This window comes from Bradyrhizobium sp. GW821-FHT13H05 (genome assembly GCF_058804065.1).
Map to the genome: position 1 here is coordinate 162176 of NZ_JBXAPO010000007.1, position 53781 is coordinate 215956.

58 protein-coding genes and 1 pseudogene (1 of these 59 running past the window's edge) are annotated in these 53781 nt (G+C 64.4%); 35 read left to right on the forward strand and 24 right to left on the reverse strand.

Annotated features, from left to right (window positions below; all coding sequences use genetic code 11):
• Positions 1-649: 649 nt before the first annotated feature.
• The gene (locus AC1RR3_RS22490) at positions 650-1366 is read right to left on the reverse strand and encodes a DUF599 domain-containing protein (protein WP_492825294.1); all 717 of its coding nucleotides are present in this window, start codon (positions 1364-1366) and stop codon (positions 650-652) included.
• A gap of 122 nt (positions 1367-1488) precedes the next feature.
• Here AC1RR3_RS22490 and AC1RR3_RS22495 point away from each other — a divergent pair, with 122 nt between their 5' ends.
• From AC1RR3_RS22495 to AC1RR3_RS22515, 5 genes are all read left to right on the forward strand, one after another.
• Positions 1489-2151, forward strand: coding sequence for a glutathione S-transferase family protein (locus AC1RR3_RS22495; protein WP_492825295.1), 663 nt, complete (start codon positions 1489-1491; stop codon positions 2149-2151).
• 88 nt (positions 2152-2239) lie between these two features.
• Complete coding sequence (locus tag AC1RR3_RS22500) at positions 2240-2608, forward strand: YidB family protein (RefSeq protein ID WP_492825296.1); 369 nt, start codon at positions 2240-2242, stop codon at positions 2606-2608.
• Positions 2609-2795: 187 nt separating this feature from the next.
• Positions 2796-2999, forward strand: a complete 204-nt coding sequence (locus tag AC1RR3_RS22505; protein ID WP_492825297.1) for a hypothetical protein — start codon at positions 2796-2798, stop codon at positions 2997-2999.
• A gap of 155 nt (positions 3000-3154) precedes the next feature.
• A complete protein-coding gene (locus tag AC1RR3_RS22510) occupies positions 3155-4150 on the forward strand; it encodes a hypothetical protein (RefSeq protein WP_492825298.1) in 996 nt (331 codons plus the stop codon).
• A gap of 42 nt (positions 4151-4192) precedes the next feature.
• The gene (locus AC1RR3_RS22515) at positions 4193-4633 is read left to right on the forward strand and encodes a DUF1489 family protein (RefSeq protein WP_008143295.1); all 441 of its coding nucleotides are present in this window, start codon (positions 4193-4195) and stop codon (positions 4631-4633) included.
• On the opposite strand, the gene panC is transcribed toward AC1RR3_RS22515, so the two are convergent.
• Positions 4630-5481, reverse strand: a complete 852-nt coding sequence (panC, locus tag AC1RR3_RS22520; RefSeq protein ID WP_492825299.1) for a pantoate--beta-alanine ligase — start codon at positions 5479-5481, stop codon at positions 4630-4632. The genes AC1RR3_RS22515 and panC overlap by 4 nt on opposite strands.
• A gap of 283 nt (positions 5482-5764) precedes the next feature.
• Between panC and AC1RR3_RS22525 the strand changes: the two genes are divergently transcribed.
• From AC1RR3_RS22525 to AC1RR3_RS22540, 4 genes are all read left to right on the forward strand, one after another.
• A complete protein-coding gene (locus AC1RR3_RS22525; protein WP_492825300.1) occupies positions 5765-6688 on the forward strand; it encodes a division plane positioning ATPase MipZ in 924 nt (307 codons plus the stop codon).
• Between the two features lie 344 nt (positions 6689-7032).
• A complete protein-coding gene (locus AC1RR3_RS22530; RefSeq protein WP_492825301.1) occupies positions 7033-7893 on the forward strand; it encodes an alpha/beta fold hydrolase in 861 nt (286 codons plus the stop codon).
• A 171-nt stretch (positions 7894-8064) separates the two neighbouring features.
• Positions 8065-8814, forward strand: coding sequence for a vWA domain-containing protein (locus AC1RR3_RS22535; RefSeq protein ID WP_492825302.1), 750 nt, complete (start codon positions 8065-8067; stop codon positions 8812-8814).
• Positions 8815-8873: 59 nt separating this feature from the next.
• Positions 8874-9599: a DnaJ domain-containing protein gene (locus AC1RR3_RS22540; RefSeq protein ID WP_492825303.1), complete on the forward strand. Its 726-nt coding sequence runs from the start codon at positions 8874-8876 to the stop codon at positions 9597-9599.
• A 239-nt stretch (positions 9600-9838) separates the two neighbouring features.
• On the opposite strand, the gene AC1RR3_RS22545 is transcribed toward AC1RR3_RS22540, so the two are convergent.
• On the reverse strand, positions 9839-11689 hold the full coding sequence (locus tag AC1RR3_RS22545; protein ID WP_492825304.1) for a serine hydrolase: 1851 nt from the start codon (positions 11687-11689) through the stop codon (positions 9839-9841).
• Between the two features lie 388 nt (positions 11690-12077).
• Here AC1RR3_RS22545 and AC1RR3_RS22550 point away from each other — a divergent pair, with 388 nt between their 5' ends.
• The gene (locus tag AC1RR3_RS22550) at positions 12078-12416 is read left to right on the forward strand and encodes a phasin family protein (RefSeq protein WP_492825305.1); all 339 of its coding nucleotides are present in this window, start codon (positions 12078-12080) and stop codon (positions 12414-12416) included.
• Between the two features lie 77 nt (positions 12417-12493).
• Here AC1RR3_RS22550 and AC1RR3_RS22555 read toward each other — a convergent pair whose 3' ends face one another.
• Entirely contained in the window at positions 12494-13843 is a 1350-nt protein-coding gene (locus tag AC1RR3_RS22555) for a TadE/TadG family type IV pilus assembly protein (RefSeq protein WP_492825306.1), read from the reverse strand.
• Between the two features lie 476 nt (positions 13844-14319).
• On the opposite strand from AC1RR3_RS22555, the gene clpS reads away from it, so the two are divergent.
• Both clpS and clpA read left to right on the forward strand, forming a co-directional pair.
• Entirely contained in the window at positions 14320-14652 is a 333-nt protein-coding gene (gene clpS / locus AC1RR3_RS22560) for an ATP-dependent Clp protease adapter ClpS (protein ID WP_027548135.1), read from the forward strand.
• A gap of 289 nt (positions 14653-14941) precedes the next feature.
• A complete protein-coding gene (clpA, locus tag AC1RR3_RS22565; protein WP_492825307.1) occupies positions 14942-17353 on the forward strand; it encodes an ATP-dependent Clp protease ATP-binding subunit ClpA in 2412 nt (803 codons plus the stop codon).
• Between the two features lie 85 nt (positions 17354-17438).
• On the opposite strand, the gene AC1RR3_RS22570 is transcribed toward clpA, so the two are convergent.
• The 5 genes from AC1RR3_RS22570 to AC1RR3_RS22590 form a co-directional block, all read right to left on the reverse strand.
• Positions 17439-17897: a peptidase associated/transthyretin-like domain-containing protein gene (locus AC1RR3_RS22570; RefSeq protein WP_492825308.1), complete on the reverse strand. Its 459-nt coding sequence runs from the start codon at positions 17895-17897 to the stop codon at positions 17439-17441.
• A gap of 129 nt (positions 17898-18026) precedes the next feature.
• Positions 18027-19448 carry an MFS transporter gene (locus AC1RR3_RS22575; protein WP_492825309.1) on the reverse strand — a complete coding sequence of 474 codons (1422 nt, stop codon included), beginning with the start codon at positions 19446-19448 and terminating at the stop codon, positions 18027-18029.
• A 102-nt stretch (positions 19449-19550) separates the two neighbouring features.
• Positions 19551-19712 (reverse strand): hypothetical protein, encoded by a 162-nt coding sequence (locus tag AC1RR3_RS22580; RefSeq protein WP_492825310.1) that lies wholly within the window; start codon positions 19710-19712, stop codon positions 19551-19553.
• Positions 19713-19788: 76 nt separating this feature from the next.
• Positions 19789-20814 carry an aldo/keto reductase gene (locus AC1RR3_RS22585; RefSeq protein WP_492825311.1) on the reverse strand — a complete coding sequence of 342 codons (1026 nt, stop codon included), beginning with the start codon at positions 20812-20814 and terminating at the stop codon, positions 19789-19791.
• Between the two features lie 123 nt (positions 20815-20937).
• Positions 20938-21843 carry a LysR substrate-binding domain-containing protein gene (locus AC1RR3_RS22590; protein ID WP_492825312.1) on the reverse strand — a complete coding sequence of 302 codons (906 nt, stop codon included), beginning with the start codon at positions 21841-21843 and terminating at the stop codon, positions 20938-20940.
• A 218-nt stretch (positions 21844-22061) separates the two neighbouring features.
• Here AC1RR3_RS22590 and AC1RR3_RS22595 point away from each other — a divergent pair, with 218 nt between their 5' ends.
• On the forward strand, positions 22062-23384 hold the full coding sequence (locus AC1RR3_RS22595; protein WP_492825313.1) for an aspartate aminotransferase family protein: 1323 nt from the start codon (positions 22062-22064) through the stop codon (positions 23382-23384).
• Between the two features lie 19 nt (positions 23385-23403).
• A complete protein-coding gene (locus AC1RR3_RS22600) occupies positions 23404-24306 on the forward strand; it encodes an amino acid ABC transporter substrate-binding protein (protein ID WP_492825314.1) in 903 nt (300 codons plus the stop codon).
• Here the strand turns inward: AC1RR3_RS22600 and AC1RR3_RS22605 are convergent.
• Positions 24303-24536, reverse strand: coding sequence for a hypothetical protein (locus AC1RR3_RS22605; RefSeq protein WP_492825315.1), 234 nt, complete (start codon positions 24534-24536; stop codon positions 24303-24305). The genes AC1RR3_RS22600 and AC1RR3_RS22605 overlap by 4 nt on opposite strands.
• Positions 24537-24628: 92 nt before the next feature.
• The gene (locus AC1RR3_RS22610; RefSeq protein WP_492825316.1) at positions 24629-25585 is read right to left on the reverse strand and encodes an AraC-like ligand-binding domain-containing protein; all 957 of its coding nucleotides are present in this window, start codon (positions 25583-25585) and stop codon (positions 24629-24631) included.
• 197 nt (positions 25586-25782) lie between these two features.
• On the opposite strand from AC1RR3_RS22610, the gene AC1RR3_RS22615 reads away from it, so the two are divergent.
• Together AC1RR3_RS22615 and AC1RR3_RS22620 are read left to right on the forward strand one after the other, a co-directional pair.
• Positions 25783-26799: a carbon-nitrogen hydrolase family protein gene (locus AC1RR3_RS22615; RefSeq protein ID WP_492825317.1), complete on the forward strand. Its 1017-nt coding sequence runs from the start codon at positions 25783-25785 to the stop codon at positions 26797-26799.
• A gap of 28 nt (positions 26800-26827) precedes the next feature.
• On the forward strand, positions 26828-27868 hold the full coding sequence (locus AC1RR3_RS22620; RefSeq protein WP_492825318.1) for a phenylacetaldoxime dehydratase family protein: 1041 nt from the start codon (positions 26828-26830) through the stop codon (positions 27866-27868).
• On the opposite strand, the gene AC1RR3_RS22625 is transcribed toward AC1RR3_RS22620, so the two are convergent.
• Positions 27865-28503, reverse strand: a complete 639-nt coding sequence (locus AC1RR3_RS22625; RefSeq protein ID WP_492825319.1) for an HAD family hydrolase — start codon at positions 28501-28503, stop codon at positions 27865-27867. The genes AC1RR3_RS22620 and AC1RR3_RS22625 overlap by 4 nt on opposite strands.
• A gap of 193 nt (positions 28504-28696) precedes the next feature.
• On the opposite strand from AC1RR3_RS22625, the gene AC1RR3_RS22630 reads away from it, so the two are divergent.
• The 3 genes from AC1RR3_RS22630 (at position 28697) to AC1RR3_RS22640 (ending at position 29527) form a co-directional block, all read left to right on the forward strand.
• Positions 28697-28966: a type VI secretion system-associated protein TagO gene (locus AC1RR3_RS22630; RefSeq protein ID WP_492825320.1), complete on the forward strand. Its 270-nt coding sequence runs from the start codon at positions 28697-28699 to the stop codon at positions 28964-28966.
• Between the two features lie 46 nt (positions 28967-29012).
• Positions 29013-29255 carry a hypothetical protein gene (locus AC1RR3_RS22635; protein ID WP_492825321.1) on the forward strand — a complete coding sequence of 81 codons (243 nt, stop codon included), beginning with the start codon at positions 29013-29015 and terminating at the stop codon, positions 29253-29255.
• Positions 29256-29326: 71 nt separating this feature from the next.
• A complete protein-coding gene (locus AC1RR3_RS22640) occupies positions 29327-29527 on the forward strand; it encodes a hypothetical protein (RefSeq protein WP_492825322.1) in 201 nt (66 codons plus the stop codon).
• Positions 29528-29595: 68 nt separating this feature from the next.
• Here AC1RR3_RS22640 and AC1RR3_RS22645 read toward each other — a convergent pair whose 3' ends face one another.
• Positions 29596-30612, reverse strand: coding sequence for a TRAP transporter substrate-binding protein (locus tag AC1RR3_RS22645; RefSeq protein ID WP_492825323.1), 1017 nt, complete (start codon positions 30610-30612; stop codon positions 29596-29598).
• A 219-nt stretch (positions 30613-30831) separates the two neighbouring features.
• On the opposite strand from AC1RR3_RS22645, the gene AC1RR3_RS22650 reads away from it, so the two are divergent.
• The 4 genes from AC1RR3_RS22650 to tsaA all read left to right on the forward strand — a co-directional run bounded on the left by AC1RR3_RS22650 (position 30832) and on the right by tsaA (position 33396).
• A complete protein-coding gene (locus AC1RR3_RS22650) occupies positions 30832-31674 on the forward strand; it encodes a transglycosylase SLT domain-containing protein (RefSeq protein ID WP_492825324.1) in 843 nt (280 codons plus the stop codon).
• 108 nt (positions 31675-31782) lie between these two features.
• Complete coding sequence (locus AC1RR3_RS22655) at positions 31783-32523, forward strand: AzlC family ABC transporter permease (protein ID WP_492825325.1); 741 nt, start codon at positions 31783-31785, stop codon at positions 32521-32523.
• Positions 32520-32870: an AzlD domain-containing protein gene (locus AC1RR3_RS22660; RefSeq protein WP_492825326.1), complete on the forward strand. Its 351-nt coding sequence runs from the start codon at positions 32520-32522 to the stop codon at positions 32868-32870. Before AC1RR3_RS22655 ends, AC1RR3_RS22660 begins: the two co-directional genes overlap by 4 nt.
• Positions 32871-32904: 34 nt before the next feature.
• The gene (gene tsaA / locus AC1RR3_RS22665) at positions 32905-33396 is read left to right on the forward strand and encodes a tRNA (N6-threonylcarbamoyladenosine(37)-N6)-methyltransferase TrmO (protein ID WP_492825327.1); all 492 of its coding nucleotides are present in this window, start codon (positions 32905-32907) and stop codon (positions 33394-33396) included.
• Between the two features lie 116 nt (positions 33397-33512).
• On the opposite strand, the gene AC1RR3_RS22670 is transcribed toward tsaA, so the two are convergent.
• The 4 genes from AC1RR3_RS22670 to AC1RR3_RS22685 all read right to left on the reverse strand — a co-directional run bounded on the left by AC1RR3_RS22670 (position 33513) and on the right by AC1RR3_RS22685 (position 36681).
• A complete protein-coding gene (locus tag AC1RR3_RS22670) occupies positions 33513-33941 on the reverse strand; it encodes an HIT domain-containing protein (RefSeq protein WP_492825328.1) in 429 nt (142 codons plus the stop codon).
• Positions 33942-34006: 65 nt separating this feature from the next.
• Entirely contained in the window at positions 34007-35248 is a 1242-nt protein-coding gene (locus AC1RR3_RS22675; protein WP_492825329.1) for a GNAT family N-acetyltransferase, read from the reverse strand.
• Between the two features lie 213 nt (positions 35249-35461).
• Positions 35462-36208, reverse strand: coding sequence for a glycerophosphodiester phosphodiesterase (locus tag AC1RR3_RS22680; RefSeq protein WP_492825330.1), 747 nt, complete (start codon positions 36206-36208; stop codon positions 35462-35464).
• 5 nt (positions 36209-36213) lie between these two features.
• Positions 36214-36681 (reverse strand): RidA family protein, encoded by a 468-nt coding sequence (locus AC1RR3_RS22685; protein WP_492825331.1) that lies wholly within the window; start codon positions 36679-36681, stop codon positions 36214-36216.
• Between the two features lie 258 nt (positions 36682-36939).
• Between AC1RR3_RS22685 and AC1RR3_RS22690 the strand changes: the two genes are divergently transcribed.
• The 3 genes from AC1RR3_RS22690 (at position 36940) to AC1RR3_RS22700 (ending at position 38682) form a co-directional block, all read left to right on the forward strand.
• Positions 36940-37785 carry a cell envelope integrity EipB family protein gene (locus AC1RR3_RS22690; RefSeq protein ID WP_492825332.1) on the forward strand — a complete coding sequence of 282 codons (846 nt, stop codon included), beginning with the start codon at positions 36940-36942 and terminating at the stop codon, positions 37783-37785.
• Between the two features lie 72 nt (positions 37786-37857).
• Positions 37858-38259, forward strand: coding sequence for a RidA family protein (locus tag AC1RR3_RS22695; RefSeq protein WP_008130070.1), 402 nt, complete (start codon positions 37858-37860; stop codon positions 38257-38259).
• 51 nt (positions 38260-38310) lie between these two features.
• Complete coding sequence (locus AC1RR3_RS22700) at positions 38311-38682, forward strand: NUDIX hydrolase (RefSeq protein ID WP_492825333.1); 372 nt, start codon at positions 38311-38313, stop codon at positions 38680-38682.
• 79 nt (positions 38683-38761) lie between these two features.
• Here the strand turns inward: AC1RR3_RS22700 and AC1RR3_RS22705 are convergent, their stop codons facing one another.
• Genes AC1RR3_RS22705 through AC1RR3_RS22715 form a run of 3 tightly spaced genes read right to left on the reverse strand, consistent with a single transcriptional unit; the run spans position 38762 to position 40781 of the window.
• Positions 38762-39169 carry an ACT domain-containing protein gene (locus AC1RR3_RS22705; protein WP_492825334.1) on the reverse strand — a complete coding sequence of 136 codons (408 nt, stop codon included), beginning with the start codon at positions 39167-39169 and terminating at the stop codon, positions 38762-38764.
• Positions 39169-40473 carry a DNA polymerase IV gene (locus AC1RR3_RS22710; RefSeq protein ID WP_492825335.1) on the reverse strand — a complete coding sequence of 435 codons (1305 nt, stop codon included), beginning with the start codon at positions 40471-40473 and terminating at the stop codon, positions 39169-39171. Before AC1RR3_RS22710 ends, AC1RR3_RS22705 begins: the two co-directional genes overlap by 1 nt.
• Complete coding sequence (locus tag AC1RR3_RS22715) at positions 40470-40781, reverse strand: DUF3572 domain-containing protein (RefSeq protein WP_492825336.1); 312 nt, start codon at positions 40779-40781, stop codon at positions 40470-40472. Before AC1RR3_RS22715 ends, AC1RR3_RS22710 begins: the two co-directional genes overlap by 4 nt.
• Before the next feature lie 237 nt (positions 40782-41018).
• On the opposite strand from AC1RR3_RS22715, the gene AC1RR3_RS22720 reads away from it, so the two are divergent.
• Positions 41019-41384: a response regulator gene (locus AC1RR3_RS22720; protein WP_008130064.1), complete on the forward strand. Its 366-nt coding sequence runs from the start codon at positions 41019-41021 to the stop codon at positions 41382-41384.
• A gap of 14 nt (positions 41385-41398) precedes the next feature.
• Positions 41399-42772 carry a PleD family two-component system response regulator gene (locus AC1RR3_RS22725; RefSeq protein ID WP_492825337.1) on the forward strand — a complete coding sequence of 458 codons (1374 nt, stop codon included), beginning with the start codon at positions 41399-41401 and terminating at the stop codon, positions 42770-42772.
• 295 nt (positions 42773-43067) lie between these two features.
• Here the strand turns inward: AC1RR3_RS22725 and AC1RR3_RS22730 are convergent, their stop codons facing one another.
• Complete coding sequence (locus tag AC1RR3_RS22730; RefSeq protein ID WP_492825338.1) at positions 43068-43676, reverse strand: TetR/AcrR family transcriptional regulator; 609 nt, start codon at positions 43674-43676, stop codon at positions 43068-43070.
• Between the two features lie 129 nt (positions 43677-43805).
• Here AC1RR3_RS22730 and AC1RR3_RS22735 point away from each other — a divergent pair, with 129 nt between their 5' ends.
• The 6 genes and pseudogenes from AC1RR3_RS22735 (at position 43806) to AC1RR3_RS22760 (ending at position 49268) form a co-directional block, all read left to right on the forward strand.
• Positions 43806-45044 carry an MFS transporter gene (locus AC1RR3_RS22735; RefSeq protein ID WP_492825339.1) on the forward strand — a complete coding sequence of 413 codons (1239 nt, stop codon included), beginning with the start codon at positions 43806-43808 and terminating at the stop codon, positions 45042-45044.
• Positions 45045-45211: 167 nt separating this feature from the next.
• The gene (locus AC1RR3_RS22740; protein WP_492825340.1) at positions 45212-45796 is read left to right on the forward strand and encodes a DUF1349 domain-containing protein; all 585 of its coding nucleotides are present in this window, start codon (positions 45212-45214) and stop codon (positions 45794-45796) included.
• Positions 45797-46020: 224 nt separating this feature from the next.
• Positions 46021-46194: pseudogene (locus tag AC1RR3_RS22745) on the forward strand (MFS transporter); the annotation flags it as partial.
• A gap of 146 nt (positions 46195-46340) precedes the next feature.
• Positions 46341-47306, forward strand: a complete 966-nt coding sequence (locus tag AC1RR3_RS22750; RefSeq protein WP_492825341.1) for an alpha/beta hydrolase family protein — start codon at positions 46341-46343, stop codon at positions 47304-47306.
• A gap of 263 nt (positions 47307-47569) precedes the next feature.
• Positions 47570-48070, forward strand: a complete 501-nt coding sequence (locus AC1RR3_RS22755; RefSeq protein ID WP_492825342.1) for a DUF2867 domain-containing protein — start codon at positions 47570-47572, stop codon at positions 48068-48070.
• 214 nt (positions 48071-48284) lie between these two features.
• Positions 48285-49268 (forward strand): ABC transporter substrate-binding protein, encoded by a 984-nt coding sequence (locus tag AC1RR3_RS22760; RefSeq protein ID WP_492825343.1) that lies wholly within the window; start codon positions 48285-48287, stop codon positions 49266-49268.
• 79 nt (positions 49269-49347) lie between these two features.
• On the opposite strand, the gene AC1RR3_RS22765 is transcribed toward AC1RR3_RS22760, so the two are convergent.
• The 3 genes from AC1RR3_RS22765 to AC1RR3_RS22775 form a co-directional block, all read right to left on the reverse strand.
• Positions 49348-50586, reverse strand: a complete 1239-nt coding sequence (locus tag AC1RR3_RS22765; protein ID WP_492825344.1) for an acyltransferase family protein — start codon at positions 50584-50586, stop codon at positions 49348-49350.
• Positions 50587-51757: 1171 nt separating this feature from the next.
• The gene (gene rpmG / locus AC1RR3_RS22770; protein WP_007603295.1) at positions 51758-51925 is read right to left on the reverse strand and encodes a 50S ribosomal protein L33; all 168 of its coding nucleotides are present in this window, start codon (positions 51923-51925) and stop codon (positions 51758-51760) included.
• A gap of 124 nt (positions 51926-52049) precedes the next feature.
• Positions 52050-53375, reverse strand: coding sequence for an LLM class flavin-dependent oxidoreductase (locus tag AC1RR3_RS22775; protein WP_492825345.1), 1326 nt, complete (start codon positions 53373-53375; stop codon positions 52050-52052).
• A 234-nt stretch (positions 53376-53609) separates the two neighbouring features.
• On the opposite strand from AC1RR3_RS22775, the gene AC1RR3_RS22780 reads away from it, so the two are divergent.
• A protein-coding gene (locus tag AC1RR3_RS22780) for a hypothetical protein (RefSeq protein ID WP_492825346.1) crosses the window boundary here: on the forward strand, positions 53610-53781 show its start. The gene runs 371 nt beyond the window's last position; only the first 172 of its 543 coding nucleotides appear in the window; it begins with the start codon at positions 53610-53612; its stop codon lies off the right edge, out of view.

Here is a 53781-nt window from a genome sequence, read left to right on the forward strand (position 1 = left end):
GGTGCGAGCGAGCCCAACCGGGCAGACTGCATCATCCAATTCGCGAGGCGAGGGAGGCCAGAAGGAAAGTTCGGCTCCCGGGAGAGCACGGCATAAGCCGTCCAACCATCGCGCAGGGAAGGCCGAGTGATTGGCACCACCTGTATGCTGCTGTGCGGTTTTCCTGCGTGTGCTTTTCGCGCAGCGGACCGCGGGTGCGAGGTCAGCACCCGGCCTTCCCTGCGCCCTCTTGGTTCAAGAGGGTGGCGTGACCAGGCAAAGCTCGGGCGAAATGCGCCGCGAGGATGCGAAGGCGTGTCTGCGGCTACACACTCGCTGTCATCGCCCGGCTTGACCGGGCGATCCAGTACTCCGAGACGGTCATGATTGAACCGAGAGGCTGCGGCGTATTGGATTCCCCGCTCCAGTGCGCAATTGCGCACAAGGCGGGGAATGACAGTGGTGTTTGGAGAACGAAGCCGTCACCTCATACTCCGTCATTGCGAGCGCTACACTCCGCTCTCGTGCCCCGGACGCAGCGCAGCGTCCCTTCGACGGTGCGCTGCAGAGCCGGGGCCCATGTCTCCGAGAACAATCCGGGCGGCCTTATGGGTCCCGGTTCTGCGCAGCAACGCTACGCGTTGCAGCGCGCCCGGGACACGAGAGCACATCAATGCCCGCGCCTCCGCATCCCCTCATCCGCCACCACCTCCGGCGCCATCGCCGCCCAGGCGCTGGATGCGAACTGCCGGCGCCACGTCACGATCACCACGGCTGCGGTGGTCACGAACAGCACCCAGGGGCTGACGAACCAGCCGAGATAGCCGAGCGCGAAGAAGAAGGCGCGCTGGCCGCGGTTGAAATGGCGACCGGCGGATTCGAACAGGCGCGTGGTGCGCATGACGTGGGCTTCGGCTTGCGGCGTATCGCGTTGCGAAGCCGGCGGCATGCCGCCGTAGAGGATCGCGACATAGTTGAACAGGCGATAGGCCCAGGCGAACTTGAAGAAGGCATAGACGCAGATCAGCACGAGGCCGACGCATTTCAGCTCCCACATCGCGGGCGAGGTGCTGAGGTCGATCGGCAGCTTGCTCAGGATCGTGATGGCGTCGTTGGTGGCATGCAGCAGCGCCAGCGCGCCGCCGAGCGCGAACAGGCTGGTGGAGGCGAAGAAGGCGGTGCCGTTCTGGAGCGAGGCCATGATCTGCATGTCGACCATGCGGGCCTCGCGGTCGAGCAGGCGGCGGACCCAGACCTCGCGATAGCGGTTCATGCGCGCCGACAGGCTGTCGCGGCCATAGGCCGCGTGTTCCAGCGTCAGACCATAGACCAGCCATTCCATGATGAAGAAGCCGACGGCGGTGATGTCGACCCAGTGCCTGCTCATGTCTGTCTCCTCGCGAGCACCGAAACGATTGCCACGCATGCCCGATGGCGGCAACGATTGATTGGCGGCAGTGGATGGCGCTAAAAGCAGCCGCACATTCGGACTCGGGAAGGACCAGTGACATGGCTGCTCTCAAACTTGCCATCGGTAACAAGAACTACTCGTCATGGTCGATGCGGCCCTGGCTCGCGCTGCGCGCGAGCGACATCCCGTTCGTGGAGACCGTGATCCCGCTCTATACCGACAATCCCGCCGACAAGGAGCAGATCCTGTCCTTCAGCCGCGCCGGCAAGGTGCCCGTGCTGGTCGACCGCGACATCACGGTGTGGGATTCGCTCGCCATCATCGAATACATCGCGGAGCGCTACCCGGAAGCGAAGCTGTGGCCCGACGATGCGGCGGCCCGCGCCCATGCCCGTTCGGTCTGCGCCGAGATGCATTCCGGCTTCGTGCCCCTGCGCAGTGAGTGCGGCATGAACCTGCATCGGCCGATCCGCCCCGTGGCGCTGTCGGCGGACGCCAAGGCCAATGTCGCGCGCATCGAGGAGATCTGGCGCGAGTGCCGGGCGCGCCACGGCGCCAACGGGCCGTTCCTGTTCGGCCGCTTCGGGGCTGCGGACGCCATGTATGCGCCGGTCGTGCACCGCTTCCGCACCTATGCGATCGAAGTGGCGCCGGATACGAAAGCCTACATGGAGACGATGATGGCGCTGCCGGCATTCCAGGAATGGACCCGCGAGGGGCTTGCCGAAACGCTTCGCATCGCGAAGTTCGAGGACGCGTGAGCGAGAAAGTGATTGGGCGCGGCTTGACGGTGCGCCGCATGGCAGCGCTCAATCACGATGGAGCCAAGGCTTGGGAGAGGGCACTGCCATGGGAATTCTGGATTCACTGGAAAACAATCCCGCGCTGCGCAGCGCACTCGGCCAGCTCGGCGCCGCCGTGCTGCCGGCCGTGCTGAGCGAGGTGCTCGGCAGCAACAATCAGGGCGGCCTCAGCGCGATCGTCGCAAAGCTCCAGCAGGCGGGTTTGGGCGAGCAGGTCAAATCCTGGCTCGGCAACGGCCAGAACCTGCCGATTTCGGCCGACCAGCTTCGCGCCGTGCTCGGCAACGACACCGTCCGCCAGCTCGCCGCGCGCTACAACATCCCGGTCGACCAGCTCGGCCAGATCCTGGCCCAGGAACTGCCCAAGGCGGTGGACCAGGCCAGCCCGGAGGGCCATCTGCCCCATGCCGCCTGAGGGGCGGTTCCAGCGGTATTACCGGCGGGCTTTGTTCCCGTTATCGCCCTGAAAAGACTTCAAAATTGGTGTGTTTGCCATGCTCGCATGAGGCTGGCCAAAAACGCCGCATGCGTGCTATACAACGGCTGGGTTTCCGGCCGGCCATCGCAGTGGGACCATGGGCGAGGCAGGCGTTGTTTGAGTAATGGAGAGGGTGTTGAAGCACAAATTCCCCGTTGGAACGCGCGTATTGTTCACGGCCAGCAACGTCGCGCGCCCGGCTGCCAGCGGCTCGTATGAGATCATTCGCCTGCTGCCGACCGATGGCGACGACTGCCAGTACCGGATCAAGAGCTCGACTGAAGCCTTCGAACGCGTCGCCAAGGAAAGCCAGCTCGCACAATCCTGACGGGTCACGGCACTGCGCATTGACGTTGCGGACGAATTCACTCGCTCGCCGTCAAAAGGCCCGCTTCACCTTCAAAAGGTGAGCCGGGGGCAGTTGCCGACTCGTGGTGCTTGCTTTGACCAATCGCTCTCTGCTCGCGTGAGGGGACGTCGCGCATGAACTGGGCATGGGCCTCGTCGCTCGACCAAATCTGGCGCTCGCCGGCCTTTCCGATGTGGATGACGCTGGCAGCTGCCGGCTTCTTCGGATTGATCCTGCTGATCACGCTGCTGCGTGCCGAGAAATCGGTCGCCAACGGCGCGCTGACCGTCATCACGCTGCTGGCCATCGGCATCGCCGTGGCCGCCACCATGCGCGTCTATGGACCGCTGGGGCACGACTCCTCGACTGAAGCGCGTGCGCAGGCCACGGTGACGGCGAGCCTGCCGGCGCTGTCCTGCCTTGACGATCTCGCCGGTGATGCCGTGGCCATTGGTTGCGAAAAAGCACTGTTCGGCGCGCCCGACACGGCTGCTGCTGCCGTCGCCTACACCGCCGCCAGGATCGACCGCCTGACCGCACTCGGCGATGCCGCGACCGCCGACAAGAGCCTGACGCTCGACATGAAGGTGCTGCGCAAATCACTGGAGCACGATCGCTACGGCCTCGTCGCGCAGGTGCTGGTCGCCCGCGACGGCTGCACGCAGTTCGATTGCGCCGCCTTCCGCTCGCTGACCGATCAGCAGCAGGTCGCCGCCAACATGGATTCCCATCTCTACGATCAACTGGTCGCGCGCTATGCGCCGAGCTGGAATGCTCCCGCCGCGGCTCCGGCGGCGCTGCCGCCGATGGGTCCGCTCGCCGGGCTGCCGCCGTCGATGCCGACGGGCAAGCCGACCAATGCCGAGTTCCCGAGTGCTTCGTCGACGCCTCCGGTCAGCATCATGAATCCCGAGCCGCCCACGGCTGCGACGCGTCAGGCGGCGCCTGCCGCCAACGCTGCGCCGGCGGCGCCGCGCGCGCCGGCCGCAACCTCGGCGCAGGCCGCAGCTCCTGCGGCACCGGCCGCCAAGAAGCCACCGGCGCCCAAGGCTGCGCGCGCACCGGCAGCTGCGCCGGTTCCGCTGGCGCCGCCGCCGGCCTCAGCTCCCGCGGCTGCGGATAACGAATAGTTCGGCTTTGAAAACCTGCAGCCGGCCCGCTAATGCTGGGGCATGCCACTCCATCTGATCAAGCTTGCCGTCGGCTGCGACTCCGTCAAGGAATTGAAGGAGTGGGTGGCCGAGCGGATGCAGACCGCCAAGAAGAAGGGTCTGCCGCAACATCACATCCACATCACCCGCATGGTGCCCAAGCGCGATGCCGAGATCCTCGCGGGCGGGTCGCTCTACTGGGTCATCAAGGGCGAGGTCGCCGCGCGCGAGAAGATCATCGGCATCGAGCCGTTCCGCGACAAGGACGGCATCGGACGTTGCCGGATCGTGATGCAGCCGAAGGTGATCTCGGTGTCGCCGCGGCCGATGCGCCCGTTCCAGGGCTGGCGCTATCTCGCCGATGATTCCGTGCCGCCCGATCTCGGCAAGTCCGCCGCCGGCTCGATCGCGGCGATGCCGGAGCCGATGCGGCGCGAGCTGCGCGATCTCGGGTTGCTCTAGACCGCGATATTGTCGATCAACCGCGTCGTACCGAGCTTGGCTGCGACCAGGATCCGCAACGGCCCGTCCTTGCGCGAGGTGACCGGTGCCAGCGTCTCGGCGTGGCGGGCCTCGAAATAGTCGAGGGCGAAGCCGGCGGCCGTGATCGTCTCGGCGCCGCGCGCCATTGCGGGCGCGATGGCTTCACCCGCCTTGATCCGCCCGGCGCTGTCCTTCATGGCGCGGTAGAGCGTGGTCGCGGTCTGCCGCTCCTCCGCCGACAGGTAGACGTTGCGCGAGGACATCGCGAGCCCGTCGCGCTCGCGCACGGTGCGGGAGCCGATCACCTTGACGCCGAGATCGAGATCGCGCGCCATCTGCGTCACCACTCGCAATTGCTGAAAGTCTTTCTCGCCGAAGATCGCAAAATCCGGCCTGCACTGCGTGAACAGCTTGCCGACCACGGTGGCGACGCCGCCGAAGAAGTGCGGCCGGAAGCGGTCCTCGAGGCCGGCCAGCGCCGGCCCCTCCGGCACGATGCGGGTCGCAAAGCCCTCCGGATACATCGCCTCGATGCCAGGGTGCCAGACGATGTCGACGTTCTCGGCGGCGAGCTTGGCGATGTCGGACTTCCAGGTTCGCGGATAGGCGCCAAAATCCTCGGTCGGGGCGAACTGGGTCGGGTTGACGAAGATCGACACCACGACGCGGCTGGCGCGGCGCTTGGCGAGGCGCACCAGCGACACATGGCCGTCATGGAGCGCCCCCATGGTCGGGACCAGCGCGATCGTGGCCTTTCGCTTGCGAAGATTGTCGACGGCGCGCCGCAAGGCGGGGACCGTGCGGGCGATCAAGGGGCTGCGTGACATCAGGGCTCGAAGGTTGGGATTGGGAGCCGGGCGCGTCCCGGCGCCCGGCCGGCTAACCTTAACAAGCGGCGGTCGTGGACGCCATGCATCCGGATGCGGCACAGCATCCCGCGCGAAGCTGCGCACGATGTCGCGACATTGTGGGCTGGATCACAGACGTACATCGAGGCCGCGATTCATGATGAAGCACGGCGCAGTGCGATTTGCATTTACTGTCACGCATTTCACTTGACCGCAGACGCGGCCAACTCGAAGATATTCGTCAGGGGTTTTGAGGATCACTATGCTTGTGCAGGCTAGCCAAGGCCAATCCGGCTCGGCGCATGTGGTCGTGCTCGGCAACGAGAAGGGCGGCTCCGGCAAATCGACCACCGCCTTGCACATCGCGGTCGCGCTCCTGAAGGCCGGTCAGCGCGTCGCGACCATCGACCTCGACTGCCGCCAGCAGAGCTTCACCCACTACATCAACAACCGCGCTGCCTGGGCCCGCCGCACCAAGCTCGACCTCGAGCTGCCGGTGCATCGCTGCATCAAGCTCGGCGAGACCATGCAGATTGCCGAGAACGAGAACTCCGAGTTCCAGCAGTTCATGGAGGCGGTCTCGGCGGTCGAGAGCAGCTTTGACTTCATCGTCATCGATACACCCGGCACGGACAGCTATTTGATGCGCCTTGCGCACTCGATGGCGGACACGCTGGTGACGCCGATCAACGACAGCTTCCTTGACTTCGACGTGCTCGGAACCGTCGATCCCGCCAACTACGCGGTCACAGGCGAGAGCCATTACGCCGAGATGGTGCGGGATGTCAGGCGCAAGCGCCGCCAGCTTGACGGCTCGACCACCGATTGGATCGTGGTGCGCAACCGCCTGTCGATGCTCGGCTCCCGCAACAAGCAGCTTGTCGCCGACGGGCTGAAGGATTTGTCGCTACGGCTCGGCTTCCGCTACGTCGACGGCTTCGCCGAGCGCGTCGTCTATCGCGAATTCTTCCCGCGCGGCCTGACCGCGCTCGACGAGATCGACGAGGCCACGCTCGGCATGCGGCCCAATCTTGGCCATCTCACTGCGCGCGAAGAGGTGACGAGCCTGCTGCGCCAGCTCAAGCTGCCGCTCGACGAGCGCGGCCGCCGCCGTGCGGCAAATCGCGCCGAGTGGTTCAGCCAGGTCGACAAGCCGCTCGAGGTCCACGACATCCTCGGCGCCTGACGCGGCGGTATATCGCTACTTCCAGTCGATCCAAGCGGCCGGTTCCCGCGGGAACTGAGTCTTCGCTCAGTCGTTTTCATCCCACGTTTACTGCGAAATTGAACCCAATCGAGACCGGTTGCGTCGGATGGTGACCTGCACCCTGACGTAGCGGTATGGGAATGTGATGCCCAAGAAACGTGTGCGGCGCACAACGAAAGGGCTGATGGTTCACAATATTTAGCCTTCCTGTCACGCGCCTGTGACATATATTAGGGAATAGGCGACCAGGGGCCGAAGAGCCCCGGAAGAACACGATTTTCAACAGGGATTCAGGCCGAAAGAGCCTGAGGCTGAGGACGAAAATGAAGCGTGGAATTGCCGTTCTGGTTTCGGTCAGTGCCCTCTGCGGCGTCGCCTATTTCACGGCGAGCAAGTGGGCGATCAGGCATGAGACCATCACCTTCTACGACGCCTCGCGCGACAACCGTCCCGTGCCTGTCGATATCGCGATCCGTCGCGACAAGGAAATGCAGGCCAATGCCGGTATGATCACGATGCCGGTTGCGGTGATCAACCACGGCAACACTGTCAAGAACACCGAGTACGGCTTCCTTGCCAACGTCTTCGCTGCGCGCGGCTATCTCGTTGTGAGCCCGCAGCATGATCTGCCGACTGATCCTCCGATGGTGACCAAGCCCGGCGAACTCTATGTCGGCCGGCTGCCACAGATCCTGCGCGGCGTCGCCAACATCCATCTCGCCATGCAGGAGATGAAGAAGGTTCAGCCCAACGCCGACTACGAAAAGGTGACGATGGTCGGCCACTCCATGGGCGGCGACATCACGATGTATTTCGCCAAGCAGTATCCGGACGAGGTCAAGAAGGTCGTCACGCTCGACAATCTGCGCGTGCCCTTCGTCACCGCCGGCAAGTTCAAGATCCTGTCGTTCCGTTCGTCCGATCCGCAGTTCAAGGTCGATGCGGGCGTGATCCCGAGCGATGAGGAATGCGAGAAGGCCGGTATCCAGGTCGTGAAGACCGAATTCCAGCACAACGACATGCGCGACACCGGTCCGGATGTCGCCAAGAACTCGATCCAGGGCATGCTCGACAAGTTCCTGAGCGATACCGACAGCGAGATGGCGCCTGTCGATACCCGTTCGGCTCCGCCCAAGATTCTCGAGCCCGGTCCGGTCGCTCTGATGGCACCCGCCAAGAGCTGACGTCCAAGAGCTGACGTCCAAGAGCTGACGTCCAAGAGCTGACGTCCGAGGGCTGACGTCCCCTAGACGGCACCAGTTTTCAAAGCCTCCGCCGGCCCCGCCGGCGGAGGCTTTGCACATTGACCGGGCTGCGCGCGCTGACCACATTAGCAGCTCACGCAGGGTCAAGGCATGTCGGGCGAACCCATCAAACCGCGTGGTGGCGATGCTGTTTCGGCGCAGGCGGGCGGCACAATGCCGGCGGCCAAGACGTCGACCTCGGAGGATATCGCCGCCTTCGTTGTCAAGGCGCATGCGCTGTCACCGCATGCGCCCGGCGCCAGGGGGCGGCTGATCTTCGCGCTGGATGCGACGATGAGCCGGCAGCCGACCTGGGACATGGCCTGCGCGCTTCAGGCCGACATGTTTCGCGAGACTGCAGCGCTCGGCAGTCTCGATATCAGGCTCGTCTATTATCGTGGCTACGACGAGTGCCGCGCCACGGGGTGGATCTCCGACAGCGCCAAGCTCGCAACGTTGATGAGCAAGATCGATTGCCGCGGCGGCGACACCCAGATCGGCAAGGTGCTGAGCGAGGCGCGTCGCGAGGCGGTGGCATCCGGCGTGCGGGCCGTTGTCTTCGTCGGCGATGCCATGGAAGAGAAGGTCGACGAGCTCTGCGCCAAGGCCGGTGAGCTCGGCATGCTCAAGGTACCGGTGTTCCTGTTTCAGGAAGGCCACGACGCCGTGGCCGAAAAGGCCTTTCGCGAGATCGCACGCCTGACCGGCGGCGCCTGGTGCCGGTTCGATCCCGGCGCGGCGGCGCAGCTGCGCGAGCTGCTGCGGGCGGCCGCGGCCTATGCCGCCGGTGGCCGCGAGGCGCTGTTGAAGCTGGCGAAGAGCGCGAGCGGTGCGGCCAAGCTGATCGGCCAGATGAAGTAGCTGCCCGCGTCGGAGGCGGACGCCATGCATTTTGCCGCGAGGACGACTATATTCCGGCCATGACCCTGATCGCCGGCGCCATCGCTGTTATCACGCTTTATCTGTTGCTCCAGATGTTCCGCTCCGCCAATCCGGCGGTGCTGGCGCGCACCATCAAGTTTGGCGGCGGCGTGGTCGCGCTGGCGGTCGCGGCCTTCACGGGCCTGCGCGGCGAACTCGCGGTTGCGATCCCGCTCGGAATTTTTGGCGCCGGCTTGCTCGGCTGGACGCCATTGGCGAACGCCGGCTTCGGCAATATCGGCGGGCTGTTCGGGGGCGGTGCGGCGCCGGCGTCTGGGCAGGCCTCGCGCGTGCGCTCGCAATTCCTCGACATGCGGCTCGACCACGATTCGGGCCAGCTCGCAGGCCAGATCGTCGCCGGTCCCCACGCCGGGCGCGGTCTCGACGAGTTCGATCTCGCTGGCCTGCTGGCGATGGTCCCGGCGTTCGACGCCGAGAGCGTGGCCTTACTTGAAAGCTATCTGGACCGCCGGTTTCCCGCTTGGCGTCAGAACGCGCAGGGCGACGCGGCAGGGCGGCAGCGCCGCACGGTGGCGAGCGGCAAAATGACGGCGGAGGAAGCCTATCAAATCCTTGGCTTGCAGCCGGGGGCGAGGCGTGACGACATCAGCCGGGCCCACAAGTCCCTGATGAAGAAACTGCATCCCGACCAGGGGGGCTCGAACTATCTCGCTGCCCGGGTAAACGAGGCCAAGGATACTCTGCTTCGTACGCATAACGGCTAACTCCGGCACCACGCTACAAACGCCCGTACCGCGTGAACTCCGTTTGCTCTGTCCGCCGTCGCCCCGATGCCCGCCATTGTCGGCGTGGTCGATCTCTTGAGTAAAGTTTTAACCGTAAATCCTTGACGAGAGGTTGTCGCGGAACAGCCTTGTATCGAACAGCCTCGGCATCACCGCATCCCCGGAAACAAAAATGCCCGCGCAAGGCGCGGGCATTTTGATCGGAGCGGTCCGAAAGATCAGTTGCGGACGGTGATGCAGGAGATGTCGGCGCGCTTCAGGGCGCGGCAGACGGCTTCGGCCTGGTCCCGCTCGAGCCCGGCGAAACGGGCGCGATAGAGCTTGCGATTGTCCTTGGCGACGACAGGCTCGGTGAACGGGTCGGCCCTGCTGAGCAGGCCGCGGGCCGAGCTGCGCGCGGCGTCGATGCGCTGCTGGGCTTCGTTCTCGCTCTCGAGCGCACCGACCTGGACGATCCAGCCGCTGTGGGTGACGACCGGCTTGGTGGTGGCGCTCATCTGGATCGGCTGCGGCGCCGGATCGGCAGAAGCGAGCTTCGGAGCAGCCGGGGCAGGGGCCGCGGCGGTTGCAGCCGGCAGCACCCCGAGGATGCCGTTGCCGGTGCCGAAGCCGGCGGGCTGCCGCGGCAGCTCGGTGCGGGCGAGGTCCGCCTTTGGTGCGTCCGGCGGGCTCGTCATCTCGGGCTTGTTGATCAGATCGGCGCGGGCGACGACGGCGCCGGAGGTTTCCGCGACGTCGGAGCGGGAGGCGATCGTGTTCGTGACCTGCGGTGCGACCGCAGCCGGGGCGGCCGAGGCGACCTTCACGGCGCCGGCCTTGACCTGAACGGTCTTGACCCGGACCGGCTTCATCGGCTCGGACGAGCCGGGAATGATCGAGAGCGGCTGGCTCGAGATCACGCCATTGGTGAGCGGCGCGGGCTCGATCCTGGATTCAGTCGGCCGAACCTCGGGCTTCGCTTCAGATTTGGGCTGAGCCGGCGGTACCGCGGCGGTCGCAGCCGCAAGCGTCGACAGGCGCGCGGCGAGCCGCGACGGGGCGGCTTCAGGAGCAGGGGCAGCCGCAGCCTGGACCTGCGGAGTGGGACGGGCCGGCGGCGTATCCGATGCGTCGGCAACCTCGACGGAAGCGTCGGCGCCGTTGCGCTCGGTGACAGCGGCGACGGTGTGGGTGGTCGCGCCCTTCTCGAGATTTTCGGCGAGCAGGTTGCGCATGATGGCGTCGCGCGAGCCGCCGCTGCGGCCGCCGAGCACCACGCCGATCAGATGGCGGTTGCCGCGGCGCATCGAGGTCACGAGATTGAAGCCGGACGCACGGGTGTAGCCGGTCTTGATGCCGTCCACGCCCTCGACGCTGCCGAGCAGGTGATTGTGGTTGCGGATCGACTGACCGCGCCAGTTGAACGTGGAGGTCGCGAAATAGCGATAGTAGCGCGGAAAACGCTCCTGGATGGCGCGGCCGAGCGTGGCCTGGTCGCGCGCGGTCGTGACCTGCTCGTCGTTGGGAAGGCCGTTGGCATTACGGTAGACCGTCCTGGACATGCCGAGCGAGCGCGCCTTGCGCGTCATCATCTGGGCGAAGTCGTCCTCGTCGCCACCGATCGCTTCCGCGATCACCACGGCGGCGTCGTTGGCGGAGCGGGTGACGAGACCCTTGATCGCGTCCTCGACACGGATGGTCTGGCCGGCACGCAGGTTCAGCTTGGTCGGATCTTGGTCGGCGGCGTGCTGCGACACCGGCATCTCGGTGTCGAGCTTCATCTTGCCGGACTCGAGACGCTCGAACAGCAGATAGAGCGTCATGATCTTGGTGAGCGAGGCGGGATGGCGGATCCCGTCCGGGCTGTTCGACTGGAGCACCGCACCGGAATTGCCGTCGACGATGATCGACGCGAATTTCGGGCTGGAGCTCTCGGATACGTCGCGCTGCACCCGGTGGTGCGCGTAATGGCGCCGATGGCGCCGCGCCTCGGCGGCATCGGTGGTGAAGATGACCGCGGTGGTGACCGTAAGAAGCCCGAAAACGCCAACCCGCGCCAAGCGCGAGGAAGACAAGTTTTTACGAAGCATGGAACCCCGTCCCCGTTTCTGACTTGATCACCGGCTCGTGAGGCGAAATTGTGCCCATTGGACCCGGGATCATTACCTGCTCAGGCTGTCCATCCGCTGGTGTTCGCCGCGGGGGACGTTGGGCCTGAGCCGCTGTTCTGGCTAAGGTGATGTTCTCAAACGGCTTTTGACCGATTGCGGAAGCTGAACACGTCCAGGGAATCAAGGTAGGGGCCCGGAGTTTCTAAAAGCTTAAGGAACCCTTGCGGGAAACCCCGGGAATCTCCGCGATCTGCATCTATTTTTGTGCGCCGCACAAGATTCTTGACTTTTTTGTGCGTTGCACTAATTGTGGGCAGAGTCAGGGAGCCGGGGCTTCCGGACGCGAGCCAGGGAAAAGGATTCCGAAATGTTCAAGGTTGAAGACATTCAGAGCTACGGGAAAGAGCACTTCGAGCAGTGCGTCGCCTCCGCGACCACGGTTCAGCATGGCCTCCAGGCGATCGCCAGCGCGTATGGCGACTACACCAAGAAGTCGTTCGAGGACACCAAGTCCTTCGTCGAGAAGCTTTCCGGCGTGAAGTCGCTGGACAAGGCCATGGAAGCGCAGACCGATTTCGCCCGCTCCGCCTACGAGACCTTCGTTGCGGAATCGCAGAAGATCGCCGGCCTCTACAGCGACCTCGCCAAGCAGGCGTTCAAGCCGGTCGAGACCATCGTGTCGAAGTTCACCCCGGCCGCCCACTAATTTTTCCTGGACATCCTGAACGCGAAAAGCCCGGCTGATCCAGCCGGGCTTTTTTTGTCTGTCGTCGTGAGTTCGTCTCAGCGCGCCACGCGCAGCTTCGACAGCGATGTGCCGATATCCTTGAACACCGAAACGGTCTGGGTCGCCGAGGTGACCAGATAGAACTTGTCGGTGCCGCTCGCGCAATATTGCAACACGGTCGAGGTCGGATCGCTGCCGGTATTCACTTGCACCGTATAGATCGTGATGTTCGCCGCCTTCGCGTTGTCGCACAGCTTCTTCTGCCGCGCGTCGATCTGCGAGGCGTTGCTGTACCAGCGGTTCTGCGTGTTGAGACCGTCTGACAGCAGGACGATCGCGTCCTTGTAGGTGTAGTTGGTGTCCTTGGCCGGCGCGTTCATGGGATCGCCGGTCGACAGCGTCATCCAGCCCCAGGCAAGCCCGATGCCCTGGTTGGTGTTGCCGGTCGGGACCAAATTACCGATCAGGGTCTTAAGAGCGGACCAGTTGTAGCTAAGCGGCATGATTGGCTGGATGTAAGTCGAATTATTGGAGTTGCAGTACGAATATTGCTCCGCCGGAAACAGCGTCGACGCGTTGCTGCTCGTGGGCGTGGTATTCTTGGTGTCGTAGTCCTGGTCGCGGTCAGTGACGCAACCGGTCCAGGTGTTGTGATTGTCGGGCACCCAGACGCGGTTGGTACAGTGATTGTTGCTGTCACGAGCCGTGCAGGTATTGGTGCCGTTGGCGGCATCCCAGTCAGTGAAGTCGATCCAGTCCTTGCTGTAGTTGCTGGCGCCGACGTTGACGTCCTTGGAGAAGGGGACGACCGAGATGTAGACGTCGCCGTCGGTCTTGGCGAGAGCACTGAGCTGGTCGACGAGGTTTTTGGCGGCTGTCTGCATCGCCGGCATCTTGCCGTCGTCGGCCATCGATCCCGTGACGTCGAGCACCATGGCGACGCGCATGCGCACCAGGCCCCAGGCGCTGGTGGATGTGGTGCCGACGTCGAGCGTCGGGAAGCCGGCGATCTTCATGAAGCTGGTCGTGTAGGTGCCGCTGCCGGTGACCTGGATCGTCGAGCCCATGCTGGTGCTCGCGGTGTAGCTGGCCGCAACGCTGACCGTCGGCACCGTGTTGGTGCCGGTGAACAGCGCGTCAAAATAGGCCTGCGCCTTGGCGCTGATCTGCGACGTGGTGATGGTGCCGGAGGAGAGGTCCTTGGAGAGCATCAGCGCGGTGGAGTCGAGGGCCGCCTGCATCGAGGAACGGGCCTGTACGGCGCGGCTATAGTCGACCGCAGCACCGACGAAGCTCAGCACCGGGACCAGCGCGATCGCGAAGATCACGGCGATATTGCCTTGCTTGGCCGCTGCAAAGCGGGCGAGCAGTCGACCGAGGCGGTTGACAGCGGGCAGGCGAAGCATGACGATCCCCGAAATCTGTGATTTTGCCCGATTTCGCGCCATACCCTTGAACGTCAGGTAAATCGGGCCGTAGAAATCCGGAGATATCCCGCCGGGTCACGCTGACGTCAGGTTCCTGGTCAACACGTTCTAAACATTCGCGGCGGAAATTTTTGTCAAATCGGTCCGGATTGATTAACCTTGGCCCGGATCGCCCGGACCGGGAATCGGGACCGCCGCGGGCCGCATCGGCCAAGCCTTTGCCAAGTCTTTGCACGCTTGCGGCGCGCCGGGGGCAGGCCCATATTGCTGACGAGCGATCCGGCTTGGACCGGACCGGTCGGAAGCGGCGATCCAACAAGGCGGCGCGCCTGTGCGAGGCTCCGAAGCAGGGGCCGCGCGGCTGACCGCTATACGCTTCCGTGGGGAATTTGAACGCCTGAGCCATGCCGCAACTGACTTCCATAACCGACCTGTCCACGGCCTCCGCTCCCCGGATGAGCAATGACGAGAACCGTTCCGGCAGCCCGACGGGGCCGAACACCTCCGTCATCACCAAGGTCAAGCCGAAGACCAAGCGGCCGAATCTGTACCGCGTGTTGATCCTGAACGACGACTACACGCCGATGGAATTCGTCGTCCACGTGCTGGAAAAATTCTTCCAGAAGGACGTCGAGGCGGCGACCAAGATCATGCTGCATGTCCACCATCACGGCATCGGCGAGTGCGGTGTGTTCACCTACGAGATCGCCGAGACCAAAGTGACGCAGGTGATGGACTTCGCCCGCAAGCACCAGCATCCGCTGCAATGCGTGATGGAAAAGAAATAAGTCACCTCACGGCGCGTTTGATGCCGGCTCTTGTGTCTGTCCCAGTGTGATCGTCGCGTGATGCCTGCGCGCGATGTCTGTTGCTGTCGGCAAAACTACGGAATTTTGCACCGGCGCCGTTTCCGCCTAAATCGGAACGGGTTTTGCATCGAAAAATACCGCAGGTGGCTAGCTGCCGAGTCGCGGAACCGGTCTTTCGCCGCGGTCTTGTATAACTATATGTGACAAAGGTTGTTGTTGCCTGACCGGGCGATGGCGATCATGATGGTGGGGGCCATAGAGGACGCGAATGCCGACTTTTTCTCAAAGCCTTGAACAATCCCTGCATCGTGCACTGGCGATCGCAAACGAGCGTCATCACCAATACGCGACGCTCGAGCATCTCTTGCTCTCCCTGATCGACGACTCCGATGCAGCTGCCGTCATGCGCGCCTGCAGCGTCGATCTCGACAAGCTCCGCACGAGCCTTGTCAATTATCTTGAAACCGAATTCGAAAATCTGGTGACGGACGGCGCCGACGACGCCAAGCCGACCGCCGGTTTCCAGCGCGTGATCCAGCGCGCGGTGATCCATGTGCAATCCTCCGGTCGCGAAGAGGTGACCGGCGCCAACGTGTTGATCGCGATCTTCGCCGAGCGCGAGAGTCACGCCGCGTACTTCCTGCAAGAGCAGGACATGACGCGCTATGACGCCGTCAACTACATCAGCCACGGCATCGCCAAGCGGCCGGGCGTCTCCGAGGCGCGGCCCGTGCGCGGCGTCGACGAGGAGACCGAGACCAAGGGCAGCGAGGACGCCAAGAAGAAGGGCGAGGCGCTCGAGACCTATTGCGTCAACCTCAACAAGAAGGCGCGCGACGGCAAGATCGATCCGGTGATCGGACGCAATTCCGAGATCAACCGCGCGATCCAGGTGCTGTGCCGCCGGCAGAAGAACAATCCGCTGTTCGTGGGCGAAGCCGGCGTCGGCAAGACCGCGATTGCGGAGGGCCTCGCCAAGCGCATCGTCGACAGCGAGGTGCCGGAAGTTCTGGCGGCTGCCACCGTGTTCTCGCTGGACATGGGCACGCTGCTCGCCGGCACGCGCTATCGCGGCGACTTCGAGGAGCGCCTGAAGCAGGTGCTCAAGGAGCTCGAGGCGCATCCCAACGCCATCCTGTTCATCGACGAGATCCACACCGTGATCGGTGCGGGCGCGACGTCGGGCGGGGCGATGGATGCCTCGAACCTGCTCAAGCCCGCGCTTGCTTCGGGCACGATCCGCTGCATGGGCTCGACAACCTACAAGGAATACCGCCAGCACTTCGAGAAGGACCGCGCGCTGGTGCGGCGCTTCCAGAAGATCGACATCAACGAGCCGACGGTCGAGGACGCGATCGCGATCCTCAAGGGCCTCAAGCCGTATTTCGAGGACTACCACCGGCTGAAGTACACCAATGAGGCGATCGAGGCCGCGGTGCAGCTCTCCTCGCGCTACATCCACGACCGCAAGCTGCCGGACAAGGCGATCGACGTGATCGACGAGTCAGGTGCGGCGCAGATGCTGGTCGCCGAGAACAAGCGCAAGAAGACCATCGGCATCAAGGAGATCGAGACCACGATCGCCTCGATGGCGCGGATCCCGCCGAAGAGCGTCTCCAAGGACGATGCCGAGGTGCTCAAGCATCTCGAGCAGACCCTGAAGCGCACGGTGTTCGGCCAGGACAAGGCGATCGAGTCGCTCGCAGCTTCGATCAAGCTGGCCCGTGCGGGCCTGCGCGAGCCGGAGAAGCCGATCGGCTGCTATTTGTTCTCGGGCCCGACCGGCGTCGGCAAGACCGAGGTCGCAAAACAGCTCGCGGCGTCGCTCGGCGTCGAGCTGCTGCGCTTCGACATGTCCGAATACATGGAGCGGCACACCGTGTCGCGCCTGATCGGCGCGCCTCCCGGCTATGTCGGCTTCGACCAGGGCGGCCTGCTGACCGACGGCGTTGACCAGCATCCGCATTGCGTGGTGCTGCTCGACGAAATCGAGAAGGCGCATCCCGACCTCTACAACGTTCTGCTCCAGATCATGGATCACGGCCGGCTCACCGACCACAACGGCAAGCAGGTCAACTTCCGCAACGTGATCCTGATCATGACCACGAATGCCGGTGCTTCGGATCTCGCCAAGCAGGCGTTCGGCTTCACGCGCTCGAAGCGGGAAGGCGACGACCACGAGGCGATCAACCGGCAGTTCGCGCCGGAATTCCGTAACCGTCTCGATGCCATCGTCTCGTTCGGCCATCTCAGCGTCGAGGTGATCGGCACGGTGGTCGAGAAGTTCGTGCTCCAGCTCGAGGCTCAGCTCGGCGACCGCGACGTCACCATCGAGCTGTCCGAGCCCGCCAAGGCCTGGCTGGTCAAGCACGGCTATGACGAGCAGATGGGTGCGCGGCCGATGGCGCGCGTGATCCAGGAGCACATCAAGAAGCCGCTGGCCGACGAGGTGCTGTTCGGCAAGCTGAAGGGTGGTGGCCACGTCCGCGTCGTCCTGGTCAAGGACGAGGCCGACGAGACCAAGGACAAGATCGGCTTCGAATTCGTCGAGGGGCCGGTCACGCCGAAGCAGGAGAAGCTGCCCGGCGCCCGCAAGCGTCCGCCGGGCAAGTCCAACAAGCCGGGCGGTCCCGGCGGCTCCAAGGGGCCGACCTCGAAGGGACCGCTGGTCAAGGCTTGATCGGCATGTGATGACATCGAAAAGGCCGGCTGAAGAGCCGGCCTTTTTGCTTTGGAGCTGCAGGTGCGCTCCTCCGGATTATGCTTTAAGTCCCTGCTTCTCGCGCGGCTGCCGGCGGTCGCGGCTTTCTCGGAGCGGCTGGCCTTGCACTGTGGGCAGGGGCCGACGGCTGCATCGTCACGATGACCGGGTTCGGCTTGTGATCGGTTGCGGCGCCGGTCGCGGCGTCAACGCCCATGCCGATGAGGCCACCGGCCAAGAGATTGCCGGCGAAGCCGGCGGCGCCGGTGCCTGAAACTTCCTTGGTGAGCTGCACCGTCTGGGATTGATAGCCTTCCTTCTCGAAGGTGATCGTGATGTCGGCGCTACGCTTGGCGACGATGGCGCATGGCGTGGTGCAGGTTGTGGGCACCTCGAGCCCGGAGACCATGGCTTCCACGCCTGAAGGTGTCGATGAAATGCTGATATTCTCGGTCGTGCCGCGCGTGACGGACGCGCAGCCGCCCAGCATGACGCTGAGCGCCACAATTCCAAATGAACGCATGAAAAGCCCCTTATTCCCCGCGCCATTGAAGCGCAACCACAGCGGGAGGGCAATACGTCATTGGTCCAGATAGTTAAGCCACGCACGGGTTGTGTGGCGAAGGGGCGGGAACCTGCGCGTGGGCTCGTCCTACTCGCCGCGCAGACGCTGATCGTCCTGGACCCGGACATGCTCGGCGCCGCGTGCGCCCGCCGGTGACAGCCGTAGCATGCTCAGCACCGCGCCGCAGAGCGCGAAGCCGACGCCGGTGAAGAGCGCGATCCGGGTCCCGTCGATCGGGTAGCGGCCGAGGAATAGCGCGACCAGCGCCGCGCCCGTGGTCTGGCCGAGCAGGCGCGCAGTGCCCAGCATGCCGCTGGCGCCGCCGGCGCGCTCGCGCGGAGCGGCCGCGATCATGGTCCGATTGTTGGGGGTCTGGAACAGGCCGAAGCCCGCACCCGCCAGCGCCATCCGCCAGATCACGTCGAACGGCGTAGGCGCGGCAGGCAGCAGGGCGAGCGCGCCAAGCCCACAGGCAAACAGCGTGAGCCCGATGCCGCCGAGCAGGCCAGCCGGATAATGCTCGACCAGGCGGCCGGCCAGCGGCGCCGCGAAGGCGACCGCGATCGGCCAGGGCGTGATCAACAGACCCATATGCACGGCCGAATAGCCGAACCGGCTCTGGAGGTAGAACGGGATCGCGACGAAGGCCAGCATCTGCCCGCAGAACGAGGCGATCGAGGTCGCGATCGACAGCGCGAACACCGGGATGCGCAACAGGTCGACCGGCAGCAGCGGCGAGGTCATGTGGGTCTCGCGGTAGACCAGCAGCGCGCCGGCGACGAGCGCGATGGCGAACTGGACCAGACAGGTGAGCGCTGCCTCGCCATGGCCGACGCTGTCGATCGCGGCGATGCCGACGCCGAAGGTGATCGCGGAGAGACCTGCGCTCTGCCAGTCGAAGGAATGGCTCGCAGGCTTGGTGTGCGGCAGGCTGCGGAGGCCCAGCACCAGCGTCACCACACCGAGCGGCACGTTGATGGCGAACAACCAGGGCCAGCTTCCGACCGCGAGGATGCCGGCCGCGAGCGTCGGGCCGACCGCGGCGGAGAAGGCGACCACGAGCGCGTTGAGCCCGATGCCGCGGCCAAGCTCGCTGCGCGGATAGGTGAAGCGCACCAGCGCCGCATTGACGCTCATGATGCCGGCGGCGCCAAAGCCCTGGACGATGCGTGCGACCGTCAGCAGCGGCAGCGTATGGGCCAGCGCGCAGAAGGCCGATGCGAGCGTGAACAGCACGAGGCCGACCAGATAGACTCGGCGATAGCCGACGATCTCGCCGAGCGAGGCCAGCGGCAGCAGCGAGATCGTGATCGCGAGCTGGTAGCCGTTGACGATCCAGATCGAGAAGGCCGGGCTGGCGTTGAGGTCGGCCGCGATCGTCGGCAGCGCCACATTGGCGATGGCGCTGTCGACGACCGCCATGATGATGCCGAGCGCAATGGTCAGCACAGCCTGGTTGCGCTGCGGCTGCGGCAGGCCGTCGGCATGCACTGTTGGAGCGGACGACATGATGGAGGCGCGCTTGATTCGAGCCGTGTTTCGTCCCCGGATTAGGAAATTGCAGGATGAACCGCAACCCGGCAGGACACGGGCAGTTCCCGTGTCAGCGTCTCACCAGCGCGCTGTGGACTTCCCGAAGACGTAGAGCGCAATGAGCCCGAGCGTGACCGTCGTCGAAACGATCAGGACGGTGCGATCCCAGTCGATCCGGGGTCGCCCGGCGCGGTTCAGATTGAGGACCGTGAACAGGGCCTTCATGGCAAATCGGCGCATCGGCAGCCTCGCGAGGGCCGCAGGATGCCACGGCCGCCGCAAGCGGGCTTGATGCAGCTCAAGGGCGCATCGCGCCCTACACCGCCGGCGGGTTGCGGTCGGTGAAGGTCGTGCGCTGGTGCCAATAGGGATAGGGCAGCGTCACCTTGCTGGCGGCATCTAGCTTTGCGACCTGGTCCTTGGTCAATGACCAGCCGACTGCGCCGAGATTTTCACGCAGCTGCGCCTCGTTGCGCGCGCCGACGATCAGCGTCGAGACTGTCGGACGCTGCAGCAGCCAGTTCAGCGCGATCTGCGACACGCTCTTGCCGGTTTCCTTGGCGACCTCGTCGATCGCGTCGACCACACGATAGACGTGCTCGTCCGGCACCGGCGGACCGAAATCGGCGGTCTTCGGCAGGCGGCTTACCTCCGGCTTCGGCTGGCCCCGGCGGATCTTGCCAGTGAGGCGCCCCCATCCGAGCGGCGACCAGACCACCGCGCCGATGCCCTGGTCGAGGCCAAGCGGCATCAGCTCCCATTCGTAGTCGCGCCCGATCAGGGAATAGTAGGTCTGGTTGGCGACGTAGCGCGGGAAGCCGTGCTTGTCGGCAACGGAGAGCGACTTCATCAGGTGCCAGCCCGAAAAATTCGAGACGCCGACGTAGCGGATCTTGCCGGCGCGCACGAGCACGTCGAGGGTGGAAAGCACCTCCTCTGGCGGGGTGAAGGCGTCGAAGCCGTGGAGCTGGAACAGGTCGATGTAGTCGGTGCCGAGCCGGCTCAGCGAACCGTCGATGGCCGCGAGCAGATGTTGCCGTGACGAGCCGATGTCATTGGGGCCGTCGCCGAGGCGGAACGTCGCCTTGGTCGAGATCAGTACCTTGTCGCGGCGGCCCTTGATGGCTTCGCCGAGCACACGCTCGGATTCGCCGAGCGAATAGACATCCGCGGTGTCGAACATCGACACGCCGGCCTCGAGGCAGATATCGAGCAGCCGCCGCGCCTCGGTGGCGCCCGTCGTGCCCCACGCAGCGAGGCGGCCGACGCCGCCGAACGTGCCCGTGCCAAGACTCAAAGCAGGCACCATCAGGCCGGACCGTCCCAAGCGTCGGTATTCCATCGATCTGCTCCTCGGCTGGCCGCTGATTGATCGGTGCGGCCTTGTTGCCGAAGTTAGCGCAAGCGCGCGCCTTGTCCTACGACGCGCTCACATAGCGGCTCTGCCTTGCGCGGTTCGTATTCGCTAGGCGACGCTTGTCGTCTGCAAGTTCGCGGCAGAGATCTTGGCGCGCAGCCAGGCCTCGAACGCGCCGACATGGCCGCGACCTTTCGTCTCCGCAGAGCGCACGAGATAGTAGGAGACCGTCTCCACCTCGAACTCGGGCTGACGGAACGGCGCGACGAGCGTGCCCTTGCGCAGCTCCTCGGCGGCGAGGATCTCGCTCTCCAGCACGACGCCGAGACCCTCGACGGCGGCGTCGATCGCCATGGTGGAGCGGTCGAACCACAATTCGTGACGCGCCTTGATACTCGCTCCGGTGACCTTGCGCAGATAGTCGGTCCAGGTCAGCGCGTTCGAGGAATGGATCAGCGTGGCGCGGGCGAGATCGCCGGGCTCGCGAAGCCCGAGCTGCTCGATCAACCGCGGGCTACAGAGCGGACGCAGTCGCTCGGCCAGCAGCGGCTCGATCTGCCATCCGTTCAGGACGGGCGGACGACCATAGGCAATGGCGAGATCGAACCGGATGGTTTCGAGGTCGCGCAGATCGGCGATGGTCGACAACCTGATCCCGATCTCCGGATGCTGGCCGATGAAATTGCCAATCCGCGGCTGAAGCCATTTGGCCGCAAAGCTCGGACCGCTTGCGATGAACAGATGATCGCGCTGCGATTGCGGTGCCACCAGCCGCGTCGCGCCCATGATCGTACCGAACGCGCGCTCGATCTCGCCGGCATAGAGGCGGCCGGCATTGGTGAGCACGGCGCGGCCGGCATGCCGCGAAAACACGCGCACGCCGAGAAAATCCTCGAGTTTCTGGATGTGATGGCTGATTGCCGACGGTGTGACCCCAAGTTCCTCTGCGGCGCGGCTGAAGCTGCCGTGCCGCGAGGCGGCCTCGAACGCGGACAGCGACTTGAGCGGCGGCATTCGCGGCCGCTCCGTTGACTCCAGCTCATCGGCTGCTGAGTTTTTTGAACTGGCGCCCATCATGCCCGCCCGATACGAATTGCCGCGTTGCTCAGGCAATTCTCGTACCGCGAACGCCCTGACGCAACAGCTTCGTGCCCAAAATCAACCCGACAACGGCGAGTGCATCGCCGCGCCGCGCAGCTGTGCGGCGGATGCCGCTTGCCCGAGGAGACCCCATGACTTCAGCGCTGAAACAGGCCGCCGACGAATTCCTGGTCCGATATGGCGGAGACGTGTTTCCGAACCTCTTTGCCTCCGCGAAGGGGACCATCGTCACCGACAGCGACGGGCGCGACTATCTCGATTTCACCTCGGGGCAGATGTGTGCGACCATCGGCCATAACCACCCGGCGATCGTCGCGGCGGTGGAGAGGGCAGGGAAGAAGGCGTTCCATCTCTTCAGTGGGATGATTCCCGAAGTGGTGGCCGAACTCGCACAGGTGCTGGCAAAGGACTGGCTGCCCGGCGATCTCAAGCGCTCGATCTTCATCAACACCGGCTCCGAAGCAACCGAAGTCGCGCTCCGGATGGCCAAGATGTACACCGGCGGCTACGAGGTCCTCGTCCTCGGCGGCTCCTGGCACGGCATCACCGGTGGTGCAGCTTCGGTCTCCATGGCGAGCGACCGTAAGGGCTATGGCGTGCCGCCGCCCGGCGTGTTCGTGATCCCCGAGCCGAACGCCTACAGGCCCTATATCGCAAAGGGCAGCGACGAGGAATCCGCGCTCGCCAATCTCGAGCTTGCCCTGAAGATGTTCGACATGCAGTCGAGCGGGCGAGGCGCGGCGATCATTGCTGAGCCCGTGATCAGCGCCGGCGGCGTGCTGGTGCCGCCGAAGGCGTTCATGGAGGCGCTGCGCAAGGCCGCCGACGAGCGTGGCATGCTGCTGATCTTCGACGAGGCCCAGACCGCGTTCGGGCGAATCGGCAAAAAGACGGGATCGGAATATTTCGGCGTCGTGCCCGACATCATGACGATGTCGAAGACGCTCGGCGGTGGGCTGCCGCTTGCGGCGGTGTCGACCACCGAAGCGATCGAAAGCAAGCTGCACGACGATCATTTCACTTACTACACCAGCCACGTCTCCGACCCGCTGCTGGCGGAGGTCGGGCTCGCGGTGCTGCGCGTGATCACCGAGGAGAAGCTCGTCGAGCGGGCCAACGTCATGGGCACCTATCTGCGCGGCCGGTTTGAGGGACTTCAGCAGAAGTACGAGCAGATTGGCGATATCAGGGGCATGGGCCTTCTGCTTGGCGTCGAGCTCGTAACCGATCGCAACAGCCGGCGCGCGGCTCACCAGCTCGGCGGCCTGACCACGAAAAAGTGCTTCGAATACGGGCTGAGCATGAACATCCGGCGCCGCCCCGAGCGCGGATCGGTATGGCGCATCGCGCCGCCGCTCACGGTCTCGACCGAGGAGATCGATCGCGCGGTCGAGATCCTGGATCGGTCCTTGCGGGAAAGCCTCGACGAGCTGTCGCGAAACCGCACCGCTTAAGCACAGTCCGGAGGCTGACATGATCCGCAAATGTTCGTCCACGCTCGTTCTTGCCGCCGCGTCGCTCGCGCTGTTCCAGATGCCGGCGGCGCAGGCCGCGAGTCCGACCCTCGACAAGATCAAGGAGACCGGCAAGATAGCCTTCGGCTACCGGGAAGCTTCTATTCCGTTCGCCTATCTTGGATCGGATCAGAAGCCGGCTGGTCTCTCACTTGACCTCTGTTCAGCGGTGGCCGACACGATCAGGATCGCGTTGCAGCGGCCGGAGCTGGGCGTCGAATACGTTCCGGTGAATGCGTCCAATCGGATTCCACTGCTCCAGAACGGCACGATCGATGTCGAGTGCGGCAGCACGACCAACACCGCCGAGCGGCAGAAGCAGGTCTCGTTCTCCGTTGCGACCTATGTGGCGTCGCCGCGCTGGCTGGTGTCGGCCGCCTCGGGGGTGACGGAGCCGAAAGGTCTCGATGGGCAGACGGTCGTCATCACGCAGGGCTCGCTGAATTTCGCGGTCGCCAAGAAGGTCGTCGACGACCAGAAACTGAATGTGATGTTCGTGCAGGCAAAAGACCACGCCGAGTCGCTCCTGATGCTTGGAACAGGCCGCGCCGCGGCGTGGTTCGAGGACGATATCCTGATCGCCGGGCTCGTCGCAAACGCGTCCGATCCCAGGGCATTCCGGATACTGGCAGCGACCTATGCGCCGTCTTACTACGGGCTGATGACCCGCAGGGACGATCCGGAGTTCAAGGCGCTGGTCGATGCCGCGATCAGGGAGAAGATGGTATCAGGCGCATTCGACCAGCTCTACGCGAAATGGTTCGAGGCACCGATTCCGCCGAAGGGACAAAACCTCCAGCTTCCCATGAGCGAGGCGATGAAGGCCCGCGTCGCATCTCCCAGCGATGTCCTCGCGCCCTAATCGTGACGAAGCATGTCGGCGAAGGCGGGATCGGCAACATTCGGGTTGCTGCCCGTCTTCGGCGGCTGCTGCACGTCCCTTGCGAAGGAGGACGTGCAGGCGAGCTCAGCGTCGCGCACCTGTTGCGGCAGGAGCGCCAGGCCCCAGCCTACCACGACCAGCACTGCGAGCCGGATTGCGATCACGCTCAGCAGCAGCTCCGCTCCGCTTATCGTCGCGTGAGTCCTCATGCGTGCCAGCCTGAGGCACGCAGCGTGACAAGACAATCTGGAATTGGCGAGCCTTGCCATCGCCCCAGACGAAGGCTCGGGAAGATGGCTGCTCAGTGCCGCAACTGGCTTTGCCGGAAATCGCGCGGCGACATCCCGAAGTGCTCGCGGAAGACGCGGCCGAAATGCGAGAGGTCGTTAAAGCCCCAGGCAAACGCGATCTCGCTGATGTGGCGATGGGCGAGCACGGGCGAGGCGAGGTCGCGCCGGCATTGGGCAAGGCGCTCGGCAAGGACGAAGCGCTGGAACGAAATGTCCTCGTCGGCGAGGAGATCATTCACATAGCGCGGCGAGATGCCGAGTGCGGCCGCGCTCTCCGCCAGCGAGAGGTCGGGATCGGCGAGATGCGCGCGGATGTGCGCCTTCAGCCGGTAGAGCAGGGCAGAGCGGTGGGTCGAGGACGGCAGCGACGTCGTGCCGAGCCGTTCGCTCAGCGCCAGTGCCAGCAGATCGACGGCCTGCTCCGACAGCGCGGCGGCATTGCCTGGCGCGAGCCGGTCCGCACTTTGGCAAAGCTTGAAGATGAAATCATAGGCGAGCCGTTCGAGCGGGGCGTCGGCGCCGAACGCGATCGCGGTGAGCGTCTCGGTGCCGCCCAGCCGCCGCTGCAACATCTCGCGCGGCACCTTGAAGATGGTCTGCGTAAAACTGTCGTTGAACTTCAGCTCATAAGGACGCGTGGTGTCATACAGAGCGAACTCGCCGGGATGGATCACGGTTTCGCGGCCGTCCTGTACCACACCGCCGTCGCCGCGATTGCCGAGCGCGATGAGAACATAATCCTGATCCGAGCGGGCGATGCGCGAGGGCGTGCGGAACACGTGCTGGCGGTCGGAGCTGACATCGGAGCACACCGCCTTGCCGAGGGGCGCCTGCGTGACCGAGCCGTGAAAGGCGTTGCCGAGGTCGGACTTGCAGTCGAGCCCGACGAAGACGTCGCAAACGATGTCCTGCCAGAGCGCAAGCCGCCGGTAGCCGGGGCTGCCGTCTGTCGTGAACTGGATTGGCATCGGCAAGCCTCCCTGTCACTTCCCGCAAAACCGCATATTGGCGCAGATCCAGCCTGACCGCAGGCAAGTTCCGTACCGGGGCGGCGATCCCGTCCGGTCGAGTTTTTGTTCCGCGGTGGTCGAGCGCCCGGCCGCCTAGTTTGGCCAAATAGACTGCATCGGACGTGGCTTCCGATCAACCGGCAATGGAGGCGGCAATGGGCATCGAACATCCGAAATACAAGGTGGCGGTGGTGCAAGCGGCGCCGGCCTGGCTCGATCTCGACGCCTCGATCGACAAGTCGATCGCGCTGATCAAGGAGGCCGCCGAGAAGGGCGCCAAGCTGATCGCATTCCCTGAGGCCTTCATCCCCGGCTACCCCTGGCATATCTGGATGGACTCGCCGGCCTGGGCGATCGGCCGCGGCTTCGTGCAGCGTTATTTCGACAATTCGCTGGCCTATGACAGCCCGCAGGCCGAGCGCTTGCGTGATGCCGTCCGCAAGGCGAAGCTGACGGCGGTGCTCGGTCTGTCCGAGCGCGACGGCGGCAGCCTTTATCTGGCGCAATGGCTGATTGGCCCCGATGGCGAGACCATTGCAAAGCGCCGTAAGCTGCGGCCGACCCACGCCGAGCGTACCGTCTATGGCGAGGGCGACGGCAGCGATCTCGCCGTGCATGCGCGACCCGACATCGGCCGTATCGGCGCGCTGTGCTGCTGGGAGCATCTGCAGCCGTTGTCGAAATATGCGATGTACGCCCAGAACGAGCAGGTGCATGTCGCGGCCTGGCCGAGCTTTTCGCTGTACGATCCCTTCGCGCCGGCGCTCGGCGCCGAGGTGAACAATGCCGCTTCGCGCGTCTATGCGGTCGAAGGCTCGTGCTTCGTGCTGGCGCCGTGCGCAACGGTCTCGCAGGCGATGATCGACGAGCTCTGTGATCGGCCGGACAAGAACGCGCTGCTGCACGTCGGCGGCGGCTTTGCTGCGATCTACGGCCCCGACGGCAGCCAGATCGGCGACAAGCTCGCGCCGGACCAGGAGGGGCTCTTGATCGCCGAGATCGACCTCGGTGCCATCGGCGTCGCCAAGAACGCAGCGGACCCGGCTGGGCATTATTCGCGGCCTGATGTCACGCGGCTGCTGCTGAACAAGAAGCGGTACCAGCGCGTCGAGCCGTTCGCGCTGCCGGTTGATACCGTCGAACCTACAGATATCGCTGCGGCGGCAAGCTGATCGCCGGGATCGAGGGGAGGGCACGCCCATGGAATCCGCAATTCCTCTGCATCTCGAAACCACGCGCACGCGCCACAAGCGCGTGCCGGATGACTACCAGCCGCCATATCCGTCCTTCGTGGCGCGCTACAAGCCGGCCGTGAGCCGCGTCGTGATGGCCTATTTCGGCGTGCAGTATCGCGGCGCGGCACTGGCGGCCGCGACAGAGGCACTGAAAGAAATTGCAGGGTGCTTCACCGCGGGAAACGGTCCGTCGCATTGGGACCGCGCGCATTATGTCGACCAGTCCGGCCACGAGACCATCGTTTCGGTTGCCTATTGGGACGACACCGCGCGCTTCGATACCTGGTTTGCGTCGGGGCGCGACGCCTGGACCGGTAAAACGCGCGAGGGCATCGGCACCTTCGTCGAGGTGCTGCGTCCCGCGGTCGCGCGGCATGAGACACTGTTCTCCTCGCCCGGCCGGCCCGAGGGCGTAGCTGTCATCGCCGATGGCATGAGCGGCGAGGTGCAGGAGCACGCTTATTGGGGCGGCATGCGCGACCGCATTCCGTTGTCGCAGACCGATGCGATGACGCCCGGCGGCAACCCCGAGCTGATCCGCGACGGCGCACGCCTGCGCGTGAAGGCGCATGACAATCTCTGCCTGATCCGCTCGGGGCAGGACTGGAGCGACACCGAGGCATCCGAGCGAAAGCTCTATCTCGACGACGTCGAGCCGGTGCTGCGCGAGGGTATGGATTTCCTGCGCGACGATGGGCTTGCCATCGGCTGCTACGCCAATCGCTACATGCAGGTGCTCGCGGCCAACGGCAGCGTGAGCGAAAAGTCCTATGGCCAGAGCTGGTGGAAGAGCCTTGCCGCGCTGGAGCGCTGGGCGGAATCGCATCCGACCCATGTCAGGATCTTTGGCGCGGCGATGAAGTATCTCTCGACGCTCGGGCCGTCAGCAAAGCTGCGGCTCTATCACGAGGTCACGGTGGCGGCCGCGGACGAGCAGTTCTTCGAGTACCTCAACTGCCACCCGAAAACGGGCATGCTGGCGGCGGTCGAAACGGTCAGCGCTTAGGCCACACAGTGGCCGAGCAACTCGGGATGCGCGGCGCAGATGTGATGCGCGCCGGCATCCCGCAGCTCGGCTTCGCTGCCATAGCCATAGAGCACGCCGATCGCGGTCATGCCGTTGGTGCGGGCGCCGACCACGTCATGGCTGCGGTCGCCGATCATGATGGCACCGGCGGGACCGACCTTGGCCTCGTCGAGCGCGTAGCGCAGCAGATCGCGCTTGTCGACGCGCGTGCCGTCGAGCTCGGAGCCGAACACGCGCTCGAAATACGGCTTCAGGCCGAAATGATCGACGATGCGGGTGGCGTAGACCGCGGGCTTGCTGGTCGCCACGAACATGCGCTGGCTGGTCGCGGCGATCGTCGTCAGCGTGTCGGTGATGCCAGCATAGGCCTCGTTCTCGAACAGGCCGATATCGGCAAATCGCTCGCGGTAGAGCAGCAAGGCCCGGTCGGCCAGCTCGTCGCTTCCGGCGAGCTTCTTCAGGCTGGCATGCAGGGGCGGGCCGATGCACCAGGTCAGTTCGTCCTCGCTCGGGACCGGAAGGCTCAGCCGCTCCAGCGCGTACTGGATCGAGCGCGTGATCCCGGGCTTGGGGTTGGTCAGCGTGCCGTCGAGATCGAAAAAGATGGTCGTCATGCCAGCCGCGCTCGTGTTGATACCGCCGCTGCTTGACCTAGACGAGACGGCCGGCCAAGGCAACGCGTGCGGACCGCTTTAAGGCTCGCTATTGGCGGGGTGTCGGCGTAGAGTCGGGCCATCACCGTATTTTTATGGCATCCACCGGTGACTGAGGGTCACCCGCGCTCCCGCCGACTGAGGAGGAGCGCGCATGCCTAGATTTCGCCTCGCCGGCTGGATCGTGCCGCCGGTGGTCGTCGCATTGGCACTCGGCGCACTGGCTCGAGGCGCGGAGGCCGACTGCCGCGCGATCGAAAGCACGAGCGAGCGTCTGGCCTGCTACGACACGGCATTTCCTCCGAAGGTAAAGAAGCCCGCGGCTGTGCAGAACGACACATCTCGCGCTGCCTACAAAGACCCGTTTGTAGCCGAAGAGGCCAAAACCGCAGCGAAGCTGAAGAACATCTGCCGTGGCTGTTGAGGGCTGACTGTTCACCCACGTGTCACACCCGCCAAAGGAAGCCCTCATGGTCCGCGAAACAACCTTTGTCGTGCAGGCCTTCAACGCCGGCAAGGGAGGCAATCTCAAGCCCGACTCTCCCATCGTCTGCAAGTCGGAAGGCGGCGCGCTGCGAACCGCGGAGAGGCTGGCCTTGAGCAAACTCGGCGTCGTTGCGTTCTCGTCGAGCGGCGATCCCGAAATGGGTGACTACGACGATGAGCCTACGGTGTTCTTCCGGAAGGGCGAGCTTCCGACGGGCTTCGACTGAGCCTTTGGCCGTCTTGGCCGCCTTGGGCTACCTTGGGCTGCAATCACGACAATATCTGAAGGAGAGCCCGGATGAGCGAGCGACTTGAAACATTGAAGAAGGCCCGTGATCGTATGATCGAAGACAGGGACGCGCATGCAAAAGTGCTGGCGGCTCCCTTTGTGCGCGACACCGCCGAGCGGGCGCGTAACAAGTTCGTTGAGATCCAGGCGCTGATCGATGCCCTCGACCGCGCCATCAGAGGCGAAAACCCGATTCCCGTCACGAACTGAAGCAGCTCAAGACGAAACCGACCGAGGTCTCGTCGCAGGGAGCCGTCGCATGCCGTTGGTTGCGACCCCTATTGCTGCCGGGCCCATGCGACGATCGCCGCGGCATCCGTGCCGGCCTGGGCCTCCCAGGCGGCGATCGTGCTTGTCGCGGCGTTGCGCAGGGCTGCGACGAGGGATTGCGGTGCGGGCTCGGCGATGGTGACGCCGTTGTCGCGCATGCGTGCATAGTTCTCGGCGGTGCGATGTGCGAGCAGCGCGAACTGGCTCTGCTCGGTTTCGGCTGCGGCTGCCATGACCTCGCGCTGCATCGGCTCGGGCAGCGCGGCAAACATCTCGCTGCGGACGAAGGCGATCGAGACCGGCATTGCGTAATTGATCGCAGTGAAATGCGGCAGGAAGTCCCAGAGCTTGCGCCCCGCGCCGCCGTCGCCGGAGGTGAGGAACGCGTTCAGCTGGTGCTCCTTCAATCCGGCCAGCGCTTTATCCATCGGCAGGAACTGCGCATTGGCGCCGGCCGCGCGCATCACCGCGCTGGAATTGGCATCGTAGGCCCGCAGGTTCAGTTTCGGCAGATCGTCGGTGCCCGCGAGCGCGTGATCCGACCAGAGGCCGGTCGCCGGCCAGATCGTCAGATAAAGCAGTTTCAAGCCGCGCGCCGCAAAGGCCTTCTCATAGAGCGGGCGCGCCCGCGCATTGGTGGCGCGGGCGACATCGACCGATTGCACCAGGAAGGGCAAAGTGGAGAGGCCGAGCACCGGATCGAGGCCGGACAGGGCGCCGGCAAAGGCGTCGCCGCCGGCGATGCGGCCATCCAGCGCAGCGCGCGGCATTTCGCCCGAGTTGATCTTGAGCTCGTTGTCGAAGGCGTTAGCTAGGGTCACGAAACCGTTTGTACGCGCTGCGACGCGATCGGCGAAAGTGGTGAGGCCGATCCCGGAAATGTTGTTCTGCGGATATTCCGTGGTCATCCGCCAGCTGACTTGCGCCATGGCCGGCGCGGCGGACAGGACGAGGGCGGTGAGGGCAAGGATCGCGCGGATCCGTTTGGCGGGGATGCGCATTGGGAGAAGCAGGTCAGGCAGCATATATTGGCAACTCGTCGAACCATGGCACGATGCCACAACATGGCGGATCATCTTGTCGCATGCCGCGCCGGTGTGCGCCACAGCGATGCTTGGGCAGTGTTGGCGCGAATTGCATCACTCCTCCTTGCCGTATTGCTGGCCTCTGCGACAGAGGTCGCGGCATGGGACAGCTCGCCCGCAAAGACCAACGTCGCAGTCCCGAGCGTCGAGGAGCTCGCGATGCCGCCGCAAAAGCCCGCGGATGCGCGCGAGAGCGATACGCGGGAATCGATCTGCCTGATCGTCGAGGCGGCCGCGCGCGATGCCAATCTGCCGCTGGAATTCTTCGCCCGCGTGATCTGGCAGGAAAGCCGCTTCCAGGCCGACGCCGTGGGGCCGATGACGCGCAGCGGCGAGCATGCGCAGGGGATCGCCCAGTTCATGCCGGGCACCGCCAGCGAACGCGGACTGCTTGATCCATTCAATCCGGTGCAAGCGCTGCCGAAATCGGCGGAGTTCTTGAACGAGCTACGCAACCAGTTCGGCAATCTCGGCCTGGCCGCAGCCGCCTACAATGCCGGCCCGCGCCGGGTGCAGGAATGGCTCGCCGGCACCGGCCCGATGCCGGAGCAGACCCGCAATTATGTCTATGCCATCACCGGCGCGACGGTGGACGCGTGGGCCAAGGCGGGCAGCACCGGCAAGGGGCCACCAAGTGCGCCGCCGACGAGCTGCCGCGATCTCATGGCCCTCTTGAAGCGTGCGCCGAATCCGTTCGTTGCCGAGCTCGAGCAGCATGTCGAGCTTGCCGCCGCAAAAATCTGGGGCGTGCAGCTCGCGGCCGGCTTTGACCGCAACCGGGCGCTGGCGATGTATTCCCGCGCCGTCACGCGGCTGAGCGCGGTGATCGGCGGGCGTGATCCGAGCCTGTTGAGTTCGGTGATGCGCAGCCGCGGCACGCGCGCGTTCTACCAGGTGCGCATCGGCGCCGACACGCGCAACGAGGCTGACGATCTGTGTGGCCGCATCCGGAAGGCGGGCGGCGCCTGCTTCGTGCTGAAGAACCGGGGTGTGAACGGGTAGGGCGGTCTCTCGCCGCACGCATGCCAGCTCCGCCGCGCGCTTCCTTGACGTCTGCCACCGCATTGCCCGTTATGCGGGCACGATTCCGCAACTCCGACCAGAACTCCCGTGGCGCTTCCTCCGTTCGATTCACCTCAATGGCAAAGTCCCTGGCGTGCCTTTGCGTGGGGGCTGCGCTCGATCACGCAGACGATCCTCACGCTCGTCCTGTTTGCGACCTATCTCGGCATCGGCGCGCTCGCCCATGACACGCATTTCAGCCTGCTCTGGGCGCTCTGCTCGACGCTGTTCGTCTGGGCGGGTCCGGCGCAGATCATCCTGATCACGACGCTGGGCTCGGGCGCCACCGTCATCCAGTCGGCGATCGCGGTCACCGTCAGCGCCATCCGCCTGTTTCCGATGGTGGTCTCGGTGCTGCCGCTGATGCGCACGCCGACGACGAAACGGCGCGAGATGGTTTTTGCCGCGCATCTCACCGCCGTGACGCTGTGGGTCGAATGCCACCGCTTCCTGCCGCAGGTGCCGCGCGAGCGGCGCATCGCCTTCGTCCACGGCCTCGGCTGCGGCCTCGTCTCGGTGTGCCTCACCGCCAACACGGTCGGCTATTTCCTTGCCGCCAATCTGACGCAGACGCTTGGAGCGGCGATCCTGCTGCTGACGCCGCTGTCCTTCCTGTTCTCGACCGCGCGCAACAGCCGCGAGGTCGCCGATGTCGTCGCGCTCGCGCTCGGTGTCCTGCTCTATCCGCTGGCGGCAAAGATGAACTCGGGCCTCGACATTCTCGTCAGCGGCCTTGTCGCCGGCACGATCGCCTATGGCGTGCATTGGTGGCGGGAGGTGCGCGCATGAGCTTTGCGCAGCTCATCGGCGACTGGCAGGCGCTGGCGGTGCTGTTCGTCGCCGGCGTCGTTCCCAACCAGATCTGGCGCATGCTGGGCCTCTGGTTCGGCGGCGGCATCGACGAGGGCTCAGAGCTGCTGGTCTGGGTGAGGGCGGTTGCCACCGCGATCCTGGCCGGCGTCATCGCCCAGATCGTGGTCGAGCCCCCCGGGGCGCTCGCCAGCGTGCCGGATGCCCTGCGCTATGGCGCCGTGGCGGCCGGCCTCGTCGTCTTCCTGCTGACCCGCCGCTCGATCTTCGCGGGCGTGGTGACGGGCGAAGTCTTCATGCTGGCCGGCAAGTGGTGGTTGGGCTAAAACCGCTTCCGACAGGCTTTAAGGAACAGGAAATATGGTTCGCGAAAACGAGCTCCGCGAGGGCGAGGTCGCCATCGAGTTGCCGTCCACCGAGGATGCCGGCCTCGTCTTCATTGGTCGCATCCGCACGCCCTGGACCTCGCGGCTGGAGACGCCGCGGCAGGGGCGGCACGACGGCCCGATCTGCCGGCTCGAGATCTTCGAGCCGTTCGTGCCGGCGATCAAGGGTGTCGATTTCTACAGCAATCTCGAAGTGCTGTACTGGCTCGACAAGTCGCGCCGCGACATCGTCCTGCAAAGCCCCAAGAACAACGAGAAGACCCGCGGCACGTTTTCGCTGCGCTCGCCGGTGCGGCCCAATCCGATCGGCACCTCGATCGTCAAGCTGGTCGGCATCGAGGGGAATGCGATTCTCGTTCGCGGGCTCGACTGCATCGACCACACGCCGCTGATCGACATCAAGCCCGACCGCTGCGAGTTCACGCCGCTGGCGGCGCCGCAAGCCGGGGATTTCCAGACGGAGTGAGAGCGCTCCCCTCTATCCCCGTCATTGCGAGGAGCTCTTGCGACGAAGCAATCCAGACTGCCTCTGCGGAGGGATTCTGGATTGCTTCGCTGCGCTCGCAATGACGGGTGGATAGACTAGCCCGCCTTCAACGCCGCGATCAGCTTGGTCGCGTTCTCTTCGAGCACCTTGACGTCCTCCTTGCGGCTGGCGGGCGGCAGCATGGCGACGCCGTCGTGGCGCGGCATCACGTGCATGTGGAGATGAAACACCACCTGTCCGCCGGCGGGCTCGTTGAATTGCTGCACGGTGATGCCGTCGGCCTTGAACGCCTTCATCGCGGCCGCGGCGATCTTGTGCGCGCCGCGGGCGACATGGGCGTAGTCATCAGGCTTGATGTCGAGAATGTTGCGGGCAGGGGCCTTCGGGATCACCAGCGTATGGCCCGGCACGCGCGGCATGATGTCGAGGAAGGCGAGCACATGCTCGTCCTCATAGACCTTGTGGCAGGGAAATTCGCCGCGCAGGATCTTTGCGAAGATGTTGTTGGGGTCGTAGGCGGTCATGGCGGCGGCTCCCAAGAATTTTGAGCTTAGAATTTGCGCTTACTGTCATCAGCCAATGCGAACCGTCAAGGCGCCTCGTCGATGCCTTTGCGGAACGGGCCGAGCTCGGCGAGCTCCCGTCCGGCTTCCGCGACATAGGCCCGCTCGCGCTTGAGGTAATCGTCGATGGCGCGGCGCAGGCCGGGATCGGCGATGAAGTGGGCGGAGTGGGTGGTCCGCGGCAGGTAGCCGCGCGCGATCTTGTGCTCGCCTTGAGCGCCGGCCTCGACATTCCGCAGGCCGCGTTTGATCGCGAAGTCGATCGCCTGATAGTAGCAGACCTCGAAATGCAGGAAGGGATGATGCTCGACCGCGCCCCAGTTGCGGCCGAACAGCGTGTCCGAGCCGATGAAGTTGATCGCACCGGCGATCCAGCGCTCGTTGCGACGGGCCATCACCAGCAGCACGTCCTCGCTCATGGTCTCACCGATCAGCGAGAAGAATTCGCGCGTGAGGTAAGGACGGCCCCATTTGCGCGAGCCGGTCTCCATGTAAAATTCAAAAAAGGCGTCCCAGGCATCCTCGGTAATGTCCTTGCCCGTGAGGCAGTGGATGGTGATGCCGGCCGCGAGCGCGTCGCGCCGCTCGCGCTTGATCGATTTGCGGTGGCGCGAGTTCAGGGTGGCGAGGAAATCGTCGAAGCTGGCAAAACCCTCGTTATGCCAGTGGAACTGCTGGTCGGTGCGCTGGAGGAAGCCGTGCTCGGCGAGCAGCTTCCATTCCGCCTCGCGCGCGAAGGTGACGTGCACCGAGGAGGCCTTGCTGACGCCGCACAGCGCCACCAGCCCGCTCGCCAGCGCCTCCGTGATGCGCTCGCGGTCGACGCCGTCGCGGACCAGCAGCCGCGGCCCGGTGGCAGGGGTGAAGGGAACCGAGACCTGGAGCTTTGGGTAATAGCGCCCGCCGGCCCGCTCATAGGCATCGGCCCAGCCGCGGTCGAAGACGTATTCGCCCTGGCTGTGCGATTTCAGATAGCAGGGGACGACACCCGCGACGCGCCCGTCGATCTTGGCCACGAGATGCCGCGGCCCCCAGCCGGTGCGGATCGTCGCCGAACCCGATTTCTCGACGGCGGAAAGAAAGGCGTGCGAGACGAACGGGTTATAGGCGGGTTTTAAGAGGCCGAGAGAATCGCCTGGAAGGGCGGATGAGGTTCCTGCGCCATGCCCGTTGCAAGCCTTGCCGGGATTGGCGCAGGCGTCCCAATCCTGAGCAGGCACTTCGTCAATGGACGGTACCGCCTCGAGTGTGATTTCAGATGATGCCATCGCGCCCAAGATCGTGCATTGCAGCAGCGACTTCAAGAGGTGGGAACACAGGTCTCGTGCCCCGGACGCATCGCAGCGCGCAGCGGTGCGATGCAGAGCCGGGGCCCATCTCTCAGCTCTGTGTGCTGCCTGCTGGGTCCCGGCTCTGCGCAGCAACGCTGCGCGTTGCAGCGCGTCCAGGACACGAGGGCGGGCGCTGTGCAACGGCGGTCCCTACGGCACGAACCCCTCAAAAATCATCTGGTCCGCATATTGCCCGACCCGTGTCCGCTGCTCGGGCGTGCGGACGGTCCAGCCGAGCAGGGCGCAGCCGAACACGTTGCGGGCGATCCAGGGGGCGGGGGCCGGGAGATGATCGACCTTGAAGGCGACGAAATGCGGCTGGGTCTGGAAGCCGTGGCGCAGGTACAGCATGCTGTCGCGCTGCGCCTTGGTCAGCTTGGCCCAGTACTCGTCCTCATAGGACCGCTGGGCGACGATGCCGCGCGGGCGGGAGGGTAGCAACTCGCGCAGAGCCAGAACCTGGTCGGGGTCGAACGACATGCCGACCGCGGGGCCCTGATAGGACGCCAGCACCTCGGCCATCCGCTTCACCAGCTTGCGGTCGCCGTCAAAATGGCTCTTCACCTCGATCACCAGCGGCACCCGGCCGGCGACCATGGCGCAGAGGTCGCTGAGCGACATCATCTGCTCGTCGGTATCCCTGAACTTGACGGCCCTCAGTTCCGCCGCGGTCTTCTCGACCACCTCGCCGGTCGCCTCGGTGAGGCGGCCGAGCGCATGGTCGTGATGCACCATGGCCTCACCGTCGGCGGAGAGCTGGATGTCGACCTCGATCGAGAAATTGCCCGCAATCGCGGCCTGCACCGCGCCAGGCATGTTCTCGACGACGCCGCGGGAAATGTCATGCAGGCCACGATGGGCGACCGGCCGGGCTGTCAGCCAATCAGGAGCGCGCATGCGCGTCAGGCGACCTCGAACACGCCCTCGACCTCGACCGCCGCATCCGCGGGCAGCGAGGCCACGCCGACCGTGGTGCGGGCATGGCGGCCCTTGTCACCGAAGGCGGCGACCATCAGATCGGAGGCGCCGTTCAGCACCTTCGGCCCGTCCAGGAAGTCCGGGGCGGAGTTGATGAAGCCGCCGAGGCGCACCACCCGCACGACCTTGTCGAGATCGCCGAGCGCCGCCTTGACCTGGGCCAGCAGGTTGACAGCGCAGCCGCGGGCTGCCGCCGCGCCGTCTTCGAGCGAAACGCCGGCGCCCAGCTTGCCCTTGGCGATCAGCCTGCCGTCGGGGGCGAAGCAGACCTGGCCAGAGACGAACAACAAATTACCGGTGCGGACGAACGGCACGTAGTTGGCCACGGGGGTGGGGGCCTCGTGCAGCTTGATGCCCTGTTCCGCCAGTTTCTGCTCGACCGTGCCCGCCATCTTCGACCTCATTGTCCAAAAAAATCATCCGCCCCGGCGTGTCCTTTTTGGGGGCCGGGCGCGCCCTGTTTCGCCCATCGTGCCGCCACATGCAAGCAACCCCAAGGGGCTGCAAAGCGGCTGCACCGGCGCTGCATTTTGTCGAGGCAGGCCGGAGGTTCAGCGGGAGGGGTGCAACTTTACGTGAAACGGCCTCAGTTGCGGCGTAATGGAACGGTCATTAAAATGCCGAATCTGCGCTTTCCCCAGGGAATAGATATGATGCACCTTTTCCGGACTTCGCTCGGTGTGATGGCGCTCGCGGCGGCCGCTTTCGGCCCCGGCGGCATGGTGCAGGCCGCCAACGGTCCCTTCCTGGCGCATCAGGCGCTCTACGACCTCAGCCTCGTCAAATCTCGGTCCAATTCGGTCAACAGCGCGCGCGGCCGCATCCTCTACAATTTCGCCGGCAGCTCCTGCGAAGGCTACACCTCCGAATTCCGCCAGGTGTCCGAGCTCGACAGCGGCGAGGGCAAGATCACGCTGAGTGACCTCCGCTCCAATTCCTGGGAGGACGCCGCGGGAAAAAGCTACCGCTTCAAGATCGAGACGCGGATGAACGAGGCCGATGCCGGCCAGGTCGATGGCTCGGCGGAGCGCGATGGCGACCACATCAACGTCAAGCTGAAGCTGCCGTCCCCGAAGAGCTTTACGCTTGACGGCAAGATCGTGTTCCCGACCGAGCAGATCCAGCGCATCATCGCCGCGGCCAAGGACGGCAAGTCGCTGCTCGAGCTCTCGGTCTATGACGGCTCCGACGACGGCCAGAAAGTCTACAACACGCTGACGGTGATCGGCCAGCCAATCCCAGCCGACCGCACCGCCTCACCCGATGCGTCGACCTCGGACGAGCACATGAAATCGCTCAAGCGCTGGCCCGTCACCGTCAGCTATTTCGACCGCGAGTCCCAGCAGAAGGAAGGCGAGCAGACGCCGGTCTATGCGATGGCGTTCGAGCTGTACGAAAACGGCGTCTCGCGCCAGCTCGTGCTCGATTACAATGATTTCGTGATCTCCGGCGCGATGGGCAAGTTCGACGTCAAGGACAGCAAGCCCTGCAATTGAGGGCGAGACGTCTAGCTCTTGTCGCACTCTGCGGCTACGCTCGCTCCCAACCACAAACTCCGGGAGCCAGCCATGCCCAAGCTCGACCATCTCCGCCCCAGCGGCCTGCATCACAATCCCGCTTACTCCCATGTCGTCACCGCCTCCGGCGCACGGACGATCTACATCTCCGGCCAGGTCTCGACCGACGAAGAGGGACGGATCGTCGGCGAGGGCGATCTCGCCGCGCAGACCACGCAGGTGATGCAGAATCTCGGCCACGCGTTGAAAGCGGCCGGCGCGAGCTACGCCAACATCGTCAAGATCACGACGTTCGTGGTCGGCTACAAGCCGGAGCTGCGCCCGATCATCGGCAAGGCCCGCTCCGCCTTCTTCGAAGGCATGGAGCCGCCGGCCTCGACCCTCGTCGGCGTCTCCGCGCTCGCCGCGCCGGAATGGCTGATCGAGATCGAGGCGATCGCGGTCGCGGATTGAGGTGTTGACGGAATGACTTCGCAAAGTGCCATTCGGATCGCGGCTGCATTGATGAGCAGGAGCGACGGGCGCGTCCTGCTCGTCAGGAAGAAGGCGACTGAAAGCTTCATGCAGCCCGGCGGAAAGATCGAGGCCGGCGAGCATCCGCAAGCCGCGCTGAGGCGGGAATTGTCCGAAGAGCTCGGGATCGAGGTCGATCCGAACGACATGACCTATGTCGGACGATACACGGCGCCTGCCGCGCACGAGCCGGGCCGGCTGGTCGATGCGGAAGTTTTCCGGATTGTCATCGCACATCCGGTCGCTCCCGGAGCCGAGATCGAGGAGATTCTCTGGCTCGACCCGTCCTCGCCTGGAGCTGTGAAGCTCGCACCTCTGACGCGGGATCAATTGCTTCCGCTGTGTGCGCGGCCCAGTCCGTAGCCCGGATGGAGCGAAGCGAAATCCGGGAGACCCGTCACCGAGGATGAACCGCCCCGGATTGCGCTGCGCTTCATCCGGGCTACGAGTGTTTCGCTTCGGACATCTGGCGCAGCAGCGCGATCGCTTCGTCCGCCCTGTCGACGGGCACGAAGAGATGGTCGTGGTGGAAGGCCGAAACGGCATTCACGCTGATGCCGGCATCGGCGAGGCGCGCGGTGATGGCTGCCAGGAAGCCCACCGCATCGAGCGCGGAATGAACCGTCAGGGTGATCAGGCGCGAGGCGAAGGCATGGCGCAGACCTGCCGCTTCGGCCTCTTCGCGCAAAATCACGAGCGTGGTGCCTTCCTGCTCGCGAAACGTCAGTAGCGGATCAAGTGTTGCGGGACTGCTCTCGCGTGTCGGGACCGTGCAGAACACGAAGGTGCCTGGCCGCAGCTCCGGCTTCATGTTTCTCAGCAGTGCGTTGAGATCGCGTTCACCCGCCATCACTCCTGCGCCTTCTCCGGCCCGTCATACGCAATCCCGCGGATCACCGCGGCGCTGCCGAACTTCTTGCGCAGGCTGTCCACCGCGCGCTCCGCATGGGCGGCGCGGCGGTCGAGCATGTCGGTGTCGTCAGAGGCGGAGCCTTCACGCAGCGCGCTGACGCCGGCGCCCATCAGGCGGAAGGCGGTGCCGTCGATTTCCCTGGCGAGCATCTCGCGGCAGATCGAGAAGATTTTCGCGGCGAGCTGCGTCGGGGCCGCGATCGATTGCGAGCGCGTGCGCTGGCGGAAATCTGAAGTCTTCAGCTTCAGCGTGACGGTTGAGCCGGCGAGCTCGCTGCTCTTGAGGCGCGATGACGTCTTCTCGCACAGCCGCCACAAGATCTTCTCCAGCGTCGCGAAGTCGCGGATGTCGCTCTCGAAGGTGGTTTCGCTGGAAATCGTCTTGGCGCCCCGATCAGGCTCGACGCGGCGGTCGTCGATGCCGCGGGCGAGCCGCCACAGCCGGCGGCCGTCGCTCGGAAACTGCCGCATCATCTCGATCTCGTCGGCCTTTTGCAGGTCGGCGATGACGCGGAAGCCGCGCTGCCCCAGGCGCTCCTGCGTCGCGGGCCCGACGCCGAAGATGAAGCCGACCGGCTTCTCGGCCAGCATCACGCGCGCTTCCTCCTGGTCGAGCGTGGCAAAGCCGCGCGGCTTGTCGAGGTCGGATGCGATCTTGGCCAAGAACTTGTTGCAGGACAGGCCGACCGAGACGCTGATGCCGATCTCGCGCTCGACATCGCGGGCAAACCGCGCCAGCACCTTGGCCGGGATCATGCCATGCACGCGCTCGGTGCCGGAGAGGTCGAGAAAGGCCTCGTCGATCGAGAGCGGCTCGACCAGCGGCGTCAGCGCCTGCATGGCCTGGCGCACCTCGCGGCCGACGCGGACATACTTCGCCATGTCCGGCCGGATCACCGTCGCATGCGGACAGGCCTCTAGCGCCTTGAACATCGGCATGGCCGAGCGGACGCCATAGGTGCGCGCGATGTAGCAGGCGGCCGACACCACGCCGCGCTTGCCCCCGCCGATGATGACAGGCTTGTCGGCGATCTCAGGATTGTCGCGCTTCTCGACCGTCGCATAGAAGGCGTCGCAGTCGATGTGGGCGATGGTCAGGCTCGCGAGCGCCCGATGGCGGACGAGGCGAGGGGAGCCGCAGGCGGGACAGCGCCGCACGCCCAAGTTCTGCACGTTAACATCCAGATCGGCCAGGCAGTCCCGGCAGAAGCAGCGGGGCCCGGCTGCCTCCGGGGCGCTCACGGCACGTCGCGCTCCCAGGTGCGGTCGCCCAGCGCATCGCCGAGGACCTGCCGGGCCGCCGCGACGTTGGTCGGATGCAGCTCCGAGGCCTTCGCAAAGGCCTTCACGGTGGCGTCATCGCGCAGCACGAAATCGAGCACGCTGAGGAGGAAATTCGGGTCCGAGGCGGCATTCCGGAGGGTCTCCGGACCGACGCCTGTCTCAGCCAGGAACAGGCCTAGCCGCTCGGGCTCGCTCGCGACGAAGGACAGGGCCTGAATCGCAACGATTTCAGCGACTTCGCGGGGGTTGTGAACAGGCTTTTTCAAGGGCCCGGTTTGCCTTTCCGTTAACTTTCAGTGTCTACTTTGGAATATGCCCGAGTCTCGGCCCTGAGTCTTGCGACCCCAGGCAAGCAACTGGAAACCACATCGCAGAAAGTGGCCCCTCGGGTTTAACGAAACTAGAGCGAATCTGAGGCTAGTTTGAATCCAGTTTTCGAAGCGCCGGCGAGCGGCGCCTGAGGCGTCATATGTATCGGGCTTCGTGCCAATCAGGAGGACGGAATGGCTAAGACCGTCCTGATCGTGGAAGACAACGAGCTCAACATGAAGCTCTTCCGCGACCTGTTGGAGGCGCACGGCTACCAGACCTCCGGCACCAGCAACGGCTATGAGGCGCTCGACCTGGTTCGCAAGATGCGGCCCGACCTCGTGCTGATGGATATCCAATTGCCGCAGGTCTCGGGCCTCGAGGTGACGCGCTGGATCAAGGACGATCCGGAGCTGCGTTCCATTCCCGTCGTCGCGGTCACGGCGTTCGCGATGAAGGGCGACGAAGAGCGCATCCGCGAGGGCGGCTGCGAGGCCTATTTGTCCAAGCCGATCTCGGTCGGCAAATTCATTGAGACGGTCCGGCGTTTTATCGGATAGGAAGTGAGTTCAAAGTGTCCGCGCGTATCCTGGTTGTCGATGACGTTCCTGCCAACGTCAAACTCCTCGAAGCCCGCCTGTCCGCCGAATATTTCGACGTGATGACGGCCTCGAACGGCACGGACGCGCTGGCGCTGGCCCGCCGCGCCGAATGCGACATTATCCTGCTCGACGTGATGATGCCCGACATGGACGGCTTCGAAGTCTGCCGCCGCCTCAAGACTGATCCGGCGACGCATCACATTCCCGTCGTGATGGTGACCGCGCTCGACAGCCCCGCCGACCGCAACCGCGGGCTGGAGGCGGGCGCTGACGACTTCCTCACCAAGCCCGTCTCCGACGTCGTGCTGATCGCGCGTGTGCGCTCGCTGACGCGGCTGAAGATGATGACGGACGAGCTGCGCATGCGCGCCATCACCTCGCTCGAGATCGGCATGCAGGCGCCCGAGCGCAGCGCCGTCTCCGACACCGGCAAGGGCGGCCGCATCCTCCTCGTTGACGACCGCGAGTCCTCCTATGAGCGGCTGGCGACGATCCTCGCCGCCGAGCACACCATCGACGTCGAGCCGAATCCGACGGAAGCGCTGTTCCACGCCGCCGAGGGCAATTACGACCTGCTGATCGTCTCGCTCGACCTCAACAATTTCGACGGCCTGCGGCTCTGCAGCCAGGCGCGCTCGCTGGAGCGCACGCGCCATGTGCCGATCCTGGCGATCGCCGATCCCGAAAACTCGACGCGGCTGCTCCGCGGCCTCGAGATCGGCGTCAACGACTATCTGCTGCGCCCGATCGACAAGACCGAGCTCTTGGCGCGCGCCCGCACCCAGATCCGCCGTCGCCGCTACACCGATCATTTGCGCGACAACGTGCAGAACTCGATCGAGATGGCGATCACGGATGCGCTCACCGGCCTGCACAATCGCCGCTACATGGAGAGTCATCTGGCGACCCTCGCCGAGCAGGCCGCGACCCGCGGCAAGCCCCTGGCGCTGATGATCCTGGACATCGACTATTTCAAGTCGATCAACGACAATTACGGCCACGATGCCGGCGATGACGTGCTGCGCGAGTTCGCGGTGCGGGTGCGCAAGTCGATCCGCGGCATCGATCTGGCCTGCCGCTACGGCGGTGAGGAGTTCGTCATCGTGATGCCGGAGACTGATCTGCACGTCGCCGGCATGGTCGCCGAGCGCCTGCGCCGCTCGATCGCGGGCGAGCCGTTCGCGGTCCACAAGGGCACCAAGCGCATCGAGGTCACGATCTCGATCGGGCTCACCACGCTGGAGCAGAAGGGCGAGGCGGTGGCCGACGTCCTCAAGCGCGCCGATACCGCGCTGTATCGTGCCAAGCATGATGGGCGCAACCGGGTGGTGTCGCAGGCGGCGTGAGGCCGCCCGCACAAAAATGCGAAAACAACCCCATGCACAGTAGCCGGCGGTAGTCGGATCAATGGCTTACCGGCCGCATACACGATATTCGGATTATTGGAAGTCTTGCTTGACCCGTCGGGCAAAACAGGAGTATGTTGGTAGGATCGCGACAGCCCCGTAAACTCAACTGTCATTCCCCGCGCAGGCGGGGAATCCAGTACGCTGCGGCCTCTCGGTTCAATGACAATCGCCTCTGAAATACTGGATCACCCGCTTTCGCGGGTGATGACACCGAGTAAAGTGGCCACAGTGTTCAGTGCGGCGACCGCTTGCTTGACGCCGCTGGTTTCACCGCATCACCACCCACATCCACCCCCGCATTCCGCAGCAGCACCATCGCCGCGTCCTTCGCGGCGCGCGCCATCGCGGGGTCGTCGCGCACGAGGTCCTGGGCGATGGAGCCGTCGACCAGCAGCACGAGCTGCGTCGCGAGTGCCTCTGCATTCGCAACACCGAGCTCGTTCAGCCGGTCGCGAAACCAGACGCGGCGGCTTTCCTTGAAGGCGATGGCGATCTTCTTCACCGCGCGATCCGTTGGCCCGAGCTCGGCGACCGCGTTCACGAACGGGCAGCCGCGAAAATCCTTCGCCGCAAAGCGCCGCTCCAGCGAATCGAACGTCGCCAGAATCTGCTCGGCGGGCGGTTTGTCGGAGGGGCGCTGAGCTACGAAGCGGCGTTCGAGGTAGGCCGCGATCAGCGCGTCCTTGGAGGGGAAGTGGTTGTAGAGCGTGCGCTTGGAGATGCCGATCTCGGCCGCGATGGTATCGACGCCGATGGCGCGAATGCCTTGCAGATAGAACAGCTTGTCGGCGGTCTCGAGGATCCGCTCTTTCATCGTCTGTGGGGTCGTCGGGGGAGCCATGTAGCCGGATGCGTCCTGTTCGCTTGACAGCGTGCACCTTTCATAGCCTAAGTACACAGGTCTGTGTAACCAAAATCAACTGATATTGCAGACGCCGGCGCGCGCGCCGTGCCCACGAGGGAGAAGAAAATGCCCCTGTTGCAGGTCCTGCGTCCGACATTGCCGATCCTGATCGGCGCCTCGATCATGCTGACGCTGAGCATGGGGTTGCGGCAGAGCCTCGGCATCTTCATGCAGCCCTTGACGCATGACATCCACATTTCGATCTCGGATTTCACGCTGGCGCTGGCCGTGCAGAACCTCGCCTGGGGCTTCCTCCAGCCGCTCGCCGGCGCGATGACCACGCGCTACGGTTTTCGTCCGATCATGATCGTGGGCGCGCTGATGTACATCGTGGGCCTCATTCTGATGGCGACCGCGAACGGTCTTGTCGCCATCATGATCGGCGCCGGCGTGCTGATCGGCACCTCGCTCGCCTGCACCGCGGCTGCGATCGCGATGTCGGTGGCCGCACGTGCCGTGCCCGCGACGGTGCGCTCGACCGTGCTCGGCATCGTCTCCGGCGCGGGCTCGCTCGGCGCGCTGCTGTCTGCGCCGCTCGGGCAGATGCTCAACGAAGGATTTGGCTGGCGCATCGGGCTCGCCGGCTTCGTCATCATGTCGGTGCTGATGATTCCCGCCGCCTGGTATGCCGGCCGTGTCGACGCGATTCCGCTGCCGAAGCCCGCCGCCGATGACATCGGCGATGCCACCGCCGTAACGGCGGCGAAGACCGCGTTCGGCAACGCCTCCTTCGTGGTGATGACCTGCGCCTATCTCGTCTGCGGCATGCAGCTGGTTTTCCTCACCACGCATCTGCCGTCTTATCTCGCGATCTGCGGCCTCGATCCGATGCTGAGCGCGCAGACGCTCGGCATGATCGGCGGCTTCAACGTGCTGGGCTCGCTGTTCTTCGGCTGGGCCGGCCAGCGCTGGAACAAGCTGGCGCTGTTAGGGGGCATCTACATCCTGCGCTCGCTCGCGCTCGCCTGGTATTTCATGCTGCCGGCGACGCCGTTCTCGACGCTGCTGTTCGGCGCCATCATGGGCTTCCTGTGGATGGGTGTCGGCCCGCTGGTCGCAGGCGCGGTGGCCGAGATGTTCGGCCTGCGCTGGCAGGCGATGATCCAGGGCCTCGCCTTCATGAGCCACCAGATCGGCAGCTTCCTCGGTGCTTACGGAGGAGGGGTGCTGTATGACGCGCTGGGCTCCTACACCATGGCCTGGCGCATCGGCGTCGCGCTGGGGCTTGCCGGCGGCATCGTGCAGGTCGCATTCGCGCTGATCAGGCCGTCGCAGCCGCCGGCGCCGGTGTTGCGGACGGCGTAGGCCTTGAGCGGACGCCGCGCTGCTTGGCCGCGATGGGCGCCGCTTGTGGCCCGAAGCGGATATTAAGCGGGTCAGGGTTACCAGCGCCTCTTGATAGTCAGAAAGCAGTTTCGGTATGGTGGCCAAACGACTTCATCTCGACCAGCACATATTCGCTTGAGGTTATGATGATGCTTGGCAGAACGGACGGCATTTGGCTGAATGAGCCGAAACTCTGGGCCGAGAACGGCACCAGCCTCGAAATGGTCACGGACAATGCCACTGATTTCTGGCGCGAAACGCATTACGGCTTTGTCCGCGACAACGGACATTTTCTCGGCTTTCAGGCACCGAGAGCATTCACCGCCGAAGTGCGCGTCCAAGGTGACTTCCGAGCGCTCTACGATCAAGCCGGCATCATGGTGCGCATAGACGCGCAGCGATGGCTCAAAGCAGGGATCGAATTTGCGGATGGGCGCGCGATGATTTCGAGCGTATTGACCGATGGGCGCTCGGACTGGGCGACTGCACCTTACGAGCATGACGCACGAGACTTCCGGTTGCGGGTAACGGTTGCACAAGGCGTTATTCGTTTACAGGCATCGGACGATGGCAAGCTCTGGCCTCTCATGCGGCTTGCGCCGTTTGCCAATAACTCCTCCTACCTTGTTGGACCAATGAGCTGCACGCCGGAACGGGCAGGGTTGCGGGTGGTTTTTTCGGAGTTTCGTATGACCCCGCCGCTCGGCAAGGACCTGCACGACCTGGAATGAGAAGGGCTAGCGAGGAACGTGGTCAGAGCCACTGCTGAGGTCCGCGACTGGCCCCTCGGCGAAGTGGTGACATTGCTCCACCAAGGTCCGCTCACCGAGGCATGGCGGACGAGATTTACTCAGGCTGAGGTCTTCGTATGTTGACCCAAGACGGACATCGAACCGTCCGACTTCAACGTCGTTTCTGCGCGCATACCGGATGCAACAACTCCGGCGAGCCACCACTCGCCAGCTTCCTCGGCGCTTACGGAGGAGGGGTGCTGTGCGACGCGCTCGGCTCCTCCACCATGGCCTGGCGCATCGGCGTGGCGCTCGGTCTTGCCGGCGGCATCATCCAGGTCGCATTCGCGCTGATCAGGCCGTCGCAGCCGTCGACTCCGGTGTTGCGGACGGCGTAGAGGGCGCTTGGTCGCAATGATCAACGTGCTGGCTTTGAGCGAACGCCGCGCTGCTTGGTCGCGATGGGCTGCTTGTGACCCGCAGCGGACATAATTTAGCCGGCGTTTCTTCGCTTGTTTCCCTTTTCAACGCTTGGGAGACTTACTTGCGCAAAGCATTTTGGTCTTTAGCTGTTGTGCTGTCTTGCTTGGCTTGTTCCGCCGATGCCGCTGGCATCCAGCTTTTCAACCATGCCCCTAACTTGACGGGCGCGATCTGGTATCCCTGCGAGGCCAAACCGAAAGATGTGGAGCTTGGCGACCTGGGGGTGGGTGTCGACTATGGTCTCGTCGGTGTGAAGGATTGCCCCGTCACTGGGGCAAAGCTGCCGCTGGTCATCGTCTCCCACGGTTATGTCGGATGGTTCGGCGGGTACCATGACACGGCAGCTGCGCTAGCAGATGCTGGATTCGTCGTCGCGGCAATCAATCATCCGGGTGACAACGCGAACGATTCCTCAAAAAAAGACGATCTGTCATCGTTCGTGTTGCGTCCGACAGACATGGTCCGTCTGCTCGATTTCATGCTTCAAGACTGGAAAGATAGGGCCGTCGTCGATCCCGCGAAAATTGGACTGTTTGGATTCTCCAAGGGAGGCTACACTGGTCTCGCACTGATCGGTGCCGCACCGGACTTCAGTCGTTATGCGCTCGGTTGCACGGACGCGTCGAAATTCTGCGAGCAACTTAGAAGCGGCGACATTCCCGCCTTGGCACAAGATGCGCGCATTCGCGCCGCTGTGATCGCCGATCCGATACCAGGTTTCTTCACGCAATCCAATCTGGCCGCGATCAGGATTCCGGTGCAGTTCTGGCGAGCGGAGGTCGGAATCGGGATTATCGATCCGGACGGCACGGCGCGGGTCGCCCGTGCGCTACCGGGAAAGCCGGAGGTCCACAGCGTGCCTGCCAGCCACTTTGCGTTCCTAGCGCCATGCTCCCCGCAACTCAGGGCCGCGCTGCCTCGCATCTGCACCGACAAGCCCGCGGAATTTGACAGGTCAGCGTTTCATCGCGAATTTAACGAGAGCGTTGCGCGGTTCTTCCATGAGCAACTGGCTGAAGGCAACTGACTGCTGCCGCCAAGGCTTTGGCGGATAAGTCGGCTTCTGACCCATCGGCGAAGTGGCGGCACCCCTCCACGAGGTCCGCTTATGGGGGAATGGCGGACAAGATTTGCTCAGATTGAGCTCTTCGCATCTTGACCCAACTGAGACATGTGCGCCGCAGGATTGTTGCGATGCGGAGCGCGTGCATATAAAAAGGACTACGGCAGCAAGATCGTCCGCAACGCCAACTGCGCTACGCTCCTCCCCGGCATCCGGTATCTAGTCCCATGACCAAAGCGCGCGCCGTGCCGATGCCCAGCAACAGCGTGCTTGCGCCGCTTTACGCGGGCGCGGACCTTTTGGACGCCTTTGCGATTCAACTGCCGGCGGGCGCCAGCGATGATGTAGAGGTGCTGGCACGCGCCGCGCTCGAGCGACAGGCGTGGTGGATTCGTGCGCTCACGCATGTTCGCGATGTGGTGATGGCGACAGTCGCCGTCAAATCGTCGCGCGCCGTCGGTCTTGCCGCAGCGGCGCGTGGGCCGGTCATCGGCTTCTTCCCGGTGCTGTCAAAGAGTGCGACGGAGTTGGTCGTCGGCGCGGATGACTGGCATCTCGACTTCCGCGTCACCATTCAACTTCGCGCCGATGCAGCAAATGGGCGCGAACTGGTCGCGGGTACCGTGGTGCATTGCCATAACCGACTGGGGCGTATTTATCTTACGACGATAGCACCGTTTCATCGCGTGATTGTGCCGGCCAGTTTAGAACGGGCGGCAAGTGCTTGAAGATTTAAGCATGCTTCCTCGGTGCTACGGAGGCGGGGTGCTCTACGACGCGCTGGGCTCCTGCACCATGGCCTGGCGCATCGGCGTCGCGCCGATCTGGCCGCCGCGTCGCCAGGCTCCCCATGAGGCCGCGGCACTTGCGCCAAGGCGGGCTATCGCAGCCTTCCGGCCCCGTGTAGTGCTATGTCGAAAGCACTTCACCGGGGGCATTTGAATGCGGCGGCGCGAATTTCTTGGTGTCATGGGTGCAGTGGTGTCGGCGTGGCCGATTGCCGTTGCCTCGCAGACTGCGCCTCCGCGCATCGGAGTTCTCTCCGCAGGCGCCGAGGGATCGCCCGAGTCCAAGGCATCCTTGGCTGAGATCAGCGAGGGCTTGCGTGACGCTGGTTTGATCGAGGGCCGCGACTACGTCCTTGAATGGCGGTTTGCTGCGGGAGCATACGGTCGGTTTCCCGCCTTGGTGACGGAATTGGCGCGCAGCAATGCAAGGATCTTGCTCGCGAACACGATTGCGGCTGCGCGCGCGGCGCAGGGTCTGTCGCCGCCGATTCCCGTCGTCATGTTGGGCGTCAACGATCCCGTGGGCAACGGCCTGATCGGAAGCCTCGCGCGGCCCGGTGGCCACACCACGGGTCTGGCCACCCTGGCCCAGGACCTGTCACCGAAGATGCTGGAATATCAGCAGATGATCGTGCCCGAGGCGAAGGTTCTCGGCGCAATCTACAATCCCGCCAATCCGTCACACCCGCGCATCCTCGAGAATTTCACGAACCGTGCGCGGGCGATGGGGATGAGTGTTCAGCCCGTCCCGTTGAGCGCGCCGGAAGAGATGAACAGCACGTTTGCATCTCTCGCTGCCACAAAGCCCGAGGTGATTCATCTGCTTCAGGATGCAGCCAACCTTGATCTCGGCGACCGGATTTCCGCATTTGCCAGGGAACAGCGCATTCCGATGTTTTCGACTTTCCCACCCATCGTCGGATTCGGCTGCCTTCTTGCGTATGGTCCTCCGCGGAAGAAATTTCTGGTCAGGGCGGGCTACTATGTGAAGCGAATTCTGGGCGGGGCCGATCCCGCCGATCTGCCGGTCGAGCAGCCAACTCAAATCGAATTGTGGCTCAATATGGGGACCGCGAAAGCTCTCGGACTAACACTCCCGACAGCGTTGCTCGCAACGGCCGATCAGGTGATCGAATAAGCAGGTCATGGCATCGCGTAGGCCCAATTTGCGAGCCTTCGGCGGAGGGGAAGCGATAATTGCAGGATTGCGAACGGCGTTACGACGCCGCAACGTTCACCTTCACCGGGACGGGCAGCGGAAGGCGTAGCCCGCGAGCCAATGCCTGATGTCTCGATGCCGGCCGCCTTTCCGGCAGCTTTCCGAAATACGCGAGCGTTTGCATCAGCGCGGATCTGACGGCCGGCTCGATCTTCGCGCAAATCAACCAGCAGACCAGAACGAGCAGGCCCAGCGCGATCCATACGGCCGCGGTGGCATCCAGGCCTGAAACGACCAGGGCACGAATGATCGCCGTGCCAATGACGTTGTGGGTGAGATAGAGCGGATAGGTGATCAGTCCGAGCGTTCTCAGATAGGCCGGTGCTTCGGGGGATGCGATGCCCGCCGAGCGCCTGCTCCGGTTCGCGGCAAGGGCAATGAGGAGCACCGCGGTCGCCCACACCATGATCGGCACGAGGGCCGATTGATCCGAGATGGCGGGGATGGACGTCAAAAAGAACGAGGCAAAGAAGTCGATTTCCGCAGCGCCCGAAAGACACGCGATCGCAACGGCGACCTGTTCGAGCGCCGTCAATTGTCTGTTCGCGGAAATGAACAGCCAGATCCCCAGCGCAAAGAAGCAGCCATGGCTCAACAGGAACGCCGCGCACGGCACCCGAAACATCAGGATGATCAGATAGGGCAGGTCGGATGACGTCGTGCAGGACGCGACCAGCAGCGCGGCGGCATTGAAGATCGCGCTGTAGATGGTGAGACCGAAAGCCAGGTGTCGCAGCGTGATTGTCCTCGTGAGCATCGCGCAAAACACGAGGCCATAGAACGCGGTCTCGGCGGCAAGCGTCCAATAGACCTCGTCAAGCCATTGAGCCGTGACGCCCTTGGGAACCATCAGCATGGCGTGGATATAGGGCAGGATGAATTCGGAGGCCGGGCCGCTGCCGAAGAGCAGCAGAACGAGAAAGGTCGCGGTGGCGCAAACCCAGACTGCCGGATAAAGCCGGAGTGCGCGGCCAAGCAGAAACGCGCCCGGCGAAGACTGGCTTGCGGAATTTGCGATGACGAACCCGGAAATGACAAAGAAGATCTCGACGCCGACCCAGCCGAACCAGGTGAAGGGCGCGGCGGAGGGGTAGAGAACATCGGCGGCGACGGTGCGCTCGAAACCCGGGACACCAATCGAAACCCAGGCCCAGGACCAGAACATCTGGTGAAAAATGGCGACTCCGAAGGCGGCGGCGAAGCGCAGCGAATCCAGCAACGGCAAATGGCTCTTCACGGGAATGGACCAAATTCATGCAACGATCCCGCTGGAGATATTGAATCCCGTCACCCAGCTCTTTGAGGTGGGTCACACTTGGTCCGTCGTGGTCCGGACGTGCACACCAAAGGGCAGGGCAGCTTTACCCTCAGCTCTCGTTCCCCGGACGCAGCGCTGCAGCGTTCCACGCTGCAGCGCGTCCGGGGCGCAAGAAAGAAGTTCGGTGGCCCGCTGCAAACGTTGGCCGACAAACGGGGTCGACAATCATCCGCAGCAAGCCGCCAGCAGGACTAGCGACGTCCTGACCGCTTGAGTTCTGCCACCTTAAACCTGTTGCCGGCGGCCAGGCTGCTGCAGAACCAGTGGGCTCTGTTTCGATTCTCACCCAGGAACACCTTCGTCTCGACGCAATTCTCGTAGGACGCATGGGTGATGGTGTCTCGGCACGTCGGCGAGAAAGGTCCATAATTGATATTGCCGCCCGACTCGCTGCATCCAATCCAGGGCTCGTTGCCGTGCCGGAAGCTTGATGCACAGCCACCGTTGCAGCTGCTGGCGACTTTCTCCAGGCTGGCAATCCTCCCCATCACAGAACCCGGCGCATACGACGGCGTGCGCGCGGTTGACGTTTGAGCTGCTGACGCAGTCCGACGCGGCGCCGTTGTGTTTGCTCCCCGCTCTGTCACGTGTGGCCTTGCCACCTGCTTCGGCGCGTCGACCGTGACGGGCGGAAGCGTGGCGGCGGAGCCTGTTGGGATTTGCGACGCGGCCGGGCCGCACAGCAAGGCAGTTGACACGACGGCGATGGCTGAAGGCACGACAAGGCTTGGCGACAATCTCATGACCATGTCCTTCCCCAAATCCGGGACGGAACTGCCGTCCCGATAAGTGCACGGTAACATGCATTCCGAAGTGAGCAACCGGGGGTTGATAGAATATTTGCCGATGACTCGCCATGCAGAGCTCAGCTCTCGTGCCCCGGACGCAGCGCAGCGTCACTTCGACGGTGCGCTGCAGAGCCGGGGCCCATGTTGCGGCATCGTACTGTGTTGCATTCCGGATCCCGGTTCTGCGCGGCAACGCTAGCGTGTTGCAGCGCGCCCGGGACACGAGAGCGCACAAATAAAAACGGGGCCCGCGAGGGCCCCGTCAAAGTCCGTAGTCTATTCCGCGATCTTACTTGATCTTCTTACTTGATCTTGGCTTCGCGGAATTCGACGTGCTTGCGCGCCACCGGGTCGTACTTCTTCTTGACCAGCTTGTCGGTCATGGTGCGCGAATTCTTCTTGGCGACGTAGTAGAAGCCGGTGTCGGCCGAGGACACGAGCTTGACCTTGATGGTGACCGCTTTGGCCATGTTCAGAACCTCAGGAAAAGGGGGAATCTGGAGCCGGCCAAACGGCCCGCGTTGGCCGGCAACCTAGCCAGAAACCGCCTGATGTCAAGATTTTTGGGCCGAAAAACTACTCAAATCGGGCCCATTACCCCTCGAAGAACCGGTTTTTCGGCCGCGGCAGGCCCAGATTCTCCCTCAAAGTGGACCCTTCATATTCTTTCCGGAAAATCCCGCGCTTTTGCAGCTCCGGGACGACCTTGTCGACGAAATCGTCGAGGCCGGCGGGCAGGAACGGGAACATGATGTTGAAGCCGTCGGAGCCGCGCCCGACCAGCCATTCCTCCATCTGGTCGGCGATGGTCTTGGCGGTGCCGACGAAGGACAGGCCGCCATAGCCGCCGACGCGCTGGGCGAGCTGGCGCACGGTCAGCTTGTCGCGCTTGGCGAGGTCGACCATGCGCTGCCGGCCGCTCTTGCTGGCGTTGGTTTCCGGGATCTCCGGCAATTGCCCGTCCGGATCGAAGCCCGACGCATCGGTGCCGAGGATGACGGACAGCGAGGCGATGGCGCTGTCGTAATGCACGCGGCTGTCGAGCAGCGCGCGCTTCTCCTGGGCCTCGTCGACGCTGTCGCCGACCACGACGAAGGCGCCGGGGAGGATCTTGAGATGTTCAGGATCGCGGCCGACCTTCTCCATGCGGCCCTTGATGTCGGCATAGAGCTTTTGTCCGTCGGCGAGGCTGCCACCGCCGGTGAACACGGCCTCCGCCGTCTCGGCGGCGAGCTGCCGGCCGTCTTCGGACGCGCCGGCCTGCACGATCAGCGGCCAGCCCTGTACGGGGCGGGCGATGTTGAGGGGGCCGCGCACCTTCAGATATTTGCCGTTGTGGTCGAGCACATGCATCTTCGAGGGATCGAAGAACAGCCCGCTCTCGACGTCGCGGACGAAGGCGTCGTCGGCGAAGGAATCCCACAAGCCCGTGACGACGTCGTAGAACTCGCGCGCGCGCTTGTAGCGCTCGGCGTGCTCCATGTGGTCGTCGAGGCCGAAATTCAGCGCCGCGTCCGGGTTCGAGGTGGTGACGATGTTCCAGCCCGCGCGGCCGCCGCTGAGATGGTCGAGCGAAGCGAAGCGGCGCGCGACGTGATAGGGCTCGTCGAACGTGGTCGAGCCCGTGGCGATCAGGCCGATCCGCTCGGTGACGGCCGAGAGTGCCGAGAGCAGCGTGAACGGCTCGAACGAGGTCACGGTGTGGCTGCGCTTGAGCGCATTGACCGGCATGTTGAGCACGGCGAGGTGATCGGCCATGAAGAAGGCGTCGAACTTGCCGGCCTCGAGCTTCTGGATCAGCGTCTTGATGTGGCCGAAATTGAAATTGGCATCGGGCCAGGCCCCGGGATAGCGCCAGGCGCCGGTGTGGATGCTGATCGGGCGCATGAACGCGCCAAGCTTGAGTTGCCGTTGTGCCATCGCGCCCTGATTCCGTTCTGGGTGTCGTTCATCAACACATAGGCACGCGGGGGAACTCCGCCATTGGGGCGGGCGGGAAGAATTTTTTGTTTTTCGCAGTCAGCTCAGCACAATCGCGTCATTCCAGGGCTCGCGCCAAGTGGCGCGCCCCGGAATGACGGGAGGGAGGACGCTCCGCATCGAACCGATCCGCCGCTCACACCGACCAAGCCAAGACCCGTGAGGAAGCGTTCAATGGCCGGCGCAATGACAGTGGATGGCGGCATGGTCCGCATCGACCGGCCGATGCCCTGGATCGGCCGGCTGCTGTCGTTTCCGCTGCTGGCGGCGAGCGGGTATCTGCTGTGGAATGTCGCGCTCGGCCTGCGTCAGGATTTTTCCGGTTTTGGAAGGCTCGCCGACGACC

Bases quoted from the DNA above. Each gene is read 5' to 3' on its own strand.
- AC1RR3_RS22490 (WP_492825294.1), bottom strand. From the start codon at position 1,366: ATGAGCAGGCACTGGGTCGACATCACCGCCGTCGGCTTCTTCATCATG.
- AC1RR3_RS22495 (WP_492825295.1), top strand. From the start codon at position 1,489: ATGGCTGCTCTCAAACTTGCCATCGGTAACAAGAACTACTCGTCATGG.
- AC1RR3_RS22500 (WP_492825296.1), top strand. From the start codon at position 2,240: ATGGGAATTCTGGATTCACTGGAAAACAATCCCGCGCTGCGCAGCGCA.
- AC1RR3_RS22505 (WP_492825297.1), top strand. From the start codon at position 2,796: ATGGAGAGGGTGTTGAAGCACAAATTCCCCGTTGGAACGCGCGTATTG.
- AC1RR3_RS22510 (WP_492825298.1), top strand. From the start codon at position 3,155: ATGAACTGGGCATGGGCCTCGTCGCTCGACCAAATCTGGCGCTCGCCG.
- AC1RR3_RS22515 (WP_008143295.1), top strand. From the start codon at position 4,193: ATGCCACTCCATCTGATCAAGCTTGCCGTCGGCTGCGACTCCGTCAAG.
- panC (WP_492825299.1), bottom strand. From the start codon at position 5,481: ATGTCACGCAGCCCCTTGATCGCCCGCACGGTCCCCGCCTTGCGGCGC.
- AC1RR3_RS22525 (WP_492825300.1), top strand. From the start codon at position 5,765: ATGCTTGTGCAGGCTAGCCAAGGCCAATCCGGCTCGGCGCATGTGGTC.
- AC1RR3_RS22530 (WP_492825301.1), top strand. From the start codon at position 7,033: ATGAAGCGTGGAATTGCCGTTCTGGTTTCGGTCAGTGCCCTCTGCGGC.
- AC1RR3_RS22535 (WP_492825302.1), top strand. From the start codon at position 8,065: ATGTCGGGCGAACCCATCAAACCGCGTGGTGGCGATGCTGTTTCGGCG.
- AC1RR3_RS22540 (WP_492825303.1), top strand. From the start codon at position 8,874: ATGACCCTGATCGCCGGCGCCATCGCTGTTATCACGCTTTATCTGTTG.
- AC1RR3_RS22545 (WP_492825304.1), bottom strand. From the start codon at position 11,689: ATGCTTCGTAAAAACTTGTCTTCCTCGCGCTTGGCGCGGGTTGGCGTT.
- AC1RR3_RS22550 (WP_492825305.1), top strand. From the start codon at position 12,078: ATGTTCAAGGTTGAAGACATTCAGAGCTACGGGAAAGAGCACTTCGAG.
- AC1RR3_RS22555 (WP_492825306.1), bottom strand. From the start codon at position 13,843: ATGCTTCGCCTGCCCGCTGTCAACCGCCTCGGTCGACTGCTCGCCCGC.
- clpS (WP_027548135.1), top strand. From the start codon at position 14,320: ATGAGCAATGACGAGAACCGTTCCGGCAGCCCGACGGGGCCGAACACC.
- clpA (WP_492825307.1), top strand. From the start codon at position 14,942: ATGCCGACTTTTTCTCAAAGCCTTGAACAATCCCTGCATCGTGCACTG.
- AC1RR3_RS22570 (WP_492825308.1), bottom strand. From the start codon at position 17,897: ATGCGTTCATTTGGAATTGTGGCGCTCAGCGTCATGCTGGGCGGCTGC.
- AC1RR3_RS22575 (WP_492825309.1), bottom strand. From the start codon at position 19,448: ATGTCGTCCGCTCCAACAGTGCATGCCGACGGCCTGCCGCAGCCGCAG.
- AC1RR3_RS22580 (WP_492825310.1), bottom strand. From the start codon at position 19,712: ATGCGCCGATTTGCCATGAAGGCCCTGTTCACGGTCCTCAATCTGAAC.
- AC1RR3_RS22585 (WP_492825311.1), bottom strand. From the start codon at position 20,814: ATGGAATACCGACGCTTGGGACGGTCCGGCCTGATGGTGCCTGCTTTG.
- AC1RR3_RS22590 (WP_492825312.1), bottom strand. From the start codon at position 21,843: ATGCCGCCGCTCAAGTCGCTGTCCGCGTTCGAGGCCGCCTCGCGGCAC.
- AC1RR3_RS22595 (WP_492825313.1), top strand. From the start codon at position 22,062: ATGACTTCAGCGCTGAAACAGGCCGCCGACGAATTCCTGGTCCGATAT.
- AC1RR3_RS22600 (WP_492825314.1), top strand. From the start codon at position 23,404: ATGATCCGCAAATGTTCGTCCACGCTCGTTCTTGCCGCCGCGTCGCTC.
- AC1RR3_RS22605 (WP_492825315.1), bottom strand. From the start codon at position 24,536: ATGAGGACTCACGCGACGATAAGCGGAGCGGAGCTGCTGCTGAGCGTG.
- AC1RR3_RS22610 (WP_492825316.1), bottom strand. From the start codon at position 25,585: ATGCCAATCCAGTTCACGACAGACGGCAGCCCCGGCTACCGGCGGCTT.
- AC1RR3_RS22615 (WP_492825317.1), top strand. From the start codon at position 25,783: ATGGGCATCGAACATCCGAAATACAAGGTGGCGGTGGTGCAAGCGGCG.
- AC1RR3_RS22620 (WP_492825318.1), top strand. From the start codon at position 26,828: ATGGAATCCGCAATTCCTCTGCATCTCGAAACCACGCGCACGCGCCAC.
- AC1RR3_RS22625 (WP_492825319.1), bottom strand. From the start codon at position 28,503: ATGACGACCATCTTTTTCGATCTCGACGGCACGCTGACCAACCCCAAG.
- AC1RR3_RS22630 (WP_492825320.1), top strand. From the start codon at position 28,697: ATGCCTAGATTTCGCCTCGCCGGCTGGATCGTGCCGCCGGTGGTCGTC.
- AC1RR3_RS22635 (WP_492825321.1), top strand. From the start codon at position 29,013: ATGGTCCGCGAAACAACCTTTGTCGTGCAGGCCTTCAACGCCGGCAAG.
- AC1RR3_RS22640 (WP_492825322.1), top strand. From the start codon at position 29,327: ATGAGCGAGCGACTTGAAACATTGAAGAAGGCCCGTGATCGTATGATC.
- AC1RR3_RS22645 (WP_492825323.1), bottom strand. From the start codon at position 30,612: ATGCTGCCTGACCTGCTTCTCCCAATGCGCATCCCCGCCAAACGGATC.
- AC1RR3_RS22650 (WP_492825324.1), top strand. From the start codon at position 30,832: ATGCCGCCGCAAAAGCCCGCGGATGCGCGCGAGAGCGATACGCGGGAA.
- AC1RR3_RS22660 (WP_492825326.1), top strand. From the start codon at position 32,520: ATGAGCTTTGCGCAGCTCATCGGCGACTGGCAGGCGCTGGCGGTGCTG.
- tsaA (WP_492825327.1), top strand. From the start codon at position 32,905: ATGGTTCGCGAAAACGAGCTCCGCGAGGGCGAGGTCGCCATCGAGTTG.
- AC1RR3_RS22670 (WP_492825328.1), bottom strand. From the start codon at position 33,941: ATGACCGCCTACGACCCCAACAACATCTTCGCAAAGATCCTGCGCGGC.
- AC1RR3_RS22675 (WP_492825329.1), bottom strand. From the start codon at position 35,248: ATGGCATCATCTGAAATCACACTCGAGGCGGTACCGTCCATTGACGAA.
- AC1RR3_RS22680 (WP_492825330.1), bottom strand. From the start codon at position 36,208: ATGCGCGCTCCTGATTGGCTGACAGCCCGGCCGGTCGCCCATCGTGGC.
- AC1RR3_RS22685 (WP_492825331.1), bottom strand. From the start codon at position 36,681: ATGGCGGGCACGGTCGAGCAGAAACTGGCGGAACAGGGCATCAAGCTG.
- AC1RR3_RS22690 (WP_492825332.1), top strand. From the start codon at position 36,940: ATGATGCACCTTTTCCGGACTTCGCTCGGTGTGATGGCGCTCGCGGCG.
- AC1RR3_RS22695 (WP_008130070.1), top strand. From the start codon at position 37,858: ATGCCCAAGCTCGACCATCTCCGCCCCAGCGGCCTGCATCACAATCCC.
- AC1RR3_RS22700 (WP_492825333.1), top strand. From the start codon at position 38,311: ATGAGCAGGAGCGACGGGCGCGTCCTGCTCGTCAGGAAGAAGGCGACT.
- AC1RR3_RS22705 (WP_492825334.1), bottom strand. From the start codon at position 39,169: ATGGCGGGTGAACGCGATCTCAACGCACTGCTGAGAAACATGAAGCCG.
- AC1RR3_RS22720 (WP_008130064.1), top strand. From the start codon at position 41,019: ATGGCTAAGACCGTCCTGATCGTGGAAGACAACGAGCTCAACATGAAG.
- AC1RR3_RS22730 (WP_492825338.1), bottom strand. From the start codon at position 43,676: ATGGCTCCCCCGACGACCCCACAGACGATGAAAGAGCGGATCCTCGAG.
- AC1RR3_RS22735 (WP_492825339.1), top strand. From the start codon at position 43,806: ATGCCCCTGTTGCAGGTCCTGCGTCCGACATTGCCGATCCTGATCGGC.
- AC1RR3_RS22740 (WP_492825340.1), top strand. From the start codon at position 45,212: ATGATGCTTGGCAGAACGGACGGCATTTGGCTGAATGAGCCGAAACTC.
- AC1RR3_RS22755 (WP_492825342.1), top strand. From the start codon at position 47,570: ATGACCAAAGCGCGCGCCGTGCCGATGCCCAGCAACAGCGTGCTTGCG.
- AC1RR3_RS22760 (WP_492825343.1), top strand. From the start codon at position 48,285: ATGCGGCGGCGCGAATTTCTTGGTGTCATGGGTGCAGTGGTGTCGGCG.
- rpmG (WP_007603295.1), bottom strand. From the start codon at position 51,925: ATGGCCAAAGCGGTCACCATCAAGGTCAAGCTCGTGTCCTCGGCCGAC.
- AC1RR3_RS22775 (WP_492825345.1), bottom strand. From the start codon at position 53,375: ATGGCACAACGGCAACTCAAGCTTGGCGCGTTCATGCGCCCGATCAGC.